Genomic DNA, 42,934 nt, shown 5'->3' with positions numbered 1-42,934 from the left:
GCGCAAGGTCCCCTCCCCACAACTCCGCCGAACGGAGTACCTGACTGCCCGGCCGTCCCACGGGATGCGGCACGCCTCGCAAGGCACTGCCGCGACGCGGAAGACTTACTCTCTCACGAGTTGTCCACAGAGTTGTCCACATGCTGTGCATAGGCATGGGGCACCCTGTGTAAAACCCGCGAGGCGGGTTCCTGGGAACGAGGTCGGCAGAGTTCCGGCCTTCTTCGGGGCCGGTCTGCGGGTGGTTCTCGAACGGGGGTTTGAGGCGCTGGAAACCGACATCGGATCGTCGAATTCTTCGAGGAAGCGTCGGCTCGCCCGGACGACCTTAACCCCTGCCGCTCACACTCGCAACACCGTCATCACGGTTCCCGTCCGGCTCCCGCATGGCCCGCGTCGGGCTCGCGTCCGGCTCGCGGTGGCCGCCTCCGTTTGACCGGCCACCCGGATAGCCCGTAACGTTCTGAGGTCGAGTCGCATCGACGGAGATGCCGCGTGCCCGCCGGCAGCCCCTCAGGAAAGCTCGGGTGGGCCCCCGCTGCGGGGGACCGGACGCGGCCCTCGGTGCGAGCGTTAGACCTTCAAGCCGAACGACCGCAGCACTGGAGCCTCAAAGTGAGCAAGCGTACCTTCCAGCCGAACAACCGTCGTCGCCACAAGAAGCACGGCTTCCGGCTGCGCATGCGCACGCGTGCGGGCCGCGCGATCCTGTCCAGCCGGCGCGGCAAGGGCCGCGCCCGCATCGCGGTCTGACCCACCCCTCCCTGTGCTGCCGTCCGGAAACCGGATGCGGCGGCGGGACGACTTCACGTTGGCCGTCCGGCGCGGTCGCCGCGCCGGACGGCCAACTGTCGTCGTTCACCTGCTACGCCCGGACGAGCCCCCGGCGGCGGCCGCGCCGCCGCTGGTCGGGTTCATCGTGGCCCGCACCGTCGGCAACGCCGTCCTCCGCAACGCGGTACGGCGCCGGCTCCGCCACCTGATGCGCCCGCACGTGGACCGGCTCCCAGCGGGTAGCCTGCTCGTAGTGCGCGCCAACCCCCGCGCGGGAGAGGCGCGTCCAGACGAACTGGCCGCGGATCTGGAGTCGGCGCTCGACCGGCTGCTGCGGCCCGCGTCCAAGGGGCGAAGATGAGGAGTCGGCAGGGGACGGCGTCCCCCGCACAGCACCAGGCGGGCCACCCGGGTCCCGTCGCGGCCGTGCTGATCCTTCTCGTCCGCGCCTACCGCCGCTTCTTGAGTCCCCTGCTCGGGCAGCAGTGCCGCTTCCAGCCCAGCTGCAGCGCGTACGGCCTGGAGGCGCTCCAGGTGCACGGGGCGCTGCGCGGCACATGGCTGACGGCCCGCCGGATCGCGCGGTGCCAACCGTTCCACCCCGGGGGTCACGACCCGGTGCCGCCAAGGAAGAAGTCCGCGGCGGCCCCCGCGAACTCCGGCCGCGAGGAGAGCGGCCCCGCCCTAGCAGAGCCCAAGGAGCTGCCCGGTGCTTGATTGGTTGTACGAGATCGTCTCTCAGCTCATCGTGTGGATTCACACGGGGCTCAGCACGATCGTCCCCAAGGACAGCGGATGGGCGTGGGGCGGCTCGATCATCCTCCTCACCGTCCTGCTGCGGCTCATACTCGTCCCCCTCTTCGTGAAGCAGATCCACGCTTCGCGGAAGATGCAGGAACTGAACCCGAAGGTTCAGGCGCTGCGCAAGAAATACAAGAACGACAAGCAGCGCCTCAACCAGGAGGTCATGAAGCTCTACCAGGAGAACGGCGCGAACCCGCTGTCGGGCTGCCTGCCGCTCCTGGTGCAGATGCCGATCTTCATCGGGCTGTTCCAGACGCTGAAGCGGATCTCGGACGCCAAGCCGGGGCAGAGCGTCTTCGCCGTCTCGTCCGACCTGGTGGCGAGCGCGCAGAACGCCAACATCTTCGGCGCCCACATCCCGGACACGTTCCTCAACGCGTGGGGCGCCGACCCCAAGTCGTGGACGGCGATCGTCGTCACCGGCATCGCGGTGGTGATCAGCTCCTGCACGACGTTCTTCACCGTCCGGGCCAGCATGAAGCGGCAGCCCGTCGCGGACGAGGCCAACCCGATGATGCAGGCGCAGAAGATGATGGTCTTCATGGCGCCGCTGTTCGGCCTGTTCGGCCTCGGCTTCCCGCTGGGCGTCCTCATGTACTGGGTCACGTCCAACAGCTGGACGCTGGCGCAGCAGCACTACATCTACAAGCGGTACCCACCGCCCGGCAAGGACGGCGACACCGCGACGACCACCACCACGAAGACCGGCACCAAGACCGGTTCGAAGACGGCGGGCTCGAAGACCACCGGCGGCTCGAAGACCGCGGCGTCCAAGAACGGCCAGGCGTCGTCGGGCATCAAGGCGAGGCTGAAGAAGGAGCCGGAGCCGGAGTCGGCCCCGGAGCCCGAGGACAAGCCGAAGGTCGTGCGCAACCAGCCGACCCGCAAGTCGCGCAGCAAGCGCAGCGGCACCCAGAAGCGCTAGTTTGAACCCGGAGAACGTGCCGGAGAAGGAGACCCCGTTGAGCCAGACCGACACCACCGAGGTCGACGTCCAGGCACTCGAACAGGAAGGCGAGATCGCCGCCGACTACATCGAGGGCCTGCTGGACATCGGTGACTACGACGGCGACATCGACATGGACGTCGAGGGCGAGCGCGCGATCGTCGCCGTCGTCGGAGGTTCCCTGGACGAGCTGGTCGGCAAGCGCGGCGAGGTCCTGGAGGCCCTGCAGGAACTGACCCGGCTGGCCGTCCACCGCCAGACCGGCAACCGCACCCGCCTCATGCTCGACATCGGCGGCTACCGCGAGCGCCGCCGCGCCGAGCTGACCAAGCTCGGCACCGACGTCGCGGACGAGGTCAAGCAGGCCGGCGAGCCCAAGCCGCTGGCCCCGATGACCCCGTTCGAGCGCAAGATCGTCCACGACGCGGTGGCCGCCGCAGGCCTCCGCAGCGAATCCGAGGGAGAGGAACCCGACCGCTACGTGGTCGTCTACCCCGCCTGACCCCGAGCGGCCGCCTCCGGCCCCTGACCCGATCACGCGAACGGCCCCGGCGCAGAACACCGCGCCGGGGCCGTCCGCATCCCACCCGCTGTGGGCTGGTGCCAGTGGAGGATCACTCGCCCGTTCGTCCGTCGATCAGTTCGCGGGCGATGTCGAGGTGGCCGGTGTGGCGTGCGTACTCCTGGAGCAGGTGGAAGAGGATCCGCCCGAGCGAGGGAGCGTCGCCGGGCTCCTGGAAACGCCCGCCGATGCCGGCCGTGTCGGTTATGGCGGCACCCGCCATCAGATCCTGCGCCTTGTCGACTTCGTCCTGGTAGAAGGCCGTGATCTGAGCGGTGGGTCGGTCATCGGGGATGTTCCATTCGGTGTCGTCGCCCCCGGGTGGGCAGGCCACGACGTCTTCCGCGGCGAAACCCCAGCGCATCCAGCGGCGTTCTACCCAGCCGAGGTGCTGGATCAGGCCGAGCGGGGACCAGCCCAGAGGCTCGACCGGTGTGCGGAGTTGCTCGTCGGAGAGTCCGGTGATCTTCCGCATCAGCGCCTCGCGGTACCACTCCAGGTAGCCGGCGAGCAGCTCGCGGGTGTCCGAGACGCCGACCCCCGGACCGTCCAGAAGCGCCGGGACCCGTTCCTGAGGGCTCTGCTTCAGCCGAACTTAGCGCTGCGTCCTTGGATCGGGCATCTCGATCGAAGTGGAGGGCCCCGCGCCCTGGCCGGCGCGGGGCCCTCGGAACTCGGTGTGCAACGCCGCCCAAACACACCGAGCGGGTTGCTATCGCCGCGCCGTCCTGCGCCATCTGCGGCGCTGCGGGATGTGGTCGCCGGCGTCCACGACCGACGGGTTGTTCTCCTCGGCGGGGTCCTGTGCGTGAGCGGGATCCTGGGAGAACGCAGGGTCCTGCGCGATGTGCCCGTGCGCCACGCCCTCGTCCGCCGGGTGTTCGATCACACGTTCGACTCGTTCGCCAGGACGGTTGACGGGCGGCGGGTCCTCGATGATGTGCTCTTCCCGGACGATGGTCCCAGGCTCGTCCCCATAGGCCGGGTCCGCGCCGACCACCCTTCCGGCCTGGCGTCGCGGACGCGTGTACCTGAGGGTGAAGCCCATGCTGACCAGCCCCACCACCATCAGAATCCAGCCGACCAAGTGGATGTCGATGCCGCTGAGGTCGACGCGGAGGGCGAAGGCGAGGATCGCGCCCAGGGCGATGAATGCGAGACTGACTCCGATTCCCATCTGTCGGAGCTCCTTCCGGGGGGCGGTGGGGCGACACTGCAGCCCCTACCCGACGCACCTCGAATATGCGGTGGGGTCATGTGGTTCTCGCCATAGCGCAAGGGTCACCCAACCTCCGCGGCCCCTGACTTATCCACAGGGACGTTTCGCGTGTACGACCCCGCCGGGTTTTGTGGAACGATTCGTCTGGTGGGGATCGCACGTGAGGTTTTCGGTGACGCGCTACCGGTCGCGGAGCGCTATGCGGCGTTCCTCGCGGAGGCCGGGGTCGAGCGCGGCCTCATCGGGCCTCGCGAGGCCGACCGGCTCTGGGAGCGTCATCTGATCAACTGCGCGGTGGTGTCGACGGCGATACCGGAGGACGCCCAGGTCGTCGACATCGGCTCGGGCGCGGGGCTGCCCGGCATCGTCCTCGCGATCGTCCGTCCCGACCTGCGGATCACCCTGCTGGAGCCGCTGCTGCGGCGCACCACGTTCCTGACCGAGTGCGTCGAGATGCTCGACCTGCGGAACGTCGAGGTGCGCCGTGCCCGGGCCGAGGAGGTGGCCAAGGAGTTCTCGGTCGACGTCGCCACCGCGCGGGCGGTCGCGCCCCTCGAACGCCTGGCGAAATGGGCGCTTCCGCTGCTGCGTCCGGGCGGGGAACTGCTCGCGCTCAAGGGCGAACGGGCCGCGGCCGAGTTGGACGAGGCGGAGCCCGTGCTGAAACGGTTCGGGGTGCGCTCGACAGAACTGCTCCAAGTCGGGCGCGGTATGGTCGATCCGCCGACAACACTCGTCCGTGTGGTCGCCGGCCGAGAAGAGGTTGTCGGGCGACGACAGCGCGCCCCCCGGCGCACCAAAGGGTCGAGGAAGAGGTCTTCATGAGCACGGGACCAGGACTGGGCCGGCCTGACCGCGCCGACGAATCCCCCGACGAACGGCCGTCCGGCCCGGGCGGTCCCGGCGAGGACGAGGGCGCGCAGGCGCCCGCCGCCGGTGGTGCGCAGTCGGACCCGGGAGCGACGCCGGGCACCGCGCCCTCCGGGCACGCGATGTGGGGAAACACGACGTCCGGAACCGCGGAGAACGTCGGCTATGTTCCGACGAACGCCGGCGCCCAGCCGCCGAGTCCGCGCAAGGGACCAGATCAGGGGGAGTCGGAACTCGTGCGAGAGGCGCTCAGGGACGCCAAGGTTTCACATGAAACCACCGTCACCGCGCTCAAGGCCATGGCGGGCCGCAGGGAACGCGAGTGGCCGCGGCCGGACAAATGCCGGGTCATCACCATCGCCAACCAGAAGGGCGGCGTGGGCAAGACCACCAGTTCGGTGAACCTCGCCGCGTCCCTCGCCATGCACGGCGCCCAGGTGCTCGTGGTCGACCTCGACCCCCAGGGCAACGCGTCCACCGCCCTCGGCGTCGAGCACCATGCGGAGGTTCCCTCCATCTACGACGTGCTCATCGAGGACATGGCGCTGGCCGACATCGTCGTCGCGGCGCCGGAGATCCCCAATCTGTACTGCGCGCCGGCGACGCTCAACCTCGCCGGCGCCGAGATCGAACTGGTCTCCAAGGTGGCCCGGGAGTCGCGCCTTCGGCGGGCCCTGGACGACTACGAGACCGAGAAGTTCGACTATGTGCTGATCGACTGCCCGCCGTCCCTCGGCCTCCTCACGGTCAACGCCCTCGTCGGCGGGGACGAGCTGCTCATCCCGATCCAGTGCGAGTACTACGCGCTGGAGGGCCTCGGGCAGCTCATCCGGACCGTTGATCTCGTCAAGGCGCACCTCAACCAGAGGCTGCAGGTGTCGACGATCCTGCTCACGATGTACGACGCACGGACGCGGCTCGCCGCTCAGGTGGCCGAGGACGTCCGGAACCACTTCGGCGACGTCGTGCTCAACACGGTGATCCCCCGCAGTGTCCGAGTGTCGGAGGCGCCCAGCTATGGGCAGTCCGTCATGACCTACGACCCCGGTTCGAGCGGCGCCCTCGCCTACAGCGAGGCCGCCTCGGAGATGGCCCACGGAGGAGCTGTCCAGTGAGCCAGCAGCGACGCGGTCTGGGCAAGGGGCTCGGCGCCCTCATTCCCACCGCCCCGCCCCCGCCGACGCCCGCCGAACCGGGCAGCGCGGGGGAGCCCGGATTTCCCGGCGACCCCCTCCCGGGTGCTCGCAACGGCACCGCCGCGGAACCTGCGCTCGAACCGGTTGCCGGCGCCCACTTCGCGGAGCTGCCCGTCCGCTCCATCGCGGTCAACCCGCGGCAGCCGCGTGAGCACTTCGACGAGCAGGCCCTGGAGGAGCTCGCCGAGTCGATCGGCATCGTCGGGCTGCTGCAGCCGATCGTCGTCCGCAAGTCCACCTCGGATGAGCACGACTACGAGCTGATCATGGGCGAGCGCCGCTGGCGTGCGTCCCAGATGGCCGGACTGGACGTCATCCCGGCGATCGTCCGCGACACCGGTGACAACGAGCTGCTCCGTGACGCGCTCATGGAGAACCTGCACCGCCAGCAGCTCAACCCGCTGGAGGAGGCGGCCGCGTACCAGCAGCTGCTGGAGGATTTCGGCGCGACCCACGAGCAGCTCGCGGGACGGATCGGCCGGTCGCGTCCGCACATCACCAACACGCTCCGCCTGCTGAACCTGCCGCCCGCCGTCCAGCGCCGGGTGGCCGCTGGAGTGCTGTCCGCCGGTCATGCCCGTGCGCTGCTCTCTCTCGACAGCATCGAGGCGCAGGAGCACATGGCGCAGCGGATCGTCCAGGAGGGCCTCTCCGTCCGGGCGCTGGAAGAGATGATCGCTCTTCGCGAGGTGGAGGACGAGCCGAAGGGACCGCGGCAGGGCCGTCGGAAGAAGCCGGTCGCTCCCGGGCTCAAGGAGCTCGCCGACCGGCTCTCGGACCGCTATGAGACGAAGGTCCGCGTCGACATGGGCCGGAACAAAGGCAAGATCGTGGTCGAGTTCGCCACGCTGGAGGATCTGGACCGCATCATCAAGTCGATGGCCCCGGACGACGACGGCGCAGGCGAGCCCTGACGCCCCCTTGCTCATGATGCGCCCCGGAAGCCGCCGCCCGGCTCCGGGGCGCTTAGCGTTGTGGCCGCTCCCCCGATGTTTCCCGTGAAACATCCGCTGTTGGGTTCGAGTCGCATGCCTCCCGAGGAGGGGCCGATCTCTTCGGGGGACATGCGCCTTCGACTATGAACGTTGCGCCACAACCGCCAGCAATCGTCGGTAGGCCGACAGATCTAGAAGGTTCTCAGACGCCCCCGACCTCGCCCCGCCGCCCACCAGCGGTTCGCGGCGCTGCGCAAGGACGTCCGCGCCGGGGCCGCCGGGCAGGTGCTGCGGCTGGAGAGGCTCCAGACGGAGCGCGAGGAGGCGTGGCGGCACATCAATGAACAAGCCTTTGGCCCTCGCGAACCTACCCCTCCGAACTCGGCGCCGATGAGCCGGAGCGGCCATCGCTGTGCGAGCAGGCTCGCGCCCCGCGCCCCGCTCCCAGCTGTCGACCGACTCGGCGGCACGTTTGCCGGCGCCGGCGCTGTCCTGCCGACCGGCGCTTGCTGTCGGTCGGCCACGTGGGCGTGGGTGCCGCCGTTCGGCGTCGCCGCCACCGGCGCGTGGGCGTTCGCGCTGCTGGACCGCAAGCCGCCCACATCTGCGGTGAAACGGCCCCATACCGTGGCCTTGATCAGCGCGCCCGCGGGCCGGAACATTCGTAATGGTGTCGCTCATGCCGGTTCGGCCCCGGAGATCAGCTGGGCCACGCCACTTCGCGAGATCGTTCGGGCGCAGGGGAGCGTCCATCGTTCACCCGCGAGACAGCGATCTCCCAGACCGCCCCGTCCACCGACGCACTCATCGCCATCCTCCACAGGGGCGCCACCACGCGGCTGCTTGCTTCTGTTGCTCCTGGGACGCAGGCACCGCTCCTGGACGTCGTCGTGCGTGCGCAGGAGGCTTCCTTCCACTCGGCTGCGGCCTATCCCCGTGCTAGCGCGTTCGGCATGCGTTGGGGTTGACCGCATCGAGCAGATCCCACCACCCCCTCGGGGCCGGCGCCGAGAAGCACCTTCGCGGGGTCCATGCCTAGGCAACCGACACAGGCTGGTCGAGTGGCGCGGGGCCCAGCTGTCACCGTTCGTTGGAGGCCGTCGCCCTCAGCATCTCCGGACGGACCTCCGGCATCTCCGGACGGACCTCCGGAGCCCTTCCGCACCTCCCCGGAGAAGCTTGGCGGTCTTGGCCGTCAGACTCTCGAACCGGACTGGCGCCGCAGAACCCCGACGCTCACCGTCCATTTCTCGCCTGGCTGCGCTCCCGAGAGGAACCGTAGGCGTGGGCCGTCGCACATACGGGGGTTCAGGCAGATCCAAGGCTTCGCCCGGCCCATTTCCATCCGGCGAGCCAGGCCGCCGACTGCCGCCGGACCACGCTCTCATTGGACCGGACGCCGCACCCCACATTCTCCAATCCCCACGCCAAGCGGGCTGCCCAACGCGCTTCCTGCTCTTCGAGAACCCGCTTGCCCTCGGTGTATGACGGCGATCGGCTTGCCCATCCCCCGTACACGTCGTGACCCCGGGACATGGTTTCACGTGAAACGCAGGGCCGAGCGTGATGGCGTCGCGACCTCGGTACTGCCCGTCCCGGCATCTGTTGTGTGGCGAACTGTCCTGGGATTCATAAGACGGGGTTCCCGACCGGCTGATCGCCGGCTACCCACTCCGACCTCCACCGCCAAGGCCAACTCAGCTCAATCGGCTACCAGGCTCGCCACCTGAGGCGTCCGAACGGCTTCGTCGTAAGACCCCTACCGGGCTGATTGCTCACAGACCGGTTCCGCAACGGCTTCTGACATCTCCTCGGCGCAGCTCGACGTTCCCAGATGGGCCGGGCCTTGTTTCACGTGAAACAAGGGGCGGACGTTGGGGCCACGGCGGCCCAGCAACCGTCGCTCGGCTCACAGATCCAGGGGCTCTCAGAGAGTCTCCGGATGGAGCGCGAGGAGGCGTGGCGGCACATCGGTGAACGACGCCTGGCCGTCGCGAAGCCCCCGAACTCGGCGCCGACGAGATGGAGGGGGTAACGGTGCACGGGGGTGAGCGTTGTGGATCGCGGAGCCGAGCGAATGGCGCCGGATGCGTTGAGACAAGACCGGTTGTGCTGAGGCGAGGGAACGAGCACATCGCTATGGCGAGCGGTTCGAGTGGCCAACGGACAGATGTGGCGATCGCGGTCCCGCCGACTGCCCGTGCGGCACGTCCTTCCGAATCCGATGGCCACCACGATCCGCGGCTTGCGGTCGCACCGGGACGTTGTCGACCGAACCGCACCACTCTCGCCCGAACCTTGGCGCCCATTTCAACTCCCGGGGGACCGGCGCCCAGGAGGCGCACTCAGTCGATCCCGGTGCACGCCTGCCCTCTCAAGAGCGACCCCGCGAGCCATTCCTCTTGGCCGCATCCGCAGGTTCGCGAGATCGGTCATTACGGGGACGCACGCGATGGTCGTCGAGACGCTCCTCTCGCTGTCCGGTGTGACTGGATGCCGTGCCTGATCGAGCGGGTGTCGGTGCCGCGCCGCAGCCGGTCCGGTGGTCTGGCATGTGTTGCACTGAGGGCGACTCGACGGACCTTCCAGTAGGGCCGCGACATCTGCCCAAGTTCTGCGGGAGCGCCGGAGTCCTAACCGCGAACCCTCACTGCTGCGGTTCGTCGGCGAAGAGCAGGGAGTCGAGTCCCCTGCGCACTCCGGCTTGTTCGCCCACGTGGCGTACCGCCAGGATGGTCCCAGCCGCATAGGGGGTCGGATCGGAGCCGGCGTCGTGTCGCATGATGAGGCGTTCGCCGGAACCGCCGAACACGATCTCGGTGGAGACCACGAAGCTGGGTAGCCGCACTGAGTGGACACGGCTCCCGGCCACGTCGGCTCCGCGTGCCTCCGCCGGTCCGTGCAACTCGGCCAGAGGCACGGCCGGCTCGGGAGTTCCGACGGTTCCCAGCGTCTCGGCGAGTTCCCGGGCGGTGCCGCTGGGCACATCCGGCTTTGTGGCACTGGCGTAGTCGATGATCTCCCAGTGGCCCAGGTGCTCCGCGGCCATCGTGGCCGCCCGGCGCAGCATCGCCGCCATCACGGAGAAGTTGCCTGCCGCAATCACTCCGACATTGTTGTCGCGGGCCATCCGGTCGAGTTCTGCGTAGTCGTCGCCGGTCAGTCCGCTCGACCCGACCACTACGTTCACGCCGGCTCGCACCGCCGTCCATACGTTGTCTTTGACGATCGCGGCGCTTGTGTAGTCCACCAGCACGTCGACGGCCGCGGCATTCAGCGCCTCAGCGACCGATGCGTACACCATTCCGGTGCTCGCGGAACCGACGGCTTCCGTCAGACTCCTCCCGGCCGCCGTCCTGGACACCCCGGCGGTCAGTTTCAGATCGTCGGCCTCATCGAGCGCCGTAAGGATCGGCCCGGCAGTCCAGCCGGTAACCCCGGCAAAGCACACATTGATCATGCCGTCACTGTAGAAGACACCGACAGCGGGTAGCCGCCGCGTAGCCGCTGCCGCCGAGCCCGCTCCGAGGAGCTGTCGACGCCTGGCAGTCCTTACGGCGTCGTCCCCCGTGGCGCTGTTCTCGCGAGACGGATACGACCGGTGGCACTGCTGCCCACATGTGGAGCATGAAGATGACATCGTCCGCAGGAAGGCCAGCTCGCGTTCGTTGATCGCGCGGGCCCGAGTATGTCACGCCGCTACGCCTTCTCGGAGTGCCCCAGCCCGTACTCCCCAGGGAGACGGCGGAGTACGCGCTGCAGGGCCCGGGACGCTGCGGCGTCGGCCTGGCAGGCGCTGATTCGGAGAAGGTAATGAACAGGGTGCGGCGCGCCTACGCCGCTTGGTGATGTCGTCCATGAGTACCGCGGTGAACAGGCGCACCCACTCGTCTGCCGCGCCGGGCCGGACTGCGGCAGCGACGCCAGTGGCTCGCACGCCATCCGAGTGTGGATCTCGACGTTGCCTCCGCTGTGGGGCATGGCGTAATGCCCGTCTTCGGTGAGCCGTCGACCATTGTCGGCGGGTGTCGGTGCCTCAGAGCCGGTTACTCGATAGATGTTGGCAGCGTGGATGCGACATTGGCTTCATGTGTCGAGGCGGTCAGCCGAGCACGGTGTGGCTCGTGCCGACGCTCTGGTTGAGGATGGCGTCGGCTCGCCCGAGCGCGTTCGCCATGTAGTGGATCGGCCAGAGCGCGACCGTTCCAGGGCGGAGGCTTTCACGGCTTGCTCCAGGGGCCTGTCCTGTTGCCAGTGCCGCGACGCGGCCGACGCTGTTCTGTTTCACGTGAAACAAGGGAGGCAGCCACTGGGCGGCGCGTGGGTGCCTCGCATCACTCAGACCACAACCAGTGCGACAAATCCAGCGAGACGGCGCCACCCTTGCTGGCGATGAGTTCCAGCCGTGGTGCAAGCCTGTTCTGGTGACCGTCGTGGGACGGCGTACGACGCGGCCCGGCACGAGACCCATGGAGGGCACCATGAGGAACACGCCGGACGACCCGACCCGCGCGGTGCCCGGCCACCCGCTCGTGGTCGACATGGCCACCTGGCAGACCGCCCGTGACGAACTCCTGGTCCGCGAGTAGGCCCACACCCGCGAGGGTGAGGCCCTGGCCCCGGCTCGCCGCCGGCTGCCGATGGTGGAGCTCGGCGGGACGGTTGAGGTCGTCGGACCCGACGGCCCGGTGTTACGGCGCGCCGTACCGGGGGGGAGTGCGAGGGCTGCACCACCACGGTCTGGCATATGAAGGACGCCGTCTACCTCGACGCCTGCGGCGTCTCGTTCGCCATCCTGAACACGGGCCGGTGGGACGAGTGGCCTCCTACGTCGAGTTCATGGGCTACACCCAGCCCTGGTACTCGGTGCGCGACGTGGACGCGCCGCTCGGAGGCAGCATGGGTTACATCACCTGCTTCCTGCGCGACGGCGACCGCGTGTTCCTCACCTACTCAACGACGGGCCGTGGCAACGAGCCGGTCAATGGGTCCCTCAGCCCGCTCGACATGACGCCCTACGGCCGCCGCGAGGGGTGGGAGGACGACCCCGAGGCTCCTCAGGCCGCCTCGCCGGTCGGTGGGCATGGCTCGCCGATCTGCTGGTACTGGCGCTCGGACGCCGACGGCGTCGCCGCTTGGGGCTCGACCAGCCGCCCCGTGTCGCAATGGACCCGCCCTGGCGCCACCCCCGTGGAGACCCTCGGCCGACACGGCGACGACCACTGACGCGCCTTCGCCGACGGGTCGGGAAAGGTCCTAGGTGCCAGGCGGAACATTCGGGCGATGCGAACCGCCCTGCGCGCGCTCGGTTGGTGGGCGGGTCGCCCGGAAGGTGAAGCACTCCCGGACGTGGAGGAGCTTGTCCAGGCTTGCCAGTTCTCTGCCATGTGCCCGGGTGTGGGTATCGTCCGAATGCCGGTACCCGTCATGGTCGGCTGATGGCCGGCGGTGATCGCCTTCTACCCGGATTCGCCGATGACCGACGGCGGTGGGCCGGGACACCGCTGCCACCCGGCCATTGCGGCCCAGGGTGAGGCCCAGGCCCGCCGGCGCCGTTGCTCCCGATGACCGGGGACCACCGGGCGCGACAGGGCCTGCCCGAGAAGCTGGACCGGTGCCTGGCGCTGGACGCGATCTTCCACATGGTCCGCGGTGGGATCGCCTGACGGGCCAGGTCGGCCGATTTCCCACCGCACCAGAGCCCGTCTACGCCTTGTTCCACCGGTGGACCCCCTGCGCGCCGGCGTGATGCCGGGATCCACACAACCTGCGCGCACGTGCGGGTCGCACCGACGGCTGCGGCCTGCTGCCGACCGCGGCCGTGCTCGGTTCGCCGACACGTCCCGACCGCCAGGCAGCGGGGATGTCGGCGGGGAAGAAGAGCAAGAGCTGCAAGTTGCACGTCGCGGTCGACACCGGTGGGCTGCTGGCGGCCGCTGTAGTCACGACCGCCTCCCTTTGCAGGGGCCGCGATCGTGCGTTCCGCTCGCCGCCGTGCTGCGCAAGGCGTTCTCCAGGATCACTCAGGGACGGGCCGACGCCGGGTGAACAGCCCCGTTCACCAACGCCGCGTGCATCCCGGACGCGGACCCAAATAGAGGGCGCTTCGGGCGTGACGGGTCGGCGTAGCGCGGCGGGGGTGGGGGAATCGCCGCCAGTCGCCTTCCGGTGCGGACGGTCTCTCAATCGTGGCGCTTGACGGTTCCGGCGGGGCGGCCGTCCGGGGCGATCTGCCGGGTAGTCGTGCTCGCGCAGCGTGAGCCGCTCGCTGTGCGTGTCGCTTCAGGCGACGGTCTCGTGGGTGACGTCCAGCAGGTTGGGCTGCTTCTCCCAGAACAGATCGAACAGGCCATCGTCGCCCTTGTCCCGGACGAGCTCGGCTTCCCGGAAGTGATCGGCAGGAGAGTGATGGCCTGGACCTTGATGCCGCCGGACTCTTCCTTCAGCAGGTCGAAGCCGTCGCGGAAGAACGGGCTCGGACAGCCGAGGAGAGCATGGATCTGCGTTCCCTCCAAGAGAGGCTCGTCGTTCTCGACCACGAAGCCGTATTGGATGAGCGTGCTCGGGTTGTTGATGATCATCTGGGCCATGGAGTCGACAAAGTGGCGGGCGACGTGGCGTTGTGCCTCCCACAGGGTGCACACCAGTTCGACCGGAGCCAGGGCGGTGACATCCTGGGAGCGCAACCCGTCGGTGGCCATCGTGCTCAGTGGCGGGCTCTTCTTGTGGAATTCGAGCAGAGCATAGCCGCGGTCCTGGACTTCCTCCCGCCCCACAAACTCACCGAGGTGCCGCCTGAGGTGGCCGTGGTAGACGTCGTCCGCTTCCATGGATAGTCCCTTCGCTCTCCGCACATAAGCCGATCATGTTAGGTCAGCGCCGACGGCCGCATCACGCGCCCGTCACCCGGGGCCGGCTGATGTTCGGTCAGGGCGTGGATTGTTCTGGGGGCAGGCTTCGCTGCACGAGTGCGTCGATGATCTTCTCGATGCCGTGGGGCGCCAGCAGTCCGGGGACCGTCAGGTCGTCCACGATGACGCCGAGCATCGCGGTGTAGAGGACCAGCACGGTGTCGTGGTCGCCGGGTAGGCCGGCGTCCAGGTGCCAGGCGATGTTGGCGTTCAGCATCGCGGTGAAGGTGCGGGTGAGGTCCTCCTGCAACTCGGGGCGGCGGGTTGCCTCCAGGCGCAGTTCGAGCATGGCGAGGTGGCTGCTGCGGTCGGCCCGCATCCTCTCCAGCAGTTGGCGCAGCAGGGCGGCGGTCAGCTCGGTGGTGGGCTCGGCCTTCATGGTCTCGGCCAGCGCGTCCGGGTCCGGCGTGAGGCGTTCGTGGGTGCGGGCCATGATCTGGCGGAGCAACTCGGCCCGGTTTGCGAAGTAGTTCGTGGTGGTGCCGGTGGGGACACCGGCCTGCTTGTCGACCGCGCGCAGGGTGAGCCCACGCGACCCCTCCTCGGCGAGGACCTCGATGGCGGCGTCGAGCAGTGCGGTGCGGCGGGCGGTGTTCTGTCGCATCTCATCTCCTGGCGATCGTCAAGCTTGACATCACTGCATGTGCAGTACTACGTTCTAACCACTGCAAACAGAGTACCTCAAATGAAGTTCGATAGGAGGAATCCGAGATGCGAGTTCAGCCCAAGCGCCGGCCGCGCCCGCAGTACCCCCCGATGCCGCGTTCCCTGCCCCGCCCGCGCCCGCTTCCCAAGCCCGGCACCCGTCGCTGACCGACGGCGGCCAAGCACCAAGTCCGCACCGAAAGAGGGCCCGCATGCGCAAGCTCACCTACTACGTCGGCGTCACTCTCGACGGCTTCATCGCCGGACCCGGCGACGAATTCGACTTCCTCCCCATCGAGCCCGACGTGACCGCGGCCATGAACGCCGAGCAGCCCGAGACCGTCCCCGGAGCATTCCGGGAGGCGGTCGGGGTGGCGGGGACGCCCAACAAGCGCTTCGACACGGTGGTGATGGGCCGCGGCACCTACGAGCCGGCGTTGAAGGTCGGAATCACCGATCCGTACCCGCAGCTGAAGACGTACGTGTTCTCGCGCACCCTGCCCGCCACGGACGAGCGCGTGACCGTGGTCGCGCAAGACCCGGCCGCCCATGTCCGCGAGCTCAAGCACCAGGACGGGATGGACATCTGGCTGTGCGGCGGCGGCAGGCTCGCCGCCGTGCTCCGGGACGAGATCGACGAACTGGTCCTCAAGCGCTACCCGCTCATCATCGGCTCGGGCCGCCCGCTCTTCGACGGCCCGTTCCACCCGGACCGCTTCACCCAGGCGCAGACCCGGGTGTTCGAGTCGGGTGCGGTGATATCGAGGTACGTGAAGGCGGCCTAGCCGCGCCTTTCGGACGTGCCGGCGCGGCCACCCCCCGAAACGAGGCGTCGAGCCAGGAAGGCAGACTTGCTTCGACCGCCACATCAGAAGCAACGGGAGGACCGGCACATATGACCTTCACCCAAGCCGAACTCGACTACCTGGCCACCCAGCACCTCGGGCGGCTGGCCACCGTCTCGCCCGACGGGCAGGTGCAGAACAACCCGACCAACTTCTTCCTCGATGCCGACACCGGCACGATCGTCATCGGCGGGGGCGCGCTGGGCGGGACGAAGAAGTTCCGGAACGTCCAGCAGGGCAGCACGGTCGCGTTCGTCGTGGACGACCTGGCGACGGTCGATCCGTGGGCGCCGCGGGGCATCGAGATCCGGGGCAAGGCAGTGGCGCTCACCGACCAGGAGCCGCCCGTACCCGGCATGTCGCGAGAGGTCATCAGGATCACCCCCACCAAGATCGTCTCGTGGAATCTGGACGGGCCGCGAGCGAGCCGCGTGGTATGAGGTAGGGCCGCGAGGAGGATCAGTACGGGCGCCAACGGGGACCCGCGATCGACCGTCAAGTTCCGTACCGATCCTCCGCTGAGGCCCTCCCGGACGAGCCGATGGCTCCCTGGCTCGCGATCATCTGATCGGGGCCGTCGAGACCGCCGTTCAGCGGTCGTCGCCGGATCAGTGGGCGAGGTGTCCCCCGCCGGCCTTCGAAAGGTCAGACGCGGGCCTGGAGCAGGGATTCGCAGACTTCGCCGAGGTCCAGGCCGGCGACGCTGATGGCGCGGGGGAGAAGGCTGGTCTCGGTCATTCCGGGGGCGACGTTGACTTCCAGGAACTGGACTTCGCCGTCCGAGGACACGATGAGGTCGGTCCGGGACAGGTCGCGGAGACCCAGGGCTCGGTGGGCGGTGACGGCGGCGGCGGTGGCCTGGGCGGTCGCGTCCGCGGAGAGACGAGCCGGGGTGACGAACTCGGTGTCACCGGCGTCGTAACGGGCGGTGTAGTCGTAGAGGCCGCCTGGAGCGACGATCTCGACCGCGGGGAGCGCGGTGGGGACGCCGTCGAGCTCGATGACGCTGACCGCCACCTCGGTGCCCGAGACGTAGCGCTCGACGAGCGCGGCGTCGCCGTAGGCGAAGCAGCCCACCATGGCCGCGGACAGTTCCGACGGCTCGCGGACGACGGAGGCGCCGAGCGCCGAGCCGCCACGGGTGGGCTTCACGAAGAGCGGAAGGCCGAGGCTCCGGACGATCCTGTCCAGGACGGAGGCGGCGCCGAGGTCATGGAAGACCTCCTTCGGCAGGGCGACGGAGTCGGGAGTCCGCAGGCCGGCACGACGGACGACGGACTTGGCGGTCGGCTTGTCCCAAACGACGCGACACGCGTCGGGACGGGCGCCGACATAGGGGATGTCCAGGAGTTCGAGGACGTCGCGGATGGAGCCGTCCTCCCCCGCGGCGCCGTGCAGGACGGGCAGCACGACGTCCGGCGGGTCGTCGGTCAGGGCATCCAGAAGCGTCGCGTCGGTGTCGCGAAGCTCGACCGGGATGTCGCGGGCGCGCAGGGCGTCCGCGACGCGCCGTCCGGACCGGAGCGACACCTCCCGCTCATAGGAGAGGCCCCCCGCGAGGACGACGACATGCCCGAGTTCCACTGGTGATGCCCCTTGTTTCACGTGAAACGGTCAGACGACGTCCGGGCCCGGCGTCTGGACGCCGGTGGTGGCACCGCCGATGTTTCCGCCGAAGGTGTCGCGGAGGCGGATCTCCTGTTCCACCACCCCGGCGAGCCGGCGGACGCCCTCGCGGATCCGGTGGGGTTCGGGGAAGCAGTAGGACAGGCGCATGTGCCGGTGACCGGTGCCGTCCGCGTAGAAACCGGTGCCGGGGACGTACGCGACGCGCTCGGCGATCGCACGCGGCGCCATCGCCTTGGCGTCGAGGCCTTCGGGGAGCGTGAGCCAGACGAAGAAGCCGCCCGCGGGACGCGTCCAGGTGCAGCCGTCCGGCATCAGCTGGTCGAGGGACTCCAGCATCGCGTCGCGGCGGGCCCGGTACAGCTCCCGGAAGTCCTTGATCTGCTCTCGCCACGGCTGCGTGGCGAGGTACTCGCGGACCGCGAGCTGGGAGAAGTTCGACGGGCACAGGATCGCCGACTCGGCGGCCAGCACGAGCTTGGCCCGCACCGCATGCGGGGCCAGCACCCAGCCGACGCGGAGACCGGACGCGATCGTCTTGGAGAACGAGCCGAGGTAGATGACGCGCTCCGCGTCGTCCGCGCGCAGGGCCCGCATGGGCTCGCCGTCGAAGCCGAGCAGGCCGTACGGGTTGTCCTCGACGATCAGCACGTCGTACTCGGCGCAGATTTCGAGGATCTGGGCGCGGCGGGCGGTGGTGAGCGTGACCCCCGCGGGGTTCTGGAACGTCGGGACGGTGTAGAGGAACTTGACCGAGCGTCCCTGAGCGCGGAGCCGGGCCAGCGTCTCGCGGAGCGCGGACGGGATGAGGCCGCCCTCGTCCAGCGGCACGTGGACGACGTCCGCCTGGTAGGCGGCGAACGTGCCGAGCGCGCCGACATAGGAGGGCGCCTCGGCGAGGATCACGTCACCCGGGTCGACGAAGATCTTGGTGATGAGGTCGAGCGCCTGCTGCGCGCCCACGGTGACGACCACGTCCTCCGCGGACGCCTGGACGCCTTCGAGGGACATCACCTCGCAGATGTGCTCGCGGAGCCCCTCGTCGCCCTGGGCGGAGCCGTACTGGAGGACCTCGGCGCCCTTGCCGGCGACGAGGTCGCCGATCATCTGGCCGACGGCGTCGAGGGGCAGCGCCGAGACGTACGGCGCGCCGCCCGCGAGCGAGACGACCTCGGGACGGGCGACCATCGCGAACAGAGCCCGGATCTCCGACGGCACCATGCCGGCGGCACGGGCGGCGTAACGATCGGCATAGGCATCCGTACGCGAGTGCTGTTCCACGAGGCACCTCCGAGGTGGAAATGGCTTCCCTGCAAACTACGCCATGGCCGCCGCGGCGGAACCGTTGGGTGTGGCGAGCCGCGGGGTTGGGGAAACTCCTGTCCGATACGATGCCCGCGGGTCCCGGATGGTTGCCGGGAACTTCCGCCGCCACGGATTCCAGGCCGGCGGGCGAGGATCGCAGCAGGGGGTGCCGTCCCGGTGTCGCGTCGTCTCGTCAACATCACGCTGGACAATCTCGATGATCTGCCGCATCGCTGTCGCGGCTGCGTCTTCTGGGAGCTGGACCCGGTCAGCCGGGACCGGGCCCTGGAGAGCGGCGACGCGGGCCTGGAGAAGGAGGCGTGGATCTCCTCGACGCTGCTCGAATGGGGGAGCTGCGGCAAGATCGTGTACGTCGACAACGTCCCGGCCGGGTTCGTGATGTACGCGCCGCCGCTCTACGTGCCCCGTTCCGTGGCGTTCCCGACGAGCCCGGTGAGCGCGGACGCGGTGCTGCTGATGACGGCGCACATCCTCCCCGAGTTCGCGGGCGGCGGCCTCGGCCGGATGCTCGTCCAGGGTGTCGCGAAGGACCTGACACGGCGCGCGGTGAAGGCGATCGAGGCGTTCGGCGACCTGAAGGGCGAGGAGGGCGGGTGCATGGTGCCCGCCGACTACCTGCTGTCGGTCGGGTTCAAGACCGTCCGGCCGCACCACCGGTATCCGCGGCTGCGGCTGGAGCTCAAGTCGGCGCTGTCCTGGCGTGAGGACGTCGAGGTAGCCCTCGAACGGCTCCTCGGGTCAATGACCCCTGAGGGTGCGCTGCGGCCCGTCTGAAGCGTCCTGAGGCGTTCTGAACGCCGTGTGGCCCGCACTCCGGGATGGAGTGCGGGCCACACGTTTTCGCGCTCGCCGCGGGAGACGGGAGGCGGTTCTTCGTGCTCTGCGGGGCTTCGTGCTCCGCGGGCCTTCGTGCTCCGCAGGGGCGGCTCCGTCAGATGAACTCGGCGAGATCCCTCAGCAGGGCGGCCTTCGGCTTGGCGCCCATGATCTGCTTGACGACCTCGCCGCCCTTGTAGACGTTCATCGTCGGGATCTGCATGACGCCGTACTTCTGCGGCACCTGCGGGTTCTCGTCGATGTTCAGCTTCACGATCTCGATCTTGTCGCCGTGCTCCTTGGAGATCTCCTCCAGGATCGGCGCCACCATCCGGCACGGGCCGCACCATTCCGCCCAGAAGTCGACGAGGACGGGCTTGTCGCTGTCCAGGACCTCGGATGCGAAGTCGGCGTCGGTCACGGCTTTCATGCTTCTCCTTGTGTTCTCACGCGGACGCCTCCCCGCGGCCGCAGGGCTGCCACCGGGGGCCGTGCGGTGGCCTGAAGGCGGTCACTGCCTCTGGTTCACGCCGTTTCGGCGGCGTCCTGGTCCTGGAGCCAGCGTTCGGCGTCGATGGCCGCGGCGCAGCCGGTGCCGGCGGCGGTGATGGCCTGACGATAGATGTGGTCGACCACGTCGCCGCAGGCGAACACGCCGGGAATCTTGGTCTTGGTCGTGGGGGCGTCCACCAGCAGGTATCCGTCGGTGTCGGTCTCCAGTTGGCCGGCGAACAGCTCGTTGCGCGGGTCGTGGCCGATCGCGATGAACAGCCCGGTGATCTCCAGCTTCGACTCCGCGCCGGTCTTGGTGTCGCGCACCGTCACGCCGGTCACCCGGTCGTCGCCGTGGATCGCGATGACCTCGCTGTCCCAGCGGAAGCGGATCTTGTCGTTGGCGAACGCCCGGTCCTGCATGATCTTGGAGGCGCGCAGCTCGTCGCGGCGGTGGATCACCGTGACCGAGCGGGCGAACTTGGTCAGGAAGATCGCCTCCTCCATCGCGGTGTCGCCGCCGCCGACCACCGCGATGTCCTGCTCGCGGAAGAAGAACCCGTCACAGGTCGCGCACCACGACACCCCGCGCCCGGACAGCCGCTTCTCGTCCGGCAGGCCCAGCTCGCGGTAGCCCGACCCGGTCGCCACGATCACGGTGCGGGCCAGGTAGGTCTCGTCCCCCACCTTGACGACCTTGGGGTCGGCGGTCAGGTCGACCTCGGTGACGTCATCGGTGATCAGCTCGGCACCGAAGCGCTCGGCCTGCTTGCGCAGGTTGTCCATCAGGTCCGGGCCCATGATCCCGTCCGGGAAGCCGGGGAAGTTCTCCACGTCGGTGGTGTTCATCAGCGCACCGCCGGCCGTCACCGAACCCTCGAACACCAGCGGCTTCAGATCACCGCGGGCCGCGTAGACGGCGGCCGTGTAGCCCGCGGGGCCCGAGCCGATGATGATGACGTTACGGACGTCGCTCACAGTTCTTGCCTCTCCTCGTTGGCCGTCGGTGCCGCACGACCCGGCCTGCCAGTGGCGTCAACCGATCCTAGGCCCCGGGGATTCCCGCCACGCCGCGACGGGCCGTCGGCGCCGCCAGGGGCGCTCTAGGGTGAGGGCATGGCACGGATCTTGCTGCTCCATTCGATGTACGGGCTGCGGCCCGCGGTGCACCAGGCGGCCGAGCGGCTTCGTGCCGCCGGGCACGAGGTGCACGCTCCCGACCTCTACGACGGGCGTGTCGTCGACGAGGCCGAGGCCGGTATCGAGATCAAGGACGAGATCGGGCGGGACGAACTGCTGCGCCGTGCCGTCGCCGCCGCCGCGCCTCTGATCGGGGACGGCGGGCTCGTCTACGCGGGGTTCTCGCTCGGCGGCTCCATCGCCCAGAATCTCGCCTTCGCCGACCAGAAGGCGGGCGGGTTGCTGCTGATGCACGGCACGTCCGACATGGCGGAGGACGCGTCCACCGACATCCCGGTGCAGCTGCACGTCGCCGACCCGGACACCTGGGAGCCCGTCGACTGGCTGAACGCGTGGTATCTGCAGATGCGCAAGGCGGGCGCGGACGTGGAGGTCTTCCGCTACCGGGGTGCGGGGCACCTGTTCACCGACCCGGACCTGCCCGACTACGACGCCGACGCCGCCGAACGCGCCTGGACGATCGCCCTCGACTTCCTCGCGTCCCTTTAGCGGGCGCCGCCGACCCGCCACCGGGCAGGAGACATTGCCTGACCGGCGTCCTGAAGCAGGGGCCGCCGGTCAGGCATCTATGTCAAACGTTCTCTAGCCTTTTCAGGACGTGCTGGTTCTGCGCGGAACAGTCCGGGGCCACCACCCAGATGTTCCGCTTGCCGGACTCACCGCCGTCCAAGGCGATGACGATCGCCGGCTTCCCCTCGTACTTCGCCTGGTCGACCAGGAGAGGGATCTTGTTGCCGGTGACGCGGTTGACGCATCCCCGGAGGTCCGCGTCGGGTGACGCGGCCTTGGCCCGTAGCTCCTGGTCGTCGGCCAGGACGCGGCCGATCTGGGCGCTCAGCGTCGCGGGCCGGTAGTCGGTGTCGCTGTGCGCGACCGTGAAGGACGCCGCCGGGGCGGCGTTCGGGGCGACACCGCTTCCCGAGGCGGCGGAACGGGAGTTGTCCTGCGCGGGCGCCGCCGCCTTGCCGTGGTCGCCGCTCGCCCCCTCCAGAGCGACCTTGCCGACGGCCGCTCCGCCGCCGACCACGACCACCGCGGCCGCGGCCGCCGAGAGAATCCGCCAATGCCGCCTTCCGCGCCGCTGTTCCATGCTCGCCACGGTGGCGGTGTGCATCGACTCGGCCGCGATGGCGGTGTCGATGCGTTCCGCCAGTTCGGCGGGCATGGACGGCACGGGTGCCTCCGCCAGGATCCGGGAGACGTCCGCAAGATCGGCGGACAGCTCACGGCATTCGGCGCAGGTATCGAGGTGCGCGTTGACGGAGGCGGCTTGGTCGTCTTCGAGCAATCCTTCGGCCAGGTCGGCCAGGACGTCGTAGTCCAGATGTGCGGGGTTCACTTGGGCATGCCACCTCCTTCCACACCTCCGACGTTTTTGCTCTCCCGGCGGTTCCGGTGGTGGACGAGAAGGGGGGCGAGCCTGGCGCGACCCCGCGCGCACCGGCTCTTGATCGTTCCGGGTGGGACCTCCATCACCTGCGCGGCGTCGTCGACGGAGTAGCCCATCATGTCGACGAGGACGAGGGCGGCGCGCTGCTCGAACGGAAGCTGCTCCAGGGCGGTGTGGACGTCGAGGGAGACGCCGTGCGCGTCGGTCGGGTCCGGCATCTTGGGCGCGACGGCGTCGAACGTCGCGTCGTCGCCCATCGGCGTCGCCGGACGGACGGACTTGCGCCTGATGCGGTCGAGGCAGGCGTTCACCACGATGCGGTGCAGCCAGGTGGTGACGGCGGCGTCCCCGCGGAACCGTCCGGCCGCACGGAACGCCGAAAGGCACGCGTCCTGCAGCGCGTCCGCCGCCTCCTCCGGGTCGCCGAGCGTGCGCAGCGCGACCGCCCACATGCGGTCCCGGTGCCGGTGGACGAGTTCCGCGAAGGCGTGCGGGTCCCCTTCGGCGTGCCGGGCGAGGAGCTCCTTGTCGGGCACTTCGTCGACGCGACGCATGCTCACCGACGTCATGAGCGACCGCTTTCTCGTTCGGTACGCCCGGCCGGCGCCGGGCGCCCGGTCCCGGCTGCTGAGGTAGGCACCACGGATTCCTGGGGGCGAGGGGACAATCTGCTCACAGGCACGATACAGACATGCGCCACTCCACGTCACAGCTCATGTCGGCCCCGCTGAGCGGGATCAGCCGGCCGACCCGTAGACGGCGATCTCGCCGAGCCGTCCCTTGAACGGCCCGCCGGGAAGCTGGGTGAACCACACGAGGACGTACCGGCCGGTGGCCTGCGGGTTCGCGGTGATGGTGAGCTCGCCACCGGTGGGGGTCTGCTCGCCGACGGGCTTCAGGTCGCCCGGGGACTGCGAGTCTCCGACCTTGACCTGCAGCGTCCCGCCGCTCACCGGTGAATGGATCTTGACGTTGGCGATCTTGACGGGCTTGCCCATGTCGAGCAGGACGCCGAGCCCCTTGGAGTAGTTGCCGAAGTCGGCGCCGTGGTAGCTCTGCGTCTCCCAGCCGCCGCCCGCCCGGCCGTCGATCAGTGTGTTGAGGCCCTTGCCGATCGCCGTGTCCTGGTGGTCGGGGCGCGACTGCTGGGCGGGGTTGATGCCCTGTACGTTCAGCTTCGCCACGGACGGCGTGGACGGCGCGCTCGTCTGGCCCTTGTCGGTGACTCCGCCGCCCTTGGAGTCGTCGCTCTTGTCGGGGAACAGCGCCCAGGCGCCGAGGCCGACGATGACGGTGAGCGCCGCGGCCGCGACGCCGAGCAGGGCCCGGTTGGCCGGACGCTTCGGGGCCGCGTGCCCATGGGCGGCCGCCGTCCGGGTCGATGTGGACGGCGGCGGGGGCGGGGCGGCATGACGCTGGGCGCGCGCCCGCGGCGGCGGGACGTGCGACGCCGCCGGCGGTTCGGGCGCGGGCGGCTGATGCGGCTGCGTGGTCGCCGAGGTCGACGGCGTGGCGGGACGGCGCGGAGCGGCCGGCCGCGGCGGCGCGGGCGAGGTGTGGCCGAGCCCGGCGAACAGCGGCAGCGGGGTGCGCGGGACGCCGCGCAGCGCCTTGGCCAGGTCGGCCGGGGTCGCCAGCGGCTCGGCCTGGCCGATGCCGAGGCAGCGGCACACGATCGCGTCGATGGCGTGCGAGATGCCGGCCTGGACCTGGCGGGGCGCGTGCGGGACGCCGTCGGCCGCCGGCGCGGCGGGCAGCTCGGAGCCGTCCTCGTCGCCGGGCCAGTGCGCGGTGAGCGCCGCGTACAGCATCCGGCCGAGGCCGCGGACGTCGTCCGCGGCGGGGTCCTCGGAGTGCCGGTCGGTGAGCACGGCGTCGGTGGCGACGCCGAGCAGTTTGACGGTGCCGCCGGTCGTCCAGACCAGGTCGCGGGGGGTGAGGCAGAGGTGCGAGAGCCCGGCGGCGTGCGCGGCGGCGATGGCCTCGGACGCCTCGTACAGCAGGGTCGCGGCGCGTCCCGGCTCCAGCGGGGCCTTGCCGAGCATGCCCTCCAGGGTCTCTCCGGCGACCCATTCGCTGACCACGTAGGCGCTCTCGCCCGAGTCGTCGGCGTCGAACACCTGGGTGACGCGGGGGTCGGTCAGCCGGCTGGCCGACCGTGCGGACGTGACGGCCTCCGCGATCCTGGGGAACTCGGGGTCGAAGGTGCGGACGGCGACCGCCCGCGCGAGGATCTCGTCGATGGCCTTCCAGAGCGACGAGCCGCCCGAGTCGCTGAAGCGCTCCTCAAGCCGGTAGCGGCCGGCGAGACGGGTGCCGGGCTCGATGACTGACGTGCTCACGGCAACGTCCTGCACAGGTGGTCAGATCCCATGTTCGTGGCGTGGCAGCTTACGCCTCCGACCCTCCTCTTTGCGTTCCCCAGGGTGTCGCCCCGCAAGCCGTAATCCCCCACATGGTAGTGGTTACTCGCACGAGTGGCCGCCTTATCGCCGCGCGTCCTTTTTTACTTTGCCCGTCGCCGCCGCCCTCACCTCGCCCGGCCCGGCAGCCGGCGCGCGAACGTGGCGATGGTCGTCTGGATCTCCTCGACCCGCATCAGCTTGGCGAACAGCAGGTACAGCAGCCCGCCGCCCACAGACCCGGCGACGAGGGTGACGAGCGCGGGGAGCAGCGTGTCGGTGCCGCCCAGGGCGTCGGCGACGGTGTGCGCGGCGTAGGCGAATCCGACCAGCGGCCAGATCGCGACGAGCAGCTTCAGATGACCGCCGATGATCCGCCGGCCGTCGATGCCGCCGAGCTTGCGGCGCAGCACCAGCCAGCAGGTGACCGTGCCGACCAGGTTGGTGACCGCGAAGCCGCCCGCGATGCCGACGACGATCCACTTGACGTCGAGGACGTTGTAGGCGGTGAAGGCCATCGCGATGTTGGACATCGTGACGACGAGGCCGACCAGCGCGGGCGTCCGGGTGTCGCCGTGGGCGTAGAAGACCCGCAGCATCAGCTGGTAGGTGGAGAACGGCACGAGCGCGATGGCGAACATCTGCATGACCCGCGCGATCACCAGCGCGTCGTCGGCGGTGGTGTTGCCGTGCGCGAACAGCACCGTGGTGATCTCCGGGCCGAGCACCAGCATCAGCGCCGCCGCCGGCATGATGATCACCGAGGAGAGGCGGAGGCCACTGGAGAACGCGGCGCGCACGTCGGCGGTCTTGCCCTCCGCGGCGAACCGGCTCATCCGCGGCAGCAGCGCGGTGATCACCGACACCCCGACGATCGCGTAGGGGAGCTGGAAGAGCTGGTAGGCGTTGAAGTACGGGGTGTAGCCGTAGCCTTCGCCGAGCCCCTGCTGGTCGGCGATGTTCCCGGCCCGGTTCGTCAGCGCGGTGACCACGGCGAGCGCGGCCTGGGTGGCGACGACGTACAGCAGCGTCCAGCCGGCCATCCGGCCGACCTCACCGATCTCGCCGCGCTTGAAGTCCAGCCGGGGCCGCCACCGGAACCCGACCCGGCGCAGCGACGGCCACAGCGCGACCGTCTGCAGGACGATCCCGCCGGTCGTGCCGATGGACAGCAGCATGAGCTGCCGGTCGGAGATCGTGGACGGGTCGACCTTCCCGGTGGTGATCGCCAGGAACGCCCCGCCGATCGCGATCACCACGATGTTGTTCAGCACCGGCGCCCACATCGGCGCGCCGAAGCTGCCGCGGGTGTTGAGGATGGCTCCGGCGAACGCGCCGACCCCGTAGAAGAACAGCTGCGGCAGGAAGAACCGCGCGAACAGGATGGCGACCTCCCGCTGGTCGCCGGTGTAGCTGCTCGCCAGGACGTCGATGAACAGCGGCGCCAGCAGTACCGAGACGGCGGTGAGGACGCCGAGGCCGATCACCGCGAGGGTGAAAACCCGCTGCTCGTACTGCTCGCCCTGGGTGCGGTCGCGCTGCTTGGCCCGCACCAGCAGCGGGACGATGACGCTCGTCAGGATGCCGCCGAGCAGCAGGTCGTAGATCTGGTTGGGGATGGTGTTGGCGGTGTTGTAGGAGTTGGCGAGCAGCCCGGTGCCGAGCGCGGCGACGATGACGGCGGTGCGCAGGAAGCCGGTGATGCGGGACGCGAGGGTGCCCACGGCCATGATCGCGCCGGACTTCAGGACGCCGGACGAGCCCTTCCCGCTCTCGCCGGGGGGCGTGTCCACGATCGTCGTCTCGGTGCCGGGCGCGCTCCCGCCGGGGAGAGGGATGTCAACTACCGTCTCGGCGGCGGTGCTCGCCGCCCCCGGTGGCCTCCCCCTCGGCGGCTGACCCGGGTACCCCGGCGGGGTCACCGGGTTCTGCGGGCCCGGCTGCCGGGTCTGGGGCGGCCTGCCCTGTGGCGGGGGCCCCTGGGGCGGCGGGCCCTGAGGTGGGGGCCCCTGAGGACGGCCCGGTCCCTGGGGGGTGCCCTGTGCCGGGTAGCCCTGCCCCGGATATCCCTGGGAACTCGGCGGCGGGTAGCCCGGGCCCTGAGAGCCCGGGGCCGGGGAGCCCGCCCCCCGGTTCTCCCGTCCCTGCCGATCCCATTCCGGTCGACCCGTCACCGGCTGCCTCCGCTTTCCGGCGGCGCCTCGCTCTGCTGGCCCGCACTCCGACGCCCACGAAGAGTACGGCAAGTCCGCCGCCCGTGATGAGCAGCGCAATACGCCCGTACCCGGTCACGGCGACGGTGATGGTCTCGCCGTCGCCGTAGGCCCGTCCGCGCGAGTCCGGGATCAGCAGTTCCGTGTGGATCTGGAAGTTGCCGTTCCCCGCCGCCTGCGCCGGGATCCACCGCTGGGCACGTTCCCCGGGCCGCAGCTCGAGCACCGCGTCCTCGGGATCCAGCGGGCTGAGCTGCAGCTTCGCGGTGTTCTCCGACCGCACGACGAGCCGTACCTTGACCGACTGGTCGCTCAGCCTGTTCTCGACCAGCACCGGCAGCCGGCCCGAGCTGCCGCCCATCAGCACGCGCCCGTTCTTCGGGGGGACGACGCGGACCATGTGCATGTCCCGCTTGAGCTCGTCCTGCAACTCCCGGCGGGCCCGCTTGGCGCGAGCCTGCGACGTCCGCCACGCGACCGACTCCAGCCGCAGCACGGCGCGCTCATAGGAGATCTTGACCGGGCCGGTCATCACCGCCCGGAACGCCGCCGCCTGCTTCGCGATCGACCGCGTCTGGTCGAGGTGCGCGTCACCGAGCTCGTACTTCTCGTAGTCGTCGGAGTAGCCGTGGAACGTGCGGGCCTGCGGCTGGGCGGCCTCGATCGTGCTCAGCGGGACCTCGTGCGTCCAGTCCGCGCCCTTGGTGAAGGTCAGGAGGTCCTTGGCGAGCCCGTCGGCGGGGTTCCAGAGCCGGTCGGGGGCGACGACGAGGCTGCGCTGGACGCTCGGCGCCTCCGCCGTGATCATCGCGGTCTCGGCGAGGAAGCGCTGCTCGGTCAGCAGCGCCCCGGAGGCGGAGCCCGACCCCCCGCTGACGATCTGGTTGATCGTGTCGTCGTAGAGCAGCGTCTTCTTGCTGCTCAGGTGTGTCTGCAGCGTGGTGGTCGCGTTCGGCTGCGCCCCCGTCACCGGTTCCTCGAACTGCGAGCTGCTCATCAGGAACGACCCGCTGTCCTTGATGGCGTACTTGGCTAGCTGGTCGAGCGTGCCGGGCCCGCCGACGCCCGCCGCCGGCCAGGCGACGTGCGCGTCCGGCGCCCGGCCGAGGACCTGCGTCGCGATGCCGGTGTTCCGCGCGTCGAACGCGACGCCGATGTCGCGGGTCGTCTTGCGCCGGACCAGGGCCGTGATGTCGGGGTCCCCGTACGGGAGGACGAAGTAGCGGTCCCCCTTGGTCGCGTTCTTCAGCGCCGTCAGCCACGCGGCCGCGACCTTGCTCTTCTCCTTCTTGACGCCCTTCTTCGCCCCCGGCGCCTTGACGTAGTAGTCGCCGGACGCCATCTGCTGGACGTCGTCCAGCAGGGCCGGGTCGATCGCCCAGGTGACCGGTGTGTCGGTGGCGGCGCCCGCGTCGACCAGCCTGCTGAGCCTGCCGCCGGGCGACATCTCCTCGGTGAGCTCGTCGTCCATGAACGTCCGGTCGTTCGTGCGGTGCATCCTGTCGATCAGCGGCAGGACCCAGCCGACCGCCACCGGTTTGTAGCGCGGCTGTTTCGGAAGCAACGTCAGGAACGTCGTCAGGCCTCCGACGACCTGCTGCGCGGAGTTCAGCACCTCGACCCGCATCGGGTACACGCCCGGCGTCCCGACCGGGGCGCGCAGGCCCAGTTGCCCGGCGCTCGTCCGGAAGCTCCAGTTCTGTTTCACGCCGGGGGCGGCCGCCTGCGCGAGCGGCTGCGGCCGGGTGACGTTGGGCAGCGAGTTCTGCTGGGCGGTCGCGATCTGGTCGAGCTGGCTCCGGCTGGTCACCGGCTGCGCGCTGTAGCGCAGCCGCACGGTGAGGCCGGGAAGCTGGCGGCCGGTGCGGTTCTTCGCCGCGCCCGAGATCTCGATCTTGGAGTTCGCGGTGCCGCTCTTGGGGGTGATCCTGGTCAGGGCCATTGCGACCTGCGCGCGTGCCCGCGCCTGGGACGGGGCCTTGGCGGGGGACGCCAAGGCCGCGGGGGCCGCCATCGCGAAACAGGGCAGCAGTGCGGCCAGCGCCATCGCGCGCTTGACCGTCGTCACGCCGCGTCCGCTCTCACGCCGTGCCCGCCCGGGGGCCGTCCGGCCCCGTGAGGACAGGCGAAGGACGGCGGGCGTAGATTTCCCGCACCACGGCCCCGATGTTAGTCCGTCGGTGTTCATGGCGTTGCCGTGCTCGGCCCTCCGGGCGGCTCCCGCGCTCGCTTCGGCGGCTCAGGTCCGCACCCGGCGCATACCGGAGGCCGGGGTGGACGGCGTGGCCGGCGGGGCGGGCAGGTCGACGGGTTTCGCGTGGCAGAGGGCGTACAGGGAGGCGGCCCTGATGCCGAGCGCGGTGGACGCCTCACCGGTCGCGGTGTAGACGACGTCGTCGGCGGGGAGCCCTTCCACGAGGGAATGGTCGATCAGCAGCGGCATCGAGTCCGGCAGCAGCAGCGGGCAGACGAGGCCCGCGGCGTATTCGGTGACGGCGTTGACCACGTCCGCGGGCGCCGGGCGGACGGTACGGGCGCCGACGGCCAGCCGCACCGCCTCGGGCTGCGGCCGCCGCCCCGCCGGGACGATCACCCCGGTCAGGAACCGCGGGCCGCGTCGGACGCTCTCGCAGGAATAGACGCGCGTCACCAGGCACCGTTCCGCCGGAAGGCCGAGCGCCTTGGGCAGTTCGTCCGCGTCGGCCATCGCGACGGGCAGCCGCACGATCTCGTGCACGGTCTCCCATTCGAGCAGCGCGCGGTGGATGGCGAGAGCGTCCTTCATGTTCGGCTCCATCCCGCGGGGGTGTGTCCCCGCTCACCCCCGGACCTGGTCTTCCCGTTGTCCCCGTGCTTCGCACTCTGCGGGGAATATCCCCACATACCCGGAACGACTGGCCTAACCCATGTCATACGTCACGTAAAACCCTGGCGATGCGCCTCTGCCGCACCTGCGGCGGACCGTGGCCCTTATGGATCCCGCTACCGTTGTCTTGCGGGAGGCTCACCGGGTCGCGCATGGCGTCATCGGGGTGTCCAGAACGTAACCCGGGGATCGCGGCCTGAGAAGGGGCCCGTCCTCCTTCGGCCCCGAAAGGACTCCCGCGCGGACCCGGGGCGATCGCCAGAAAGTCCTTTGTCAGCTCGTCAATCAAGGAAATACGCTCGATGGCCGTGCCCAACCAGAACGTGACCCCAGAGCCCTCGCGGCCAACCGCGATCGCCGAGCTGCTGCGCGGGATCGCCCCCGTCGCCGACGACCTCGGCGCCCGGTTCGCGGCGGCCGGTCACGAGCTGGCGCTGGTAGGCGGCCCCGTCCGGGACGCGCTGCTGCGCCGTCCGACCAAGGACGTGGACCTGACCACCGACGCGCCGCCCGAGCGCACCCTGGAGCTCATCCGCGGCTGGGCCGACGCGCACTGGACGATCGGCATCGAGTTCGGCACGATCGGCCTCCGCAAGGACGGCGTCGAGCTGGAGATCACCACCTACCGCAGCGAGTCCTACGACCCGAAGTCCCGCAAGCCGGACGTCTCCTACGGGACGTCCCTCGTCGAGGACCTGCGCCGCCGCGACTTCGCGGTCAACGCGATGGCGGCGCGGCTGCCCGGGCACGAGTTCGTCGACCCGTTCGGCGGCCTCGCCGACCTGCAGCGCAAGGTCCTGCGGACGCCGGGCAGGCCCGAGGACTCCTTCAGCGACGACCCGCTCCGGATGATGCGGGCCGCCCGGTTCGCCGCGCAGCTCGGCTTCACCGTCGCGCCGGACGTCGTGCGCGCGATGAAGGACATGGCTTCCCGCATCGAGATCGTCTCCGCCGAGCGCGTCCGGGACGAGCTGTCCAAGCTGATCTGCGGCCTCCACCCCCGCGAGGGCCTGGCGCTCCTCGTCGAGTCGGGGCTCGCCGCGCACGTCCTGCCCGAGCTGCCGAAGCTGCGGCTGGAGATCGACGAGCACCACCGGCACAAGGACGTCTACGAGCATTCGCTGATCGTCCTGGAGCAGGCGATCGCGCAAGAGCAGGAGGGGCCCGACCTCGTCCTGCGGCTCGCGGCGCTGCTGCACGACATCGGCAAGCCGAAGACCCGCCGGTTCGAGGCGGGCGGCCGGGTGTCGTTCCACCACCACGAGGTCGTCGGCGCGAAGATGACCCGCAAGCGGCTGACCGCGCTCCGCTACCCGAAGGACGTCATCTCGGACGTGTCCCGCCTGGTCGAACTGCACCTGCGGTTCCACGGCTACGGCACCGGCGAGTGGACGGACTCGGCCGTCCGCCGGTACGTCCGCGACGCCGGCCCGCTGCTCACCCGCCTGCACAAGCTGACCCGCGCCGACTGCACGACCCGCAACCGGCGCAAGGCCGACCGGCTCCGCCGCACCTACGACGACCTGGAGGTGCGGATCGAGCGGCTGGCCCAGGAGGAGGAGCTCGCCGCGATCCGCCCGGAGATCGACGGCAACGAGATCCAGGAGATCCTCGGCATCACCCCCGGCCCTCTCGTCGGCCGCGCCTACCGGTTCCTCCTCGACGTCCGCCTGGACCGCGGCATCATCGGCAAGGAGGCCGCCGCCGACGCCCTCCGCACCTGGGCCGCCACCGAAGGCATCACACCCTCCAACGACGCGACCGGCAGCGGCGAGGAGGGGGACGCGTGATTCCGTTGCAGTTGGGGCGGATGAGTCCCGGGGCGGCCGAGCGGATGCTGGAGTTCGACCGCGAGCACATCTGGCACCCGTATGCGCCCATGCCCGCGTCCTCGCCCGTTTTGCCGGTCGTGTCGGCGGACGGGGTGCGGCTGACGCTCGCCGACGGCACCGAGCTGATCGACGGGATGTCGTCCTGGTGGGCGGCCGTGCACGGCTACAACCACCCGAAGCTGAACGCGGCCGTCACGGGCCAGCTCGGCAAGATGGCGCACGTGATGTTCGGCGGGCTGACGCATCCGTCCGCGGTCGGTCTCGCCGAGCGGCTCGTGGAGATCACGCCGGAGCCGCTGACCAAGGTGTTCTTCGCCGACTCCGGGTCCGTCGCGGTCGAGGTCGCGATCAAGATGGCGCTGCAGTACTGGCGGTCGCAGGGGCGCCCGGAGCGGCACCGGCTCCTGACGATCCGGGGCGGGTACCACGGTGACACGTTCGGGGACATGGCCGTCTGCGACCCGGTGAACGGGATGCACCACCTGTTCAACGACGTCCTGGCCAGGCACGTGTTCGCGCCCCCGCCGCCGATCGGGTACTCGGCCGACCCGGACCAGGCGTTCCTGGACGAGCTGTCCCGGCTGGCGGCCGAGCACGCCGGCGAACTCGCCGGGATCATCGCGGAGCCGATCGTCCAGGGCGCCGGCGGCATGCGCTTCTACGCCCCCGAGTACCTGCGCGCCCTCCGCGACATCGCCGACGAGCACGGCCTGCTGCTGATCCTGGACGAGATCGCCACCGGGTTCGGCCGGACGGGCGAGATGTGGGGCTGCGACCACGCCGAGGTCGTCCCCGACATCATGTGCCTCGGCAAGGCCCTGACCGGCGGATACATGACCATGGCCGCCACCCTGTGCAGCGACCGCGTGGCCCACGGCATCGCGTCCGGGGAGGCGGGCGTCCTCAGGCACGGCCCGACGTACATGGCTAACCCGCTGGCCGCCGCCGTCGCGTCCGCCTCCATCGACCTGCTGCTGTCCCGCGACTGGCGGGACGAGGTGGACACCATCGAGGCGATCCTGACCAGCGAACTCCAGGACACCGCGGCGCTGCCCGGGGTGGCGGACGTCCGCGTCCTCGGCGCGATCGGGGTGGTGGAGGCGCGGGAGCCGGTGGACGTCGAGTCCGTCCAGGAGATCGCCATGGCGCACGGCGTCTGGCTCCGCCCCTTCGGCACACTGATCTACACGATGCCCCCGTATGTCTGCACGGACGACGAGGTCCTCCACATCGCCGCCGCCCTCCACGCCATAGCCGAGTCCCTGTAGCGCCCGGCGCAAGGCGCCGGCGGCCGGGCCCGGTCAGTGCAGGGCGTGGGCCGGGCGCCGAACGCGGGACGCGGCGGTGCGGTAGGCGACGGCGCCCGCGGCGTAGGCGACGATCACGGCGAGGAGGGTGAAGGCGGCGCGGCCGTCCGCGGGGAGCCAGGTGGCGGCAGCGGCGGCGGCAGCGGCGAACGTCGCGTTGAACAGCATGTCGTAGACGGCGAACACCCGGCCCCGGTAGGCGTCGTCGATCGTCTCCTGCAGAGTCGTGTCGACGCACAGCTTCACGCCCTGCGACACGACGCCGAGCAGGAACGCGCCCACCGCCCAGGGACGTTCCGCGAACGGCATCCCGAAGACGAGCAGGCTCAGCGCCGCCCCGCCGAGCTGCAACGCCACCCACGCCTGCTTGCTGATCCGCCGCACCACCGGCGGTGTGATCAGCGCGGCCGCGAAGTACCCGGCGCCGGACACGCCGAGCATGAGCGCGAACGTCCGCAGCCCCCGGTCGGGGTCGCCGGCGAAGTGGTTCCGGCACAGCAGCAGCGTCATGATCAGGACGACGCCGTACAGGAACCGGTGGAACGAGATCGCGCCGAGCGCCAGCGCCGCCTGCGGCCGCCGCGCCATGTGCCGCGCCCCGTCAGCCAGCCCGTTCAGGACGCCGCCGAGCGCCTCGACGATCCGCGGCGCGTCCGCCCTGGGCGTCCCGGGCGGCGCGTCCTCGGGCGGGTGCGGGCCGAGCAGCCGCTTCGGCAGCATCGTCGCGATCAGGCCCGCCAGCAGGAACAGCGCCGCCGCCGACACGAGGATCAGCGCCGTCCCGTCGTGCCCGGCGCCGAAGAGCCGCCGCAGCAGGAAGCCGGCGCCCGCACCGGCGAACGCGATGATCGTCCCGGACGTGACCGAGAACGCGTTCGCCGTGACCAGATGGTCGCGCCGCACCACGTGCGGCAGCGCCGCCGACAGCGCGGCGAGGAAGAACCGGTTGACGCCGAGGACGAGGAGCACGCCGAGGAAGAAGCCTAGGCCGTCCTGCCCCGCGGCGACGAGCGCCGCGACGAGCAGCACCAGCACGGCGCGCAGGACAGGCGTCCAGACGAGGATCTGACGCCGCTGCCACCGGTCGATGAACACCCCGGCGAACGGACCGAGCGCCGAGTACGGCAGCAGCGTCACCGCGAACGCGGCCGCGGCCTTGGCGGCCGTCGCCTGCCGTTCGGGCGAGAAGAACACGTAACCGGCCAGCGCCACCTGGAAGACGCCGTCGGTCAGCTGCGAGGTCAGCCGCGTCCCGTAGAGCCGCCGGAAATCCCGCCCGCGCAGGATCTCCCGCAACTCGCCCGCTCGCATCCGACCAGCGTATGCGTCCCCCTGGGCTAACTGAGCCAGAGGCGGGTGTAGTCGTAGGCGGCGGTGGTCGGGAGGAACAGGGCGCCGTGCACGCGGGACGAGCGGAAGAGCGTCTGGGCGCGGTCGAGCAGCGGGACGATCGCGGCGTCCTCCATGATCTTCTGGTCGGCCTGCTGCCAGTAGCCGGCCGCGTGGCCGGCGTCGGACGCGGTGAGGGCCGCGTCGATGAGGGCGTTCACCTGCGGGTTGTCGTAGCCGCCGTAGTTGTTGCTGTTCTGCCCGTAGGTGCGGCCGTCGAAGAGCGGCTGGATGATCGAACGGCCGTTGTTGCCGTACCAGTCGGGCACCCAGCCGGGGGCGGCGATGTCCCATTCGCCCGCGCGGGCGCGTGCGGGCGTGCCGAGGGTGCCGGCGTAGAAGGAGCCTCCGGAGTCGGCGGTCAGTTCCGTCTCGACCCCGCAGGCGTCGAGGTTCTCCGCGATGGACTGGGCGAGCAGCTTGTGGACGCTGTTCGTGCGGTACGGGAACTTCAGCTTGAGCCCGGCGTGGCGCGTCTTGCCGAGCAGTTCGCGGCACTTGGCCGGATCGCCGGACTCGTCGGGCGTCGGGTAGTGGTTCAGGGCCGAGTATCCGGAGTTGCCGGGCGGGATCACCGTGTGCAGCGGCTCGGCCACCGACGGCCCGCCGACGATCTTGATGAGGGCGCTGCGGTCGATGGCGTACTCCAGCGCCTGCCGGACCGCCCGGTCGCCGAGCGCGCCCCCGTTGTTGGGGCTGCGCGCGTTGAACACCAGGTAGGGGCTGTTGTTCGGGATCTCCCTGATCGCGAAGCGCGGGTCGTTCCGCAGCCGGGGAATCGCCGAGGTCGGGACGGGCTGGTCCCACGCGAGGTCGGCGGTGCCCTGCTCGATCTGCTGCTGGACGGCCTCCGGCGAGTCCTGCCCGAGCGTGATCTGGATCTTCGCGACGTGCCGTTCGCGCAGCGGGTCGGCGCCGGGCTGCCAGGCCCGGTTGTGGGCGAGCAGGTAGGAGATGCCCGGCCTGTAGCGGGTGATCTGGTACGGGCCGTCCGAGATCGTGTGCTGCCGGAAGTCCGCGCTGTCCGGAACGTACCGGTCGTACTCCTGCGGCGCGGCGGCGGTGAACGGCAGCGACAGCAGGTTGAGGAAGTCGCTGGCCGGGCGTTCCAGCTTGAAGACGAGGGTCCTGTCGTCCTTGGCGCGCACACCCGCGATCTCGTGGTCGCGCTGGTAGGCGGCGATCGCCTTGGCGTCCTTCGCGTCGACGTAGCCGAAGCCGCGGCAGAATTCGTCCATGCCGGTGAGCGTGGAGACGAAGTAGCCCTTGCCGGCGGACGGCGACGACGGGTTGCAGAGCCGCTCGAAGCCGCGGACGAAGTCGTGCGCCGTCACCGGGCGCGGCGGGCTCGTGTTCCACCGGACGCCCTCGCGCAGCCGCACCGTGTAAGTGCGGCGGTTCTTGGCGACGTCGCCGTTCTCGCGCGTCGGGATCCGGGCCGCCACGTCGGGCCGGACGGGGACCGTCTCCTGGAAGTCGTTGGACGCGCGCGTTCCGAACAGCGTCCGGGCGAACGTGCGGACGAGCCCGTACGCGCCGACGCTGGACACGGACGCGGGATCGAGGTGTTCGACGTCGGACGAGCCGACGACCCGCAGCGTGCCGCCCTGGCGGGAGGCGTCCGCCGCCGACGCGTCGTCACCTCCGCCGGCGCATCCGGCGAGCCCCATCACCAGGCCCGTCAGCCCTGCCGTCACCTTGATCATCTCGCGTGCCGTCACGTTCTCACCTCTGAAGACTCGGAACCTGGCGCGCAGTCACCGGCGGTGTCACAGTAGGGCCGGGAGTGAGAAAGGGCCGCTACATCACCGTTTTCTTCTACAGAAAGTAAGGACGCCCTGACAGTGGTATGTCCACTGCCGGGGCGTCCCTTGGGAACTTTGTGATCAGACTCTCAGCGAGAGCCGCGGACCGTTCCGCTCAGCGATCGACCTCGCCGCGAATGAACCTCTCCACCGCGTCGTGGGCCTGGTCGTCGTTGTACTGCTCGGGCGGCGACTTCATGAAGTAGGAGCTGGCCGACAGGATCGGGCCGCCGATGCCGCGGTCCTTGGCGATCTTGGCGGCGCGGACGGCGTCGATGATGACGCCGGCGGAGTTCGGGGAGTCCCAGACCTCCAGCTTGTACTCCAGGTTGAGCGGCGTGTCGCCGAACGACCTGCCCTCCAGCCGCACGTAGGCCCACTTGCGGTCGTCGAGCCACGGCACGTGGTCGGACGGGCCGATGTGCACGTCCGCCTTCGCCATCTCGTGCGGGATCTGCGAGGTGACCGACTGCGTCTTGGAGATCTTCTTGGACTGGAGGCGCTTGCGCTCCAGCATGTTCATGAAGTCCATGTTGCCGCCGAAGTTGAGCTGGTAGGTGCGCAGCAGCTCAACGCCGCGGTCCTCGAAGAGGCGGGCCATGACGCGGTGCGTGATGGTGGCGCCGACCTGCGACTTGATGTCGTCGCCGACGATCGGGACGCCCGCGTCGGTGAACTTCTGCGCCCACTCGGGGTCGCTCGCGATGAACACCGGCAGCGCGTTCACGAACGCGACCTTGGCGTCGATGGCGCACTGGGCGTAGAAGCGGTCGGCCTCCTCCGAGCCCACCGGCAGGTAAGACACCAGGACGTCCACCTCGGCGTCCTTCAGCGCCTGCACGACGTCGACCGGCTTGGCGTCGGACTCTTCGACCATGTCCAGGTAGTACTCGCCGAGCCCGTCGAAGGTGTGCCCGCGCTGGACGGTCACGCCGGTCGGCGGCACGTCGGCGAACTTGATGGTGTTGTTCTCGCTGGCGTGGATGGCCTCGGACAGGTCCATCCCGACCTTCTTGGCGTCCACGTCGAACGCCGCCACGAACTCCACGTCGCCCACGTGGTAGTCGCCGAACTGGACGTGCATCAGGCCGGGGACTCGCGTGTCGGGGGCCGCGTCCTTGTAGAACTCGACACCCTGGACGAGTGAAGAGGCGCAGTTGCCCACACCCACGATGGCTACGCGCACCGAACCCATCCGGTTGCTCCTTCTCTCTTGCGGAACATGTGGTGTGTTTCACCCGTCCTCGAAGGCACCGGGCCGCTCAGCGGCCCTCGTCCCGAGGCATGTCCTGATCAATTCGCTTATCTGACAGTGCTTGCTGTGCTTGCTGTTCCTGCTCGGCCCGCTCGCGCCCGATCAGCTCGTTGAGCCACCGGACCTCGCGTTCGACGGACTCCAGCCCGTGGTTCTGCAGCTCCAGGGTGTAGGAGTCGACCCGCTCGCGGGTTCGCGCCAGGGCGGCGCGGACGCTCTCCAGGCGCTCCTCCAGCCGGCTGCGCCGGCCTTCGAGGATCCGCAGCCGGACGTCGGCGCGGGTGTGGGAGAAGAAGGCGAAGTGCACGCCGAACCCCTCGTCCTCCCACGACGCCGGACCGGCCTCGGTCAGAAGCTGCTGGAGGCGCTCCTTGCCGTCGGCGGTGAGCTTGTAAACGATCTTCGACCGGCGGCTCTGCAGCGCCAGGGGGGCGTTCGGCTCCTCCGGACGGTCCTCCATGATCAGCCCGTTGGCCAGGAGCTGCTTGAGGCACGGGTAGAGCGAGCCGTACGAGAACGCGCGGAACATGCCCAGCAGGGCGTTGAGCCGCTTGCGCAGCTCGTAGCCGTGCATCGGGGACTCGTGCAGCAGTCCGAGCACGGCGAGCTCCAGCACGCCCGCGCCCTTCTTGGCCGCCATCCCGATCCCTCTTCCGCGGAGCCGATGTCTCGAACCGATGTATCGAGTGAATGTATCGACTCGATACATCGACAAGATACGTAGCCTAGGCCGTCCTTGGCAAGTGGCGATCTACCTGGGGCTACCGCGAGGTGCGTCCGCGCGGGTCCGCGCGGCATATCGCAAATGCGGAGAATTCAGGGTGTATGTGGCGGAAGTGTGTCAAAGTTGCGCATGGAACCACCTGGCCACGCCGGACGTTCTCGGCCACGGGGAGCAGAGCCCCGAGCGGTAGCCGAGCAGGGAGGATCCGCCGATCTTCGGGGGCGTTGACGGGCCGGGGCGTTCTTCGCCGTGCAATGCGTTCCCCCCGCTCACCAGCCCGCACAGTACTCTTCGGACGGCGCACGAGCCGCAACAAGGCCGGGGGACCGCCCCCTGGCCCTCGGCAACACCCGTTGTCCCCTGTTGATGAGGTCGCGTGAGTAATCCAAGCCAGCCCCGACCGGAATCCGGGTCGCAGAGGCCGGGCGGGCAGCAGAATCCCCGTCCCGGCGACTCCGGCGATTCCGGCCTTCCGGGCGCCCAGGGCGAGTCCGCCGGGACGAGCCCGGCGAGCGTGTCCGGCACCCCGCAGAACCCCGGCCCGCCGGGGACTTCCGCGGAGGGCCCCGGCTTCATGGGCGGTCCCTCGGGCCCCGCCCCCGGCGGCGTGCCGGGTTCTGCCGGCGAGGCCACACCGATCACGCCGACGCCCGCGATCCAGTCGCCTCGGTCATCGGGCCGCCACGCCGCGCCGCCGTCCCAATCACCACCGGCCCAGTCACCGGGCACCCCGGCCCCGTCCGGCGGCCCGCTCGGCCAGGACGCGCCGTCCGGCCCGAGCGCACCGGGCGGCCCCGGTGCCCCCGCGGGCCCTGCTGCGCCGGGCGGCTCTGCTGCGCCGGGTGGCTCTGCCTCGCCCGCCGGCCCTGCCTCGCCTGGTGGGCCTGGTGGCTCTCATGCGCTTGGTGCCTCCGGCACGCCTGCCGGACCTGGCGTGGCCGGTCCAGGGATGAGCGGCGGCCCGGCTCCGGCCGGGCCGGGAATGCCGGGCGGGTCCAACACGCCCGGTGCACTCCTGCCGTCGAGCGGACCGGGCGCCGGCGGCTCGCCCGCGGGCCCGCCCGGGCCCGCCATGCCCGGCCCACGCGGTGGCGCGTCGGGTGGCTCCGGGATGCCGGGCACTCCCGGTGGGCCCGGTGCGATGGCCGGGCCTGGTCCGGCAGGCGGGCCGGGCGCATTCGGTGGACCCGGTGCCCCCGGGGTGCCGGGAGTGCCTGGTGGGTTCGGCATGGGTGGAGTACCGGGCGGGCCTCCGGCCTTGAACGCGCCCGGAGCCGCCGGCCCGGCCGGGTTCGGCGCGGCCGGTGCGGCACCCAAACCGGGCGTGCGCGACAAGCTCGGCGAGTTCGGCAAGATGGGGCAGGACCTCGGCTCGAAGGTGACCGCGAAGTTCCGCAGCAAGGGGACGCGCGCGGCCAACGGGTCCGTGGGATCCGGCGGTCCTGCCGGCCCGGGCGGTCCCGGTGGCCCCGGCGGCCCGAATCGGCCGGGCGGGCCCGGTCGGCCGGTGCCGCCGCAGAAGAAGGGCTTCTTCGGCCATCTGCAGTCCAGGACCACGGGCTGGCGGCGGTTCATCCCGTCCTGGAAGTTCGTGGCCGGCGTCTCCCTGCTCGGCTTCGCGGCGTTCATCACGCTGATCTGGGTCGCGTACGCGAACACGCCGACGCCCGCCGAGCCGACCGTCGCGGGTGTCGAGGACCAGGCGTCGATCTTCTACTACACCGACGGCACGGAGATCGGCCGGATCGGCAAGAAGCGGCAGAGCGTCGAGCTGAACAAGGTCCCGCCGCACGTCCAGAACGCGGTGCTCGCGGCGGAGAACCGCAGCTTCCGCACCGACCCCGGGTTCTCGGTCAAGGGCACGACGCGGGCGGTGTGGGACAACCTGACCGGCGGGTCGGGCGGTGGCTCCACGATCACCCAGCAGCTAGCGAAGAACTACTACTCCGACCCGAACAACCGGACGGTCAGCCGGAAGTTCCAGGAGCTGTTCATCTCGCTGAAGCTGGAGGACGAGCACTCCAAGAACGAGATCCTCAAGCTCTACCTGAACACGATCTACTTCGGCCGCGACACCTACGGCGTCCAGGCGGCGTCCCGCGAGTACTTCGGGACGGACGTGTGGAAGCTCAAGCCGGACCAGGCCGCGCTCCTCGGCGGCATCATCCAGAACCCGAACCGCGACCCGGCGGACAAGGCCAACCAGGCGTGGGTGACCGCGAGGTACCAGTACACGCTCAAGGGCATGGTCTCGATGGGCAAGCTCACCCAGGCCGAGGCCGACAAGTACATGCAGCGGCTTCCGAAGATGCGGAAGGCGGGCACGAGCGACCAGATCTACGGCGGCCAGCGCGGCTACATGCTGATGCGCGCCAAGGAGGAGCTCCGCCGGCTGAAGATCGACAACAAGGAGCTGACCACCAAGGGCCTGCGGGTCTACACGACGTTCGACCGCAAGAAGATGGCGATGGCCAGGCAGGCGGCCGAGCACACCGTCCCGCAGGTGAACCCGAAGAAGCTCGCGAAGAAGAAGATCCGCGTCGGCCTCGTGTCGGTGAACTCCGCGAACGGCGAGGTCGTCGCGTTCTACGGCGGTCCGAACTACCTGGACCAGTCCTTCGACAACGTGTGGCAGGGCTCGGCGCAGGCCGGGTCGGCGATGAAGCCGTACGTCCTCGCGACGGCGCTGAAGCAGAACTACAGCCTGAAGAGCCTCGTCGAGGGACGGTCGAAGATCCCGATCGATCCGCAGGGCAACGTCGTGTCGAAGGACGACCCCAACGCGGTGATGGTTCCGAACAGCCATGACGTGGGCCCGGCGATCAACCTGATCACGGCGACCAAGGATTCGGTGAACACCGCGTTCATCCAGCTGATGGGCAAGGTCGGCATCGAAGAGGCGATCAAGACCGAGACGGACGCCGGCATCGCGTCCGACCTGCTGACGCCGCACAAGTGCTGCCTCAACCTCGCGCTGGGCGTCAACAACATCCGTCCGATCGAGCAGGCGGCGGGCTACTCGGTGTTCGCCAACGGAGGCGTGTACCACCAGCCGCACGTGATCCGCACGGTCAAGGAGTCCGACAACAAGACGGTGCGGCTGAAGCCGAACTACGAGAAGCACCGCGTGTTCAGCCCGAAGGTCGCGGCGGACGCCACGTACGCGATGCAGCAGGTCATCAAGAGCGGCACCGCGACGGCGGCGGCGCTGCCGGACGGTCGCCAGGCCGCGGGCAAGACCGGCACGACCGACCGGAACGTCTCGTCGTGGTTCATCGGCTACGTCCCGCAGATGTCGACCGCGGTGACGATCTACAACGACGCGGTGGGGCCGGACGGGAAGAAGAAGTCGGTGATCCTCCCGGGGATCGGCGAGGTGGAGGGCGGCACGATCCCCGCCCGCATCTGGCGGTCCTACATGGCGGAGGCCGTGCAGGGCATGGACCCCCAGGCGTTCCCGCCGCCCGCGTGGGGCGGGCTCGTGCAGAAGTGGGCCAAGCCGCCGGAGAAGAAGAAAAAGGACGGCAAGCCGCCGTGGTGCAACTCTCCGATCGGCAAGTTCGACCCGCGCTGCCAGGACGACGGTGGGAAGCCGGGCAAACTGCCGCCGTGCCAGTCGCCGTTCCAGAACACCAACTGCGACCCGAACAAGCCGCCGAGCAACCCGCCGCCGCGCTGGTGGTGCCAGATCCACCAGGGTGACAGGGCCTGCCGGGACGGACGGGGCGGCCGCCCCAACACCGAGAGCCTCAGCCCTCTGCTGCCATTGACAAGGCCGCCGGAATGAACCGGCGGACCCTCGCGAACCGAACCGTCCTGTAGAGATCGGTGGTGTGACATGAAGCATCTTCGCGAATTGCCGCACGCCAGCGGCCAAGACCGTGTGCGTCCGTCCGTCCCGAGGAAGGCGAGCCTCGCCTCATCGACCTCCGCGGCGCCGGGGAAACAGTACGCTCGGACGACGCACAGCCGTACCCCAGTTGATGAGGCCGCGTGAGTAACCCAAGCCGATACGGACCGGATTACGGAGAGGGCTCAGGCCGGAGGGGCTCCCCCCGCCCCGGCTCGTCTGGCGCGCCTTCAGGCGGGCAGCGCGGCGGGCCGTCGGGCTCGCCGACACCCGGCCGGACACCGCGCTCCGGAGGCAGGCCCGGCGGACGGGCCGGCGGGCCCTCGCGCGCGGGAGCACCCGGCGGCACCCGGCGCCGCGGCGCACCCGCGGCCATGCGTTCGGGCGGCGCCGTCCGCCCCGGCAGGCGAGGCCCTGGCGGGCCTGGCGGCCCCGGTGGACCGGGCGGCCCTGGCGGACCGGGTGGTCCCGGCGGGCCCGGTGGCCCTGGCGGACCGGGCGGCCGCGGTGGTTCCGGCGGCGGGGACGACGGCTTCTGGGGCGACGAGGGTCGCGGCCGGCGCGAGAAGAAGCGCACGGACGACCCGAAGAAGACCGGATGGCGGCGCTACGTCCCGTCCTGGAAGATCATGGTCGCCGTCGTCAGCGTGATGATCCTCGGCCTGGCCACGCTCGTCGTCGTCGCCTACGTCAACACCCCGATTCCGACCGCGAAGCAGCAGGCCGCGCTCCGC

Annotated in this window: 38 protein-coding genes (1 of these 38 cut by a window edge); 18 read left to right on the top strand and 20 right to left on the bottom strand. The window is 70.2% G+C overall.

The features are described from left to right. The first annotated feature begins 615 nt into the window (after nucleotides 1–615). From rpmH to ACQPZP_RS44040, 5 genes are read left to right on the top strand one after another with little or no spacing between them, the layout of a single operon-like run. Nucleotides 616–753, top strand: a complete 138-nt coding sequence (gene rpmH, locus ACQPZP_RS44060; protein ID WP_021592695.1) for a 50S ribosomal protein L34 — start codon at nucleotides 616–618, stop codon at nucleotides 751–753. 34 nt (nucleotides 754–787) lie between these two features. Further along, on the top strand, nucleotides 788–1,135 hold the full coding sequence (gene rnpA, locus ACQPZP_RS44055; protein ID WP_433465488.1) for a ribonuclease P protein component: 348 nt from the start codon (nucleotides 788–790) through the stop codon (nucleotides 1,133–1,135). Beyond that, entirely contained in the window at nucleotides 1,132–1,491 is a 360-nt protein-coding gene (yidD, locus tag ACQPZP_RS44050; RefSeq protein WP_433465487.1) for a membrane protein insertion efficiency factor YidD, read from the top strand. Before rnpA ends, yidD begins: the two co-directional genes overlap by 4 nt. After that, complete coding sequence (yidC, locus tag ACQPZP_RS44045; RefSeq protein ID WP_433475536.1) at nucleotides 1,484–2,503, top strand: membrane protein insertase YidC; 1,020 nt, start codon at nucleotides 1,484–1,486, stop codon at nucleotides 2,501–2,503. The genes yidD and yidC overlap by 8 nt, the downstream gene beginning before the upstream one ends. Nucleotides 2,504–2,540: 37 nt before the next feature. Further along, nucleotides 2,541–3,026, top strand: coding sequence for a protein jag (locus tag ACQPZP_RS44040; protein WP_067905405.1), 486 nt, complete (start codon nucleotides 2,541–2,543; stop codon nucleotides 3,024–3,026). 112 nt (nucleotides 3,027–3,138) lie between these two features. On the opposite strand, the gene ACQPZP_RS44035 is transcribed toward ACQPZP_RS44040, so the two are convergent. Next, on the bottom strand, nucleotides 3,139–3,600 hold the full coding sequence (locus tag ACQPZP_RS44035) for a DinB family protein (RefSeq protein ID WP_433479776.1): 462 nt from the start codon (nucleotides 3,598–3,600) through the stop codon (nucleotides 3,139–3,141). A 198-nt stretch (nucleotides 3,601–3,798) separates the two neighbouring features. Next, nucleotides 3,799–4,263 carry a DUF6458 family protein gene (locus ACQPZP_RS44030; RefSeq protein ID WP_433475535.1) on the bottom strand — a complete coding sequence of 155 codons (465 nt, stop codon included), beginning with the start codon at nucleotides 4,261–4,263 and terminating at the stop codon, nucleotides 3,799–3,801. A gap of 189 nt (nucleotides 4,264–4,452) precedes the next feature. Between ACQPZP_RS44030 and rsmG the strand changes: the two genes are divergently transcribed. The 3 genes from rsmG to ACQPZP_RS44015 all read left to right on the top strand — a co-directional run bounded on the left by rsmG (nucleotide 4,453) and on the right by ACQPZP_RS44015 (nucleotide 7,285). Further along, a complete protein-coding gene (gene rsmG, locus ACQPZP_RS44025) occupies nucleotides 4,453–5,130 on the top strand; it encodes a 16S rRNA (guanine(527)-N(7))-methyltransferase RsmG (RefSeq protein WP_433475534.1) in 678 nt (225 codons plus the stop codon). Nucleotides 5,131–5,474: 344 nt separating this feature from the next. Continuing rightward, nucleotides 5,475–6,290, top strand: a complete 816-nt coding sequence (locus ACQPZP_RS44020) for a ParA family protein (protein ID WP_433479775.1) — start codon at nucleotides 5,475–5,477, stop codon at nucleotides 6,288–6,290. Then, nucleotides 6,287–7,285 (top strand): ParB/RepB/Spo0J family partition protein, encoded by a 999-nt coding sequence (locus ACQPZP_RS44015; protein ID WP_433475533.1) that lies wholly within the window; start codon nucleotides 6,287–6,289, stop codon nucleotides 7,283–7,285. The genes ACQPZP_RS44020 and ACQPZP_RS44015 overlap by 4 nt, the downstream gene beginning before the upstream one ends. A gap of 2,668 nt (nucleotides 7,286–9,953) precedes the next feature. Here ACQPZP_RS44015 and dapB read toward each other — a convergent pair. Beyond that, nucleotides 9,954–10,766 (bottom strand): 4-hydroxy-tetrahydrodipicolinate reductase, encoded by an 813-nt coding sequence (gene dapB, locus ACQPZP_RS44010; protein WP_433475532.1) that lies wholly within the window; start codon nucleotides 10,764–10,766, stop codon nucleotides 9,954–9,956. Between the two features lie 642 nt (nucleotides 10,767–11,408). Continuing rightward, nucleotides 11,409–11,594, bottom strand: a complete 186-nt coding sequence (locus tag ACQPZP_RS44005) for a hypothetical protein (protein WP_433475531.1) — start codon at nucleotides 11,592–11,594, stop codon at nucleotides 11,409–11,411. Nucleotides 11,595–12,124: 530 nt separating this feature from the next. Between ACQPZP_RS44005 and ACQPZP_RS44000 the strand changes: the two genes are divergently transcribed. After that, entirely contained in the window at nucleotides 12,125–12,532 is a 408-nt protein-coding gene (locus ACQPZP_RS44000; RefSeq protein WP_433475530.1) for a DUF899 family protein, read from the top strand. A gap of 956 nt (nucleotides 12,533–13,488) precedes the next feature. Here ACQPZP_RS44000 and ACQPZP_RS43995 read toward each other — a convergent pair. Next, nucleotides 13,489–14,136, bottom strand: a complete 648-nt coding sequence (locus tag ACQPZP_RS43995) for a hypothetical protein (protein WP_433475529.1) — start codon at nucleotides 14,134–14,136, stop codon at nucleotides 13,489–13,491. Nucleotides 14,137–14,233: 97 nt separating this feature from the next. Beyond that, the gene (locus ACQPZP_RS43990; protein ID WP_433475528.1) at nucleotides 14,234–14,821 is read right to left on the bottom strand and encodes a TetR/AcrR family transcriptional regulator; all 588 of its coding nucleotides are present in this window, start codon (nucleotides 14,819–14,821) and stop codon (nucleotides 14,234–14,236) included. A gap of 253 nt (nucleotides 14,822–15,074) precedes the next feature. On the opposite strand from ACQPZP_RS43990, the gene ACQPZP_RS43985 reads away from it, so the two are divergent. Both ACQPZP_RS43985 and ACQPZP_RS43980 read left to right on the top strand, forming a co-directional pair. Further along, complete coding sequence (locus ACQPZP_RS43985) at nucleotides 15,075–15,647, top strand: dihydrofolate reductase family protein (protein WP_433475527.1); 573 nt, start codon at nucleotides 15,075–15,077, stop codon at nucleotides 15,645–15,647. Nucleotides 15,648–15,757: 110 nt separating this feature from the next. Then, nucleotides 15,758–16,147 carry a PPOX class F420-dependent oxidoreductase gene (locus ACQPZP_RS43980; RefSeq protein ID WP_433475526.1) on the top strand — a complete coding sequence of 130 codons (390 nt, stop codon included), beginning with the start codon at nucleotides 15,758–15,760 and terminating at the stop codon, nucleotides 16,145–16,147. A gap of 205 nt (nucleotides 16,148–16,352) precedes the next feature. Here ACQPZP_RS43980 and ACQPZP_RS43975 read toward each other — a convergent pair whose 3' ends face one another. Then, a complete protein-coding gene (locus ACQPZP_RS43975; protein ID WP_433475525.1) occupies nucleotides 16,353–17,291 on the bottom strand; it encodes a D-alanine--D-alanine ligase family protein in 939 nt (312 codons plus the stop codon). Nucleotides 17,292–17,321: 30 nt separating this feature from the next. Next, on the bottom strand, nucleotides 17,322–18,554 hold the full coding sequence (locus tag ACQPZP_RS43970) for a PLP-dependent aminotransferase family protein (RefSeq protein ID WP_433479774.1): 1,233 nt from the start codon (nucleotides 18,552–18,554) through the stop codon (nucleotides 17,322–17,324). 261 nt (nucleotides 18,555–18,815) lie between these two features. Between ACQPZP_RS43970 and ACQPZP_RS43965 the strand changes: the two genes are divergently transcribed. After that, the gene (locus ACQPZP_RS43965; RefSeq protein WP_433465472.1) at nucleotides 18,816–19,433 is read left to right on the top strand and encodes a GNAT family N-acetyltransferase; all 618 of its coding nucleotides are present in this window, start codon (nucleotides 18,816–18,818) and stop codon (nucleotides 19,431–19,433) included. A gap of 157 nt (nucleotides 19,434–19,590) precedes the next feature. Here ACQPZP_RS43965 and trxA read toward each other — a convergent pair whose 3' ends face one another. Both trxA and trxB read right to left on the bottom strand, forming a co-directional pair. Further along, a complete protein-coding gene (gene trxA / locus ACQPZP_RS43960) occupies nucleotides 19,591–19,905 on the bottom strand; it encodes a thioredoxin (RefSeq protein WP_433475524.1) in 315 nt (104 codons plus the stop codon). Between the two features lie 95 nt (nucleotides 19,906–20,000). Next, on the bottom strand, nucleotides 20,001–20,945 hold the full coding sequence (gene trxB / locus ACQPZP_RS43955; protein ID WP_433475523.1) for a thioredoxin-disulfide reductase: 945 nt from the start codon (nucleotides 20,943–20,945) through the stop codon (nucleotides 20,001–20,003). A gap of 138 nt (nucleotides 20,946–21,083) precedes the next feature. Here trxB and ACQPZP_RS43950 point away from each other — a divergent pair, with 138 nt between their 5' ends. Beyond that, a complete protein-coding gene (locus ACQPZP_RS43950) occupies nucleotides 21,084–21,656 on the top strand; it encodes a dienelactone hydrolase family protein (protein WP_433475522.1) in 573 nt (190 codons plus the stop codon). Between the two features lie 82 nt (nucleotides 21,657–21,738). On the opposite strand, the gene ACQPZP_RS43945 is transcribed toward ACQPZP_RS43950, so the two are convergent. The 6 genes from ACQPZP_RS43945 to ACQPZP_RS43920 all read right to left on the bottom strand — a co-directional run bounded on the left by ACQPZP_RS43945 (nucleotide 21,739) and on the right by ACQPZP_RS43920 (nucleotide 29,957). Further along, the gene (locus ACQPZP_RS43945) at nucleotides 21,739–22,506 is read right to left on the bottom strand and encodes an anti-sigma factor family protein (RefSeq protein WP_433475521.1); all 768 of its coding nucleotides are present in this window, start codon (nucleotides 22,504–22,506) and stop codon (nucleotides 21,739–21,741) included. Further along, on the bottom strand, nucleotides 22,503–23,111 hold the full coding sequence (gene sigM / locus ACQPZP_RS43940; protein ID WP_433475520.1) for an RNA polymerase sigma factor SigM: 609 nt from the start codon (nucleotides 23,109–23,111) through the stop codon (nucleotides 22,503–22,505). Before sigM ends, ACQPZP_RS43945 begins: the two co-directional genes overlap by 4 nt. Nucleotides 23,112–23,294: 183 nt before the next feature. After that, the gene (locus tag ACQPZP_RS43935) at nucleotides 23,295–24,899 is read right to left on the bottom strand and encodes a protein kinase family protein (protein ID WP_433475519.1); all 1,605 of its coding nucleotides are present in this window, start codon (nucleotides 24,897–24,899) and stop codon (nucleotides 23,295–23,297) included. 188 nt (nucleotides 24,900–25,087) lie between these two features. Beyond that, complete coding sequence (gene murJ / locus ACQPZP_RS43930; protein WP_433475518.1) at nucleotides 25,088–26,752, bottom strand: murein biosynthesis integral membrane protein MurJ; 1,665 nt, start codon at nucleotides 26,750–26,752, stop codon at nucleotides 25,088–25,090. Between the two features lie 46 nt (nucleotides 26,753–26,798). Continuing rightward, nucleotides 26,799–29,240, bottom strand: a complete 2,442-nt coding sequence (locus ACQPZP_RS43925) for a DUF6049 family protein (protein WP_433475517.1) — start codon at nucleotides 29,238–29,240, stop codon at nucleotides 26,799–26,801. Between the two features lie 171 nt (nucleotides 29,241–29,411). Beyond that, nucleotides 29,412–29,957, bottom strand: a complete 546-nt coding sequence (locus ACQPZP_RS43920; RefSeq protein ID WP_433475516.1) for an aminoacyl-tRNA deacylase — start codon at nucleotides 29,955–29,957, stop codon at nucleotides 29,412–29,414. Nucleotides 29,958–30,340: 383 nt separating this feature from the next. Between ACQPZP_RS43920 and ACQPZP_RS43915 the strand changes: the two genes are divergently transcribed. Next, nucleotides 30,341–31,828, top strand: coding sequence for a CCA tRNA nucleotidyltransferase (locus ACQPZP_RS43915; protein ID WP_433475515.1), 1,488 nt, complete (start codon nucleotides 30,341–30,343; stop codon nucleotides 31,826–31,828). Nucleotides 31,829–31,848: 20 nt separating this feature from the next. Next, nucleotides 31,849–33,138, top strand: a complete 1,290-nt coding sequence (locus tag ACQPZP_RS43910) for an adenosylmethionine--8-amino-7-oxononanoate transaminase (RefSeq protein WP_433475514.1) — start codon at nucleotides 31,849–31,851, stop codon at nucleotides 33,136–33,138. A gap of 33 nt (nucleotides 33,139–33,171) precedes the next feature. Here the strand turns inward: ACQPZP_RS43910 and ACQPZP_RS43905 are convergent, their stop codons facing one another. The 4 genes from ACQPZP_RS43905 to ACQPZP_RS43890 form a co-directional block, all read right to left on the bottom strand. Then, on the bottom strand, nucleotides 33,172–34,488 hold the full coding sequence (locus ACQPZP_RS43905; protein WP_433475513.1) for an MFS transporter: 1,317 nt from the start codon (nucleotides 34,486–34,488) through the stop codon (nucleotides 33,172–33,174). A 26-nt stretch (nucleotides 34,489–34,514) separates the two neighbouring features. Beyond that, nucleotides 34,515–36,287 (bottom strand): ABC transporter substrate-binding protein, encoded by a 1,773-nt coding sequence (locus ACQPZP_RS43900; RefSeq protein WP_433475512.1) that lies wholly within the window; start codon nucleotides 36,285–36,287, stop codon nucleotides 34,515–34,517. A gap of 199 nt (nucleotides 36,288–36,486) precedes the next feature. After that, a complete protein-coding gene (locus ACQPZP_RS43895; RefSeq protein WP_433475511.1) occupies nucleotides 36,487–37,566 on the bottom strand; it encodes an inositol-3-phosphate synthase in 1,080 nt (359 codons plus the stop codon). Between the two features lie 67 nt (nucleotides 37,567–37,633). Continuing rightward, nucleotides 37,634–38,266, bottom strand: a complete 633-nt coding sequence (locus ACQPZP_RS43890; protein ID WP_433465456.1) for a helix-turn-helix transcriptional regulator — start codon at nucleotides 38,264–38,266, stop codon at nucleotides 37,634–37,636. Nucleotides 38,267–38,303: 37 nt separating this feature from the next. On the opposite strand from ACQPZP_RS43890, the gene ACQPZP_RS43885 reads away from it, so the two are divergent. The 3 genes from ACQPZP_RS43885 to ACQPZP_RS43875 all read left to right on the top strand — a co-directional run. Continuing rightward, nucleotides 38,304–38,540, top strand: a complete 237-nt coding sequence (locus ACQPZP_RS43885; protein ID WP_433475510.1) for a DUF5318 family protein — start codon at nucleotides 38,304–38,306, stop codon at nucleotides 38,538–38,540. Nucleotides 38,541–39,608: 1,068 nt separating this feature from the next. Beyond that, nucleotides 39,609–42,137 carry a transglycosylase domain-containing protein gene (locus tag ACQPZP_RS43880; RefSeq protein WP_433475509.1) on the top strand — a complete coding sequence of 843 codons (2,529 nt, stop codon included), beginning with the start codon at nucleotides 39,609–39,611 and terminating at the stop codon, nucleotides 42,135–42,137. A 437-nt stretch (nucleotides 42,138–42,574) separates the two neighbouring features. Next, a protein-coding gene (locus ACQPZP_RS43875) for a transglycosylase domain-containing protein (RefSeq protein WP_433475508.1) crosses the window boundary here: on the top strand, nucleotides 42,575–42,934 show its beginning. The gene runs 2,100 nt beyond the window's last position; the window shows 360 of its 2,460 coding nt (coding positions 1–360); its start codon is at nucleotides 42,575–42,577; the stop codon falls past the right edge of the window.

This window comes from Spirillospora sp. CA-142024 (assembly GCF_050942325.1).
Lineage (GTDB): Bacteria > Actinomycetota > Actinomycetes > Streptosporangiales > Streptosporangiaceae > Spirillospora.
The sequence above is the reverse complement of the archived record's forward strand: the minus strand, read 5'-3'. Positions and strand labels throughout refer to the sequence as shown.

Excerpts from the sequence above, each read along its gene's own strand:
- rnpA (WP_433465488.1), top strand. The coding sequence starts at position 788 with ATGCGGCGGCGGGACGACTTCACGTTGGCCGTCCGGCGCGGTCGCCGC.
- yidD (WP_433465487.1), top strand. The coding sequence starts at position 1,132 with ATGAGGAGTCGGCAGGGGACGGCGTCCCCCGCACAGCACCAGGCGGGC.
- ACQPZP_RS44030 (WP_433475535.1), bottom strand. The coding sequence starts at position 4,263 with ATGGGAATCGGAGTCAGTCTCGCATTCATCGCCCTGGGCGCGATCCTC.
- ACQPZP_RS44020 (WP_433479775.1), top strand. The coding sequence starts at position 5,475 with ATGGCGGGCCGCAGGGAACGCGAGTGGCCGCGGCCGGACAAATGCCGG.
- dapB (WP_433475532.1), bottom strand. The coding sequence starts at position 10,766 with ATGATCAATGTGTGCTTTGCCGGGGTTACCGGCTGGACTGCCGGGCCG.
- ACQPZP_RS43995 (WP_433475529.1), bottom strand. The coding sequence starts at position 14,136 with ATGGAAGCGGACGACGTCTACCACGGCCACCTCAGGCGGCACCTCGGT.
- ACQPZP_RS43990 (WP_433475528.1), bottom strand. The coding sequence starts at position 14,821 with ATGCGACAGAACACCGCCCGCCGCACCGCACTGCTCGACGCCGCCATC.
- ACQPZP_RS43985 (WP_433475527.1), top strand. The coding sequence starts at position 15,075 with ATGCGCAAGCTCACCTACTACGTCGGCGTCACTCTCGACGGCTTCATC.
- ACQPZP_RS43980 (WP_433475526.1), top strand. The coding sequence starts at position 15,758 with ATGACCTTCACCCAAGCCGAACTCGACTACCTGGCCACCCAGCACCTC.
- ACQPZP_RS43970 (WP_433479774.1), bottom strand. The coding sequence starts at position 18,554 with ATGGTGCCGTCGGAGATCCGGGCTCTGTTCGCGATGGTCGCCCGTCCC.
- trxA (WP_433475524.1), bottom strand. The coding sequence starts at position 19,905 with ATGAAAGCCGTGACCGACGCCGACTTCGCATCCGAGGTCCTGGACAGC.
- ACQPZP_RS43950 (WP_433475522.1), top strand. The coding sequence starts at position 21,084 with ATGGCACGGATCTTGCTGCTCCATTCGATGTACGGGCTGCGGCCCGCG.
- sigM (WP_433475520.1), bottom strand. The coding sequence starts at position 23,111 with ATGCGTCGCGTCGACGAAGTGCCCGACAAGGAGCTCCTCGCCCGGCAC.
- ACQPZP_RS43920 (WP_433475516.1), bottom strand. The coding sequence starts at position 29,957 with ATGAAGGACGCTCTCGCCATCCACCGCGCGCTGCTCGAATGGGAGACC.
- ACQPZP_RS43915 (WP_433475515.1), top strand. The coding sequence starts at position 30,341 with ATGGCCGTGCCCAACCAGAACGTGACCCCAGAGCCCTCGCGGCCAACC.
- ACQPZP_RS43910 (WP_433475514.1), top strand. The coding sequence starts at position 31,849 with ATGAGTCCCGGGGCGGCCGAGCGGATGCTGGAGTTCGACCGCGAGCAC.
- ACQPZP_RS43905 (WP_433475513.1), bottom strand. The coding sequence starts at position 34,488 with ATGCGAGCGGGCGAGTTGCGGGAGATCCTGCGCGGGCGGGATTTCCGG.
- ACQPZP_RS43895 (WP_433475511.1), bottom strand. The coding sequence starts at position 37,566 with ATGGGTTCGGTGCGCGTAGCCATCGTGGGTGTGGGCAACTGCGCCTCT.
- ACQPZP_RS43890 (WP_433465456.1), bottom strand. The coding sequence starts at position 38,266 with ATGGCGGCCAAGAAGGGCGCGGGCGTGCTGGAGCTCGCCGTGCTCGGA.
- ACQPZP_RS43885 (WP_433475510.1), top strand. The coding sequence starts at position 38,304 with ATGTATCGAGTGAATGTATCGACTCGATACATCGACAAGATACGTAGC.